The organism is Maribacter sp. UH1 (genome assembly GCF_056839145.1).
The window spans coordinates 1,015,172-1,072,842 of record NZ_CM166387.1 but is presented as its reverse complement, the minus strand read 5'-3'; the positions used below and the strand labels follow the sequence as shown (position 1 = coordinate 1,072,842).

The 57,671-nt window shown below is 36.1% G+C and carries 47 protein-coding genes and 2 riboswitches; of the genes, 35 read left to right on the top strand and 12 right to left on the bottom strand.

The window, feature by feature from the left end:
• Nucleotides 1–7: 7 nt before the first annotated feature.
• From UH1x_RS04690 to UH1x_RS04665, 6 genes are all read right to left on the bottom strand, one after another.
• Complete coding sequence (locus UH1x_RS04690) at nucleotides 8–826, bottom strand: energy transducer TonB (protein ID WP_482625452.1); 819 nt, start codon at nucleotides 824–826, stop codon at nucleotides 8–10.
• A 3-nt stretch (nucleotides 827–829) separates the two neighbouring features.
• Nucleotides 830–1,654, bottom strand: a complete 825-nt coding sequence (locus UH1x_RS04685; protein WP_482625451.1) for a thymidylate synthase — start codon at nucleotides 1,652–1,654, stop codon at nucleotides 830–832.
• Between the two features lie 169 nt (nucleotides 1,655–1,823).
• A complete protein-coding gene (locus UH1x_RS04680; RefSeq protein WP_482625449.1) occupies nucleotides 1,824–3,284 on the bottom strand; it encodes a NupC/NupG family nucleoside CNT transporter in 1,461 nt (486 codons plus the stop codon).
• Between the two features lie 17 nt (nucleotides 3,285–3,301).
• The gene (locus UH1x_RS04675) at nucleotides 3,302–3,931 is read right to left on the bottom strand and encodes a bifunctional nuclease family protein (protein WP_073247103.1); all 630 of its coding nucleotides are present in this window, start codon (nucleotides 3,929–3,931) and stop codon (nucleotides 3,302–3,304) included.
• 85 nt (nucleotides 3,932–4,016) lie between these two features.
• Nucleotides 4,017–4,985 carry an electron transfer flavoprotein subunit alpha/FixB family protein gene (locus UH1x_RS04670; RefSeq protein WP_482625447.1) on the bottom strand — a complete coding sequence of 323 codons (969 nt, stop codon included), beginning with the start codon at nucleotides 4,983–4,985 and terminating at the stop codon, nucleotides 4,017–4,019.
• 37 nt (nucleotides 4,986–5,022) lie between these two features.
• Complete coding sequence (locus tag UH1x_RS04665; RefSeq protein ID WP_482625446.1) at nucleotides 5,023–5,763, bottom strand: electron transfer flavoprotein subunit beta/FixA family protein; 741 nt, start codon at nucleotides 5,761–5,763, stop codon at nucleotides 5,023–5,025.
• 173 nt (nucleotides 5,764–5,936) lie between these two features.
• On the opposite strand from UH1x_RS04665, the gene UH1x_RS04660 reads away from it, so the two are divergent.
• The 4 genes from UH1x_RS04660 (at nucleotide 5,937) to UH1x_RS04645 (ending at nucleotide 12,654) form a co-directional block, all read left to right on the top strand.
• Nucleotides 5,937–6,914, top strand: coding sequence for a pyruvate dehydrogenase complex E1 component subunit beta (locus tag UH1x_RS04660; protein WP_036156332.1), 978 nt, complete (start codon nucleotides 5,937–5,939; stop codon nucleotides 6,912–6,914).
• A 106-nt stretch (nucleotides 6,915–7,020) separates the two neighbouring features.
• Nucleotides 7,021–9,522: a DUF5686 family protein gene (locus tag UH1x_RS04655; RefSeq protein WP_482625444.1), complete on the top strand. Its 2,502-nt coding sequence runs from the start codon at nucleotides 7,021–7,023 to the stop codon at nucleotides 9,520–9,522.
• 72 nt (nucleotides 9,523–9,594) lie between these two features.
• Complete coding sequence (locus tag UH1x_RS04650) at nucleotides 9,595–10,122, top strand: inorganic diphosphatase (protein WP_036156327.1); 528 nt, start codon at nucleotides 9,595–9,597, stop codon at nucleotides 10,120–10,122.
• A gap of 105 nt (nucleotides 10,123–10,227) precedes the next feature.
• On the top strand, nucleotides 10,228–12,654 hold the full coding sequence (locus UH1x_RS04645) for a sodium-translocating pyrophosphatase (RefSeq protein ID WP_482625442.1): 2,427 nt from the start codon (nucleotides 10,228–10,230) through the stop codon (nucleotides 12,652–12,654).
• A 59-nt stretch (nucleotides 12,655–12,713) separates the two neighbouring features.
• Here UH1x_RS04645 and UH1x_RS04640 read toward each other — a convergent pair whose 3' ends face one another.
• Nucleotides 12,714–13,421 (bottom strand): energy transducer TonB, encoded by a 708-nt coding sequence (locus UH1x_RS04640; protein ID WP_482625440.1) that lies wholly within the window; start codon nucleotides 13,419–13,421, stop codon nucleotides 12,714–12,716.
• 235 nt (nucleotides 13,422–13,656) lie between these two features.
• Between UH1x_RS04640 and UH1x_RS04635 the strand changes: the two genes are divergently transcribed.
• Nucleotides 13,657–14,658 (top strand): App1 family protein, encoded by a 1,002-nt coding sequence (locus UH1x_RS04635; protein WP_482625439.1) that lies wholly within the window; start codon nucleotides 13,657–13,659, stop codon nucleotides 14,656–14,658.
• 2 nt (nucleotides 14,659–14,660) lie between these two features.
• Here UH1x_RS04635 and UH1x_RS04630 read toward each other — a convergent pair whose 3' ends face one another.
• The 3 genes from UH1x_RS04630 to UH1x_RS04620 are packed head-to-tail and all read right to left on the bottom strand — an operon-like array spanning nucleotide 14,661 to nucleotide 16,862.
• Entirely contained in the window at nucleotides 14,661–15,263 is a 603-nt protein-coding gene (locus UH1x_RS04630; protein ID WP_482625437.1) for an aminotransferase class IV, read from the bottom strand.
• Nucleotides 15,247–16,221, bottom strand: coding sequence for an aminodeoxychorismate synthase component I (locus tag UH1x_RS04625; RefSeq protein WP_482625435.1), 975 nt, complete (start codon nucleotides 16,219–16,221; stop codon nucleotides 15,247–15,249). The genes UH1x_RS04630 and UH1x_RS04625 overlap by 17 nt, the downstream gene beginning before the upstream one ends.
• Before the next feature lie 26 nt (nucleotides 16,222–16,247).
• Nucleotides 16,248–16,862, bottom strand: coding sequence for a deoxynucleoside kinase (locus UH1x_RS04620; protein WP_036156319.1), 615 nt, complete (start codon nucleotides 16,860–16,862; stop codon nucleotides 16,248–16,250).
• Between the two features lie 194 nt (nucleotides 16,863–17,056).
• Here UH1x_RS04620 and UH1x_RS04615 point away from each other — a divergent pair, with 194 nt between their 5' ends.
• From UH1x_RS04615 to UH1x_RS04575, 9 genes are all read left to right on the top strand, one after another.
• Nucleotides 17,057–17,914, top strand: a complete 858-nt coding sequence (locus UH1x_RS04615; protein WP_482625434.1) for a GLPGLI family protein — start codon at nucleotides 17,057–17,059, stop codon at nucleotides 17,912–17,914.
• Nucleotides 17,915–17,953: 39 nt separating this feature from the next.
• The gene (locus UH1x_RS04610) at nucleotides 17,954–20,632 is read left to right on the top strand and encodes a carboxypeptidase regulatory-like domain-containing protein (protein ID WP_482625433.1); all 2,679 of its coding nucleotides are present in this window, start codon (nucleotides 17,954–17,956) and stop codon (nucleotides 20,630–20,632) included.
• 259 nt (nucleotides 20,633–20,891) lie between these two features.
• Nucleotides 20,892–22,148: a methionine adenosyltransferase gene (metK, locus tag UH1x_RS04605; RefSeq protein ID WP_482625431.1), complete on the top strand. Its 1,257-nt coding sequence runs from the start codon at nucleotides 20,892–20,894 to the stop codon at nucleotides 22,146–22,148.
• 344 nt (nucleotides 22,149–22,492) lie between these two features.
• Nucleotides 22,493–22,690 (top strand): hypothetical protein, encoded by a 198-nt coding sequence (locus tag UH1x_RS04600; protein ID WP_482625427.1) that lies wholly within the window; start codon nucleotides 22,493–22,495, stop codon nucleotides 22,688–22,690.
• A gap of 385 nt (nucleotides 22,691–23,075) precedes the next feature.
• The gene (locus UH1x_RS04595) at nucleotides 23,076–25,019 is read left to right on the top strand and encodes a CocE/NonD family hydrolase (RefSeq protein ID WP_482625408.1); all 1,944 of its coding nucleotides are present in this window, start codon (nucleotides 23,076–23,078) and stop codon (nucleotides 25,017–25,019) included.
• A gap of 32 nt (nucleotides 25,020–25,051) precedes the next feature.
• On the top strand, nucleotides 25,052–25,408 hold the full coding sequence (locus UH1x_RS04590) for a biotin/lipoyl attachment domain-containing protein (protein ID WP_482625406.1): 357 nt from the start codon (nucleotides 25,052–25,054) through the stop codon (nucleotides 25,406–25,408).
• Nucleotides 25,409–25,699: 291 nt separating this feature from the next.
• Nucleotides 25,700–25,803: riboswitch (SAM riboswitch) on the top strand.
• Nucleotides 25,804–25,942: 139 nt separating this feature from the next.
• Nucleotides 25,943–27,217, top strand: coding sequence for an O-acetylhomoserine aminocarboxypropyltransferase/cysteine synthase family protein (locus tag UH1x_RS04585; protein WP_482625404.1), 1,275 nt, complete (start codon nucleotides 25,943–25,945; stop codon nucleotides 27,215–27,217).
• 122 nt (nucleotides 27,218–27,339) lie between these two features.
• Complete coding sequence (gene thrA / locus UH1x_RS04580; RefSeq protein WP_482625402.1) at nucleotides 27,340–30,726, top strand: bifunctional aspartate kinase/homoserine dehydrogenase I; 3,387 nt, start codon at nucleotides 27,340–27,342, stop codon at nucleotides 30,724–30,726.
• Nucleotides 30,727–30,850: 124 nt separating this feature from the next.
• The gene (locus UH1x_RS04575; protein ID WP_036156296.1) at nucleotides 30,851–32,023 is read left to right on the top strand and encodes a trans-sulfuration enzyme family protein; all 1,173 of its coding nucleotides are present in this window, start codon (nucleotides 30,851–30,853) and stop codon (nucleotides 32,021–32,023) included.
• A 58-nt stretch (nucleotides 32,024–32,081) separates the two neighbouring features.
• On the opposite strand, the gene UH1x_RS04570 is transcribed toward UH1x_RS04575, so the two are convergent.
• Nucleotides 32,082–32,612: a hypothetical protein gene (locus UH1x_RS04570; protein WP_482625400.1), complete on the bottom strand. Its 531-nt coding sequence runs from the start codon at nucleotides 32,610–32,612 to the stop codon at nucleotides 32,082–32,084.
• Nucleotides 32,613–32,704: 92 nt separating this feature from the next.
• On the opposite strand from UH1x_RS04570, the gene UH1x_RS04565 reads away from it, so the two are divergent.
• The 21 genes from UH1x_RS04565 to UH1x_RS04465 all read left to right on the top strand — a co-directional run bounded on the left by UH1x_RS04565 (nucleotide 32,705) and on the right by UH1x_RS04465 (nucleotide 57,387).
• Nucleotides 32,705–33,115 (top strand): RrF2 family transcriptional regulator, encoded by a 411-nt coding sequence (locus UH1x_RS04565; protein ID WP_482625399.1) that lies wholly within the window; start codon nucleotides 32,705–32,707, stop codon nucleotides 33,113–33,115.
• A gap of 200 nt (nucleotides 33,116–33,315) precedes the next feature.
• On the top strand, nucleotides 33,316–33,579 hold the full coding sequence (locus tag UH1x_RS04560) for a DUF2061 domain-containing protein (RefSeq protein ID WP_036156290.1): 264 nt from the start codon (nucleotides 33,316–33,318) through the stop codon (nucleotides 33,577–33,579).
• 14 nt (nucleotides 33,580–33,593) lie between these two features.
• Nucleotides 33,594–34,217, top strand: coding sequence for a phosphoadenosine phosphosulfate reductase domain-containing protein (locus UH1x_RS04555; protein WP_482625397.1), 624 nt, complete (start codon nucleotides 33,594–33,596; stop codon nucleotides 34,215–34,217).
• Between the two features lie 48 nt (nucleotides 34,218–34,265).
• Nucleotides 34,266–35,216, top strand: a complete 951-nt coding sequence (gene cysD, locus UH1x_RS04550) for a sulfate adenylyltransferase subunit CysD (RefSeq protein ID WP_051941873.1) — start codon at nucleotides 34,266–34,268, stop codon at nucleotides 35,214–35,216.
• 103 nt (nucleotides 35,217–35,319) lie between these two features.
• Nucleotides 35,320–36,567, top strand: a complete 1,248-nt coding sequence (locus tag UH1x_RS04545; protein ID WP_036156285.1) for a sulfate adenylyltransferase subunit 1 — start codon at nucleotides 35,320–35,322, stop codon at nucleotides 36,565–36,567.
• A gap of 147 nt (nucleotides 36,568–36,714) precedes the next feature.
• A complete protein-coding gene (locus UH1x_RS04540) occupies nucleotides 36,715–38,805 on the top strand; it encodes a nitrite reductase (protein ID WP_482625395.1) in 2,091 nt (696 codons plus the stop codon).
• Between the two features lies 1 nt (nucleotide 38,806).
• Nucleotides 38,807–39,640, top strand: coding sequence for a uroporphyrinogen-III C-methyltransferase (cobA, locus tag UH1x_RS04535; RefSeq protein ID WP_482625393.1), 834 nt, complete (start codon nucleotides 38,807–38,809; stop codon nucleotides 39,638–39,640).
• A gap of 88 nt (nucleotides 39,641–39,728) precedes the next feature.
• Nucleotides 39,729–40,790, top strand: a complete 1,062-nt coding sequence (locus tag UH1x_RS04530; RefSeq protein ID WP_482625391.1) for an NAD(P)/FAD-dependent oxidoreductase — start codon at nucleotides 39,729–39,731, stop codon at nucleotides 40,788–40,790.
• 157 nt (nucleotides 40,791–40,947) lie between these two features.
• Nucleotides 40,948–41,062, top strand: a riboswitch (SAM riboswitch).
• Nucleotides 41,063–41,176: 114 nt separating this feature from the next.
• On the top strand, nucleotides 41,177–42,166 hold the full coding sequence (locus UH1x_RS04525) for a homocysteine S-methyltransferase family protein (protein WP_482625389.1): 990 nt from the start codon (nucleotides 41,177–41,179) through the stop codon (nucleotides 42,164–42,166).
• 43 nt (nucleotides 42,167–42,209) lie between these two features.
• Nucleotides 42,210–42,563, top strand: coding sequence for a four helix bundle protein (locus UH1x_RS04520; RefSeq protein WP_482625387.1), 354 nt, complete (start codon nucleotides 42,210–42,212; stop codon nucleotides 42,561–42,563).
• Nucleotides 42,564–42,573: 10 nt separating this feature from the next.
• Nucleotides 42,574–45,315, top strand: a complete 2,742-nt coding sequence (metH, locus tag UH1x_RS04515) for a methionine synthase (RefSeq protein ID WP_482625385.1) — start codon at nucleotides 42,574–42,576, stop codon at nucleotides 45,313–45,315.
• 175 nt (nucleotides 45,316–45,490) lie between these two features.
• On the top strand, nucleotides 45,491–46,444 hold the full coding sequence (gene metF / locus UH1x_RS04510) for a methylenetetrahydrofolate reductase [NAD(P)H] (protein WP_482625383.1): 954 nt from the start codon (nucleotides 45,491–45,493) through the stop codon (nucleotides 46,442–46,444).
• Between the two features lie 109 nt (nucleotides 46,445–46,553).
• The gene (locus UH1x_RS04505; protein ID WP_482625381.1) at nucleotides 46,554–47,651 is read left to right on the top strand and encodes an acyloxyacyl hydrolase; all 1,098 of its coding nucleotides are present in this window, start codon (nucleotides 46,554–46,556) and stop codon (nucleotides 47,649–47,651) included.
• 10 nt (nucleotides 47,652–47,661) lie between these two features.
• Complete coding sequence (locus UH1x_RS04500) at nucleotides 47,662–48,456, top strand: head GIN domain-containing protein (protein ID WP_482625379.1); 795 nt, start codon at nucleotides 47,662–47,664, stop codon at nucleotides 48,454–48,456.
• Entirely contained in the window at nucleotides 48,453–49,595 is a 1,143-nt protein-coding gene (locus UH1x_RS04495) for a serine hydrolase domain-containing protein (RefSeq protein ID WP_482625378.1), read from the top strand. Before UH1x_RS04500 ends, UH1x_RS04495 begins: the two co-directional genes overlap by 4 nt.
• Before the next feature lie 117 nt (nucleotides 49,596–49,712).
• Nucleotides 49,713–50,822: a hypothetical protein gene (locus tag UH1x_RS04490; RefSeq protein ID WP_482625376.1), complete on the top strand. Its 1,110-nt coding sequence runs from the start codon at nucleotides 49,713–49,715 to the stop codon at nucleotides 50,820–50,822.
• 390 nt (nucleotides 50,823–51,212) lie between these two features.
• Nucleotides 51,213–52,040 (top strand): prephenate dehydratase, encoded by an 828-nt coding sequence (locus UH1x_RS04485; RefSeq protein WP_482625374.1) that lies wholly within the window; start codon nucleotides 51,213–51,215, stop codon nucleotides 52,038–52,040.
• Nucleotides 52,037–53,182 carry a pyridoxal phosphate-dependent aminotransferase gene (locus UH1x_RS04480; RefSeq protein WP_482625373.1) on the top strand — a complete coding sequence of 382 codons (1,146 nt, stop codon included), beginning with the start codon at nucleotides 52,037–52,039 and terminating at the stop codon, nucleotides 53,180–53,182. Before UH1x_RS04485 ends, UH1x_RS04480 begins: the two co-directional genes overlap by 4 nt.
• A 4-nt stretch (nucleotides 53,183–53,186) precedes the next feature.
• Nucleotides 53,187–54,053, top strand: coding sequence for a prephenate dehydrogenase (locus tag UH1x_RS04475; RefSeq protein WP_482625371.1), 867 nt, complete (start codon nucleotides 53,187–53,189; stop codon nucleotides 54,051–54,053).
• A gap of 6 nt (nucleotides 54,054–54,059) precedes the next feature.
• Nucleotides 54,060–55,142 (top strand): bifunctional 3-deoxy-7-phosphoheptulonate synthase/chorismate mutase type II, encoded by a 1,083-nt coding sequence (locus tag UH1x_RS04470; RefSeq protein ID WP_036156262.1) that lies wholly within the window; start codon nucleotides 54,060–54,062, stop codon nucleotides 55,140–55,142.
• 154 nt (nucleotides 55,143–55,296) lie between these two features.
• Nucleotides 55,297–57,387 carry a DUF5723 family protein gene (locus tag UH1x_RS04465; protein ID WP_482625369.1) on the top strand — a complete coding sequence of 697 codons (2,091 nt, stop codon included), beginning with the start codon at nucleotides 55,297–55,299 and terminating at the stop codon, nucleotides 57,385–57,387.
• A gap of 29 nt (nucleotides 57,388–57,416) precedes the next feature.
• On the opposite strand, the gene UH1x_RS04460 is transcribed toward UH1x_RS04465, so the two are convergent.
• Nucleotides 57,417–57,614, bottom strand: coding sequence for a hypothetical protein (locus UH1x_RS04460; RefSeq protein ID WP_482625367.1), 198 nt, complete (start codon nucleotides 57,612–57,614; stop codon nucleotides 57,417–57,419).
• Nucleotides 57,615–57,671: the final 57 nt, after the last annotated feature.

Below are 57,671 nucleotides of genomic sequence, written 5' to 3'. Positions count from 1 at the left end.
ATTAATGCTATTGCAGCTTAAAGGTTATAGGAATTGAATATGGAAACGTTTTAGGAGAACCATTTTGGCTTCCTGGTTGAAGTTTTGGTAGCAAAGAAATAATTCTTATAGCTTCATTTTCTAAAATAGGAGATGGACCTTTTGTCTTAATGTTGCCGATATTGCCTTCTTTGTCAATAGTGAACATGATACTTACTCTGCCGCTTATTCTTTTTGCAATAGCTTCTTTTGGGTAATTAAAGTGAGAGCCAATATGCTGTTGCATAAGTGAATTAAAGGTTCTTCTATCCGTTAAATCATCTACCCTTGCCTGATTTGGAAATAAAGGAACTTCTTCGATAATACCACCTGTGAAAGTAGAACTACTATCTAAAGGAATTTTTTTTAATAGATTATCGTTTGTAAGGTAATCGTAATTCAAGACGTATTTAGGTCTATTCTTTATAGGTTTTTTATTGTCGACTCTTAAAATATTTAAGTTGGCGATTCTTTTATTTAGTTCTTTATAGAATTTTTTATTAAGTTTTTTATCATTTACAGAAGTATAAATTCTTTCCTCATTAATTTGATTCAAGTCATTTAGACTGAAAATGACACAAGTTTTTAAAGTATCTATTTCCTGATTTCTTTTTTTGAATAAATCTTCTATTACATCAAGAACTTCATTTTCAATTTTAAGACTTAAGCAATCATTTTTATCTAAAGCATCAGCACATTCGTCTATTATTATTTCTTCTTGTGGAAAGTAGGTAGAATCGTCTTGAGCAAAACAATTCGTAGAAATGATAGTACAAACGATAAGTAAAATAGATACTTTTATTTTCATGGTTTAAACAGCTACCGCCCCTTTTATATGAGGATGCGGATTATAATCCTCTAATGAAAAGTCTTCGAATTTAAAGTCGAAAATATCTTTCACATCAGGATTTATTTTCATTTTTGGCAATGCTCTAGGCTCTCTGCTTAGTTGCAATTCAACCTGCTCCATATGATTATTGTAAATATGGGCATCACCGAAAGTATGAATAAAATCTCCAGCTTCGTAGCCACAAACTTGCGCCATCATCATGGTAAATAAAGCATAAGATGCAATATTGAAGGGCACTCCTAAAAAGATGTCTGCACTACGTTGGTATAATTGGCAAGATAATTTTCCGTCTGCCACATAAAATTGAAAGAATGCATGGCAGGGTGGTAAAGCAGCTTTGCCGTTAGCTACATTCTCTGAAAAAGACTTGGATGTATCTGGTAAAACACTAGGGTTCCAAGCGGAAACTAACATTCTTCTGCTGTTAGGATTCGTTTTTAAAGATTGAATTACCTCTTTTATTTGATCAATCTCATCATCGTTCCAATTACGCCATTGATGCCCGTAAACCGGACCAAGATCTCCGTTTTCATCTGCCCATTCGTTCCAAATACGAACACCGTTCTCTTGTAAATACTTAATATTGGTATCACCTTTTAAAAACCAAAGTAATTCATACACTATAGATTTTAAATGTAATTTTTTGGTGGTTACCATGGGGAAACCTTCGCTGAGGTTAAAACGCATTTGATACCCAAAAACACTTTTGGTTCCTGTACCTGTACGGTCGCCTTTTTGATTTCCTTCAGCTAATACGTGATTAAGTAAGTCGTGGTATTGTTTCATAAGAATAGAGCTCCTGCTTAGCCCTATACATAGAACTTTTGCGGAGTAATGATTTTTGTTGCTTCAAAAATAAAGAAAGATGATATGTAAAACAGAGGAATAACTTTTCAGTTATTAATAATTATCAACTAAATAATAAGTGTTACCCTTTTGGGGTCTAAGAGGTTTTTTACCCTAAGATCATACCTGCAATAGTTGCAGAAAGTAATGATGCTAGAGAGCCACCAAGAACAGCTTTCATTCCAAATTCGGATAACGTTTTTCTTTGCCCTGGAGCAAGAGATCCAATACCGCCAATTTGAATACCAATAGAAGCGAAATTTGCAAAGCCACATAGCATATAGGTAGCCATAATAACCGACTTATTAAACTTTAGATGTGGTAAGGTGCTAAGGTCTTTAAGTTCTGCCAATTGTATATAGCCTACAAATTCACTTGCTACCAATTTAATACCTAGTAATTGTCCCATGAGCATAATATCTTCGTTGGCAACACCAATTAACCACATTAAGGGAGCAAATACGGTTCCTAAGATTGCTTCAAGGGAAAATTTGGAATAAGAAGTGTTGTCCGCTATCCAGCTGTTCAAGTGAGTTAGGTCTCCCGTCCACTCTAAAATACCATTTACCATTGCTATAATGGCAACGAAAACCAATAACATTGCACCAACGTTTACTGCTAGTTTTAATCCTTCTGTGGTTCCGTTTGCAATAGCGTCCAATACATTAGATCCAATTTTTTCAGAAGAAACGTGTACATCACTATTTACTTCTTCGGTCTGTGGATATAATATTTTAGAAATAACTATTGCTCCTGGGGCAGCCATTACAGATGCTGCTAATAAATGTTTGGCAAAAATGAGTTGTAGCAATTCATCTTCACCACCTAAGAAACCTATATAGGCAGCTAGTACTGCACCGGCAACGGTTGCCATACCACCTATCATAACCAATAGAATTTCTGATTTGGTCATTTTTTCTAAGTATGCTTTTATAAGAAGAGGAGCTTCCGTTTGTCCAAGAAAGATGTTTCCAGCAACGGAAAGGCTTTCCGGTCCTGAAATACCTAATGTTTTAGAAAGTGCCCAAGCAAGCCATTTTACTACTTTCTGTATGAGTCCTAAATAAAATAATAATGAAGTTAGGGCTGAGAAAAATATGATTGTAGGTAATACTTGAAATGCAAAAATATATCCAAAAGTGCCGGTATCGACTACTAAACCTTCAAAAAGGAATTTACTACCTGCACGGGTAAACTCTAAAATACTAACAAAGATTTTTCCTATTTGCTCAAAAACCAATTGTACAAAAGGGATTTTAAGAACACCGATGGCAATTACTAATTGTAAAGCTAGACCTATACCAACTGTTTTCCAATTGATGGCTCTTCTGTTAGAGCTAAATAGAAATGCTAAAAGTAGTAAGACTACCATGCCAAGAATGCCTCTTCCAAGGCTATGAATAGAAAATCCTTCACTGGTTTCCATGCCCATTACACCAGCAGTAGCTACATCTTCAACCAAAGTGGTGTCAGTTGTACTTTCTACAGGAATATTTACGTCTACGTCTTGAGCAAAAGTAATTGAGGTAAGAATTAGTGCAAAAAATAGCAGCCATTTGCCCTTTTTCATAAACAGTAATTTAATATTTAGTTACGTTTAGAGATTTCATCTCTCAGTTTTGCCGCCTTTTCGTAGTCTTCGTTGGTGACTGCCTTTTTTAATTCTGCTTCTAATTCATCTATAGTAAGTTCCGTATACCCGTCTGATGCACCGGATTCTATTTCTATAGTTTCCCCTTCTTGCAAGATTTCATCGACCATAATACTATCGTCGTTATCTTTTTGGTCTTTCTCTTTAGAAGAGAATTTCAAGAAAATACCGGCTTTGTCCAATATCGTTTTATAAGTAAAAATGGGAGCATTGAAACGTAATGCCAAAGCAATGGCATCACTAGTTCTTGCATCTATGATTTCTTCGATTCCATCTCTTTCGCAGATAATACTGGAGTAAAATACACCGTCTACCAATTTATGAATAATCACCTGTTTAATAACGATATCAAACCGGTCAGAGAAGTTTTTAAAAAGGTCATGTGTAAGTGGTCTTGGGGGTTTGATCTCTTTTTCTAAAGCAATTGCAATAGACTGAGCTTCAAAAGCGCCAATGACTATAGGTAATTTTCTGTCGCCTTCAACCTCGTTCAAAATAAGAGCATATGCCCCATTCTGAGTTTGGCTGTAAGAGATACCTTTTATTTTTAATCGTACTAGACTCATAGGATTTTAACTAAAAAAGGCTGTTCGAATACTTGGGGCTCCAACTATCCGAACAGCCCTTTAAGGGGCACAAAATAACAAAAATTTAGCCGTTTTGCGCTTTAAAATCCTTTAATTTTTCAATCAATTGAGGAACAACTTCAAAGGCGTCTCCAACAATACCGTAATCAGCTGCTTTAAAGAAAGGAGCTTCAGGATCATTATTGATCACAACTTTGGTTTTAGAAGCACTTACGCCTGCTAAATGTTGAATTGCTCCAGAAATACCGATAGCGATGTAAAGATTACTTGCTACGGGCTTTCCTGTTTGTCCTACGTGCTCACCGTGCGGTCTCCATCCAAGGTCGGATACAGGTTTGGAACATGCCGTTGCAGCACCTAAAACATCAGCTAGTTCTTCAATCATTCCCCAGTTTTCTGGACCTTTCATTCCTCTACCTGCAGAAACGACTATATCGGCATCGGCAATAGTAGCCTTACCAACAACTTTATCGATTTCAACAGATTTGGTGTCATTTGTAGCTGCATCTGAAGCTGCGCTTATTTCTTCAACAGAAATATCCGTTTTGTTTTCATGAGCACCAAAAGCATTGTTAGATACACCTACTATTTTAATATCGGTATCTATTTGCGTGTGTGCAAAACCTTTGTTACTGAAAGCTGTTCTTTTAACTGTAAATGGCGATATGCTATCTGGAGCTTGAACTACATTAGGTGCGTAACCTGCAGATAATTTTGCCGATAACAATGGTGCTAAATACTTTGTATCTGTGCTAGAGCTTAAAATAACCACTTTGGCATCTGTTCTCTTTACGGCTTCAGCAATAGAAGAGGCATATGATCCAGCATTGAAAGTTGCTAGGGCATCATCCTTTACATTTATTGCTTTTGAAACTCCGTATTCACCCAGAGATTCGTTCTCAGTGCTATTGAAAGCAATAGCTGTAACAGTTGTACCCATCATTTGGGCAACTGCAGAAGCGTAAGAGGCAACCTCGAAAGCATTCTTTTTAAATTTTCCTTGTTCTGATTCTGTATATACTAAAACTGACATCTTTTTTGTTTTTAATTATTACCTATTGTATAGGTTATTAAATGACTTTGGCTTCATTATGTAGAAGATCAACCAATTGATCTACACTGTCGGCAAGTTTAACTTGTCCTTTTGGAGCCGGTTTGTCGAATTTTTTGTCTTCGGTAGCTTTAATAGCATCTACAGGTTCAACAACCGTTAATGCCTTTTTTCTAGCCATCATAATACCACGCATATTAGGAATACGAAGATCGCTTTCTTCAACAAGACCTTTTTGACCACCTACTACTAAAGGTAGAGAGCTGCTCAATTTTTCTTTTCCTCCATCTATTTCTCTAACTGCAGTAACATTATTACCGTCAATTTCAAGACTAATACAAGAATTGATGAAATTCATATTTGTCAAAGAAGCTAAAATTCCAGGTACCATTCCGCCATTGTAATCAATAGATTCTCTACCACCAATAACTAAATCATAACCGCCGTTCTTAACAACTTCTGCAAGTTGTTGGGCAACAGAAAATCCGTCTGTAGGTTCTGTATTTATTCTAAAAGCTTCATCTGCGCCAATAGCAAGTGCCTTACGCATTGTGGGTTCAACAGTTGGTCCGCCAACAGTAGCAATATGCACTGTAGCGCCTTGTTTTTCTTTAAACCACATAGCTCTTGTTAATCCGAATTCATCATTCGGGTTAATTACAAACTGTACACCATTGGTGTCAAATTTTGTATCGCCATCCGTGAAATTTATTTTAGACGTAGTGTCTGGTACATTACTTATGCAAACTAATATCTTCATGTTTAAAAAACTTTATATCAATGGTGACGAAGATAGCTAATAAAATCCGAATTTACTATGCATGCATAGTAAATTTTATAACTTTTTTTAAATAAGTCATTCTATTTTTTGACATTATATTTCCTATTTTTGCTTGCTTTCTAGCATATAACAAAGAATAATATTTACCATACATGAAAACACTACAATTTAGGCAAGCAATAGCCGAGGCCATGTCCGAAGAAATGAGGAAGGATGAATCTATCTATTTAATGGGTGAAGAGGTAGCGGAATACAATGGCGCATATAAGGCTTCCAAAGGGATGTTGGACGAGTTTGGTCCTAAGAGGGTAATCGATACTCCAATATCGGAACTTGGTTTTGCAGGAATAGGTGTTGGTTCTACCATGACGGGGAATAGACCTATTATAGAGTTCATGACTTTCAACTTTGCTTTGGTAGGTATAGATCAAATTATAAATAATGCTGCTAAGATCAGACAAATGTCCGGTGGGCAATTTCCTTGTCCTATCGTATTTAGAGGACCTACGGCATCAGCAGGTCAATTGGCTGCAACGCACTCACAAGCTTTTGAGAGTTGGTACGCTAACTGCCCGGGATTAAAAGTAGTTGTACCTTCTAATCCGGCAGACGCAAAAGGATTATTAAAAGCGGCTATACGTGATAATGATCCAGTAATATTTATGGAGTCTGAGCAAATGTATGGTGATAAAGGTGAAGTGCCAGAGGGTGACTACACTATTCCATTAGGTGTTGCAGACATTCGTAGAGAAGGTAAAGATGTAACTATCGTTTCTTTTGGTAAGATTATCAAGGAAGCGGACAAAGCTGCAGATGAATTAGAGAAAGAAGGAATTAGCTGTGAGATTATTGATTTACGTACGGTAAAGCCATTGGATTACGAAGCTATTTTGAAATCTGTTAAGAAAACGAACCGATTGGTAGTATTAGAGGAAGCTTGGCCATTTGGTAACGTAGCAACTGAAATTACATATCATATACAAGCACATGCATTTGATTATTTAGATGCTCCTGTTGTTAAGATAAACACGGCAGATACGCCAGCACCATATTCTCCTGTATTATTAGAGGAGTGGTTACCAAACCATAAAGATGTGGTAAACGCTGTTAAAAAAGTTTTATACAAATAAAAGTATACTTTTGTAAAGTACCTTAGCTTCTCCGACCAAGTCTGGAGAAGCTTTTTTTATTGGTATGTTATTTGCGACTAGAATTTTTATTGAACGACGTTTTTTAATGAGAGGAATATTTTTCACATTTTTAAGTCTATGTTTCTTCATAGCTCAAGGTCAGACCAAAATTGGGGGTATTGTCATTGACGAGCAAGGCGATCCTGTTTCCTTTGCGAATGTATTCTTTAAAAATTCTACTGAAGGTACCATTACTAATGATGATGGTAGGTTTTATCTAGAGTCTGAAAATGAATATACTACTGTTGTTATATCATTTATTGGCTACACGGATTATGAACTTCAGTTAGATGCTAAGGTTGCCTATGATCTAAAAATAACCATGGTAGAGGCTGCTGAGCAGTTAAATGAGGTGGTTTTAATAGCGGGTAAACAATCTAAAAAGAATAATCCTGCAGTAGATATTCTCCGAAAAATTTGGGAAAAGAAGCGTCAAAACGGGGTTAGGCAGTTTAATCAATATGCTTTTGATAAGTATGAAAAGGTTGAATTCGATTTAAATACTATTGATAGTTCACTTATAAAAAGTAAGATTTTTAAAGGATTGGAATTTGTATTTCAAGACTTGGATACTTCCCGTATAACGGGTAAAACCTATTTGCCGATTTTCTTGAACGAGACTTTTTCAAAAGTATATGGCGATAATAAGCTTAAAGAAGAGAAAGAAGAAGTTTTAGGAAATAAGAATTCCGGATTTGAGAATAACCAAGCTATAATTGCGTTTGTACAAGATTTGTATCAAGAGTATGATGTCTATAATAATTACTTAAAATTCTTCGATAAAAGTTTTACTAGTCCGTTATCAAAAACAGGGGTTGATGTGTATAACTATGCCCTTAGGGATAGTGCATTTGTAGATAATAAGTGGTGTTATAATATTGTCTACTATCCTCGCCGTAAAAATGAACTGACCTTTAAAGGCGATTTTTGGGTGAATGATTCTACTTGGGCGGTAAAAAATATCAATTTACAGGTTACCAAAAGTGCTAATATTAACTGGGTAAAGGAAATCTATATTGAACAAGATTTCGAGGTAATGAACGATTCTGTGTTTCTCCTGAAACGAGATTATATGTTGAGTGATTTCAGTTTCAATAAAAAAGAAGAATCACGCGGGCTCTATGGTAAGCGAACCTCTGTATATGATAACTATGAGTTCGACAAAGTGAAGCCTAAAGAGGTGTATAGAAAAGATCGTAATCCTTTAGATGTAACTCAGATTATAAGAGAAGATTCATTTTGGGAAAAGAATAGGCTAGAGAGTTTAAATAAAGACGAACAGGGTATTTATAAATTGCTAGATACACTTAAAACGGTTCCTAAATTTAAAACATATTACAATTTTGTCAGTATACTTGGTTCAGGTTATGTAGAGGTCGATAAATGGAATTTAGATTTAGGTTCTGTCTATGACTTCTTTGGATATAATACGGCTGAAGGAGCTAGAATACGACTTGGAGCAAGAACTTATTATGGTCAAAATGACCTTTGGCGTGTGGAAGGGTACACGGCATACGGTTTCAAAGATCATAAATTCAAACACGGTTTGGCCGGTAAAATGCTTCTGGATCAGAATAGCAGGTTAATAGTCTCTGGTGGTAATCGTAGAGATATAGAGCAGCTGGGCGTCAGCTTAACAGCAACAAATGATGTTTTGGGTAGAAGTATAGCATCTTCGTCTTTATTGACCGTAGGGGCAAACAATAGACTTACAAATATTAATTTAAGTGCCCTTAATTTTGAAATAGAACCATTGACCAATTTAAAATTATCTGTAGGTGGTACGTTTAGAACTTTGAGTTCTGCGTTGCCTAATGATTTTAGTTTGGATTATGTAAATCCAGAATCTCCAACAGGTGTTTCTTCAGAGATAAGACAATTCGATTTTAATGCCCTGGTGCTCTATACTCCTGGCAAGAAAACAATTGGGTTTGGTGTAGAGCGTAGAGATGTCAATGATACGTATAGTACTATATTGCTAAATTATACCAAAGGGACAAAGGGAGTATTGAATAGTGATTTCGATTACAGTAAACTCCAGTTTTCATATAGCCAACCATGGCAACTAGGTGGTTTTGGTAGATTGTTGAGTACAGTAGAATTAGGTAAAACGTTTGGCGAAGTACCTTTAGGACTTTTAAGTGTAGTGCCGGGTAACCAAACCTTTTTCTCTAACTATGGTACATTTCCAAATTTAGATTTCTATGAATTTGTGACTGATACTTATGCAGCAGTACATTTGCAACATAATTTCAATGGTCGTTTTTTCTCGAGAATTCCTTTTTTAAGAAAATATAACTTAAGGGAAATTGTTGCCTTGCGCGGTGTATGGGGAGATTTGTCTGATGAAAATATAGCTTTGAGCGCACCTGCAACGGTAAATACACCACTACGTGCACCATCGGAAAAAATATACTATGAGTATTCTTTTGGGATAGGAAACATCTTTAAAGTATTCAGATTAGATTTCAATTTTAGAGGAAATTATTTAGAAAATCCCGACGCAAGAAAGTTCGGAGTTACAGGAACTTTTGGATTTGTCTTTTAATTCGATTAATTTTTACAATTATAACTAATAAGTAACGTTTCATAACAAACTAGAATTTAAACAACTTTTAATATGGCAGCAGCAAAAGGATTGACCTTTGATGTTTTAATAGAAATTCCGAAAGGAAGTAGAAACAAATACGAATACGACTTCGATTTACATAAAATTCGTTTTGATCGTATGTTATTTTCTTCAATGATGTATCCAGGTGATTACGGATTCATACCTGAAACTTTAGCATTGGATAAAGATCCATTAGATGTTTTGGTAATGGGAACGGAGCCTACTTACCCAATGACGGTAATGGAGGTAAAACCAATAGGAGTTTTCCACATGACAGATGAAAAAGGACCAGATGAGAAAATTATCTGTGTGCCGGTTTCTGATCCAATTTGGAGTAATAATAATGACATTAGCGATTTAAATCCGCATAGATTAAAGGAAATAGAACATTTCTTTCAAGTATATAAAGATTTAGAAGAGAAAAAAGTAGATACAGGTGGATGGAGCGATGCTGCGAAAGCGGTAGAGATTTACCATGAATGTGTTGAGAGATATGATAATAGTGAGCACAAAGCGAAGCGCACTTTTATGATATAAATAATATTTTACCTTATTTAAGCCACTTTTTCTAAGAAAAAGTGGCTTTTTTTATTCTATTCTAATTTACTACATTAGTTGATCTAACAACTAACAATAGATTAAATGGAGTCAATGATGATTTACATGCCAATTCTTATGGCAGTACTAGGCCTAATTTACATGGGCATTAAAAGATCTTGGGTGATGAAACAACACGCCGGAGATGGAAAAATGAAAGAAATATCGGATTACATTTACGAGGGTGCCTTAGCCTTTTTAAGTGCGGAATATAAGCTTTTGGCTGTATTCGTTGTAATAGTTAGCGTTCTGCTTGCTATCGTTTCTTTTGTAGTGCCCACAACACATATGCTAATTGTGGTCGCATTTATTTTTGGAGCTATATTTTCTGCATATGCGGGTAATATAGGTATGAAAATAGCAACAAAAACGAATGTAAGAACAACACAAGCGGCACGCACAAGTTTGCCAAATGCCTTAAAAATATCATTTGGCGGTGGTACCGTAATGGGACTAGGTGTTGCTGGATTGGCGGTATTGGGGCTGACCGTATTTTTTATCATATTTTTTCAATTTTTCATGGGCGGTGTTTGGACATCGACTATGGATATGACTGTCGTTCTTGAAACACTTGCAGGTTTCTCTTTAGGAGCGGAGTCAATTGCACTTTTTGCACGTGTGGGTGGTGGTATTTATACAAAAGCTGCAGATGTTGGTGCTGATTTAGTAGGTAAGGTAGAAGCGGGAATTCCTGAAGATGATCCTCGTAACCCTGCTACTATTGCGGATAATGTAGGTGATAATGTAGGTGATGTTGCTGGTATGGGTGCAGATTTGTTCGGTTCGTATGTGGCAACTGTTCTAGCGGCTATGGTTCTAGGTAACTATGTCATAAAAGATATGGGCGGTAGTATAACCGATGCCTTTGGTGGTATAGGTCCTATTTTATTACCAATGGCAATTGCTGGGGTAGGTATCATTATATCGATCATTGGTACCATGTTGGTGAAAATCAAAAGTAACGATGCAAAAGAAGCCCAGGTAATGGGAGCTTTGAATATAGGAAACTGGACATCGATTATTTTGGTTGCAGTTTCTTGTTTTGGTTTAGTAACGTGGATGCTACCGGAAACTATGAAAATGGAATTCTTTGGTGAAGGATTAGTGGAGATTTCAGCAATGCGTGTTTTTTATGCCACATTGGTAGGTTTGGTAGTAGGTGCCGTTATTTCTTCGGTAACCGAATATTATACAGGGTTAGGGAAGTCTCCTATCTTAAAAATTGTACAACAATCAAGTACGGGTGCCGGTACTAATATTATTGCAGGTTTGGCAACGGGTATGATTTCTACATTTCCATCGGTTTTGCTATTTGCAGGTGCTATTTGGGCATCTTATGCTTTTGCAGGTTTTTACGGTGTAGCGTTGGCTGCCTCTGCAATGATGGCAACTACGGCTATGCAATTGGCAATTGATGCCTTCGGTCCAATATCCGATAATGCAGGTGGTATTGCTGAAATGAGTGAGCAAGAACCTATTGTAAGAGAAAGAACGGATATTTTAGATTCAGTTGGTAATACCACTGCCGCTACAGGAAAAGGTTTTGCTATTGCTTCTGCGGCATTGACTTCTTTGGCTTTATTTGCTGCGTACGTAACTTTTACAGGAATTGATGGAATAAACATTTTCAAGGCTCCGGTATTGGCAATGTTATTTGTTGGTGGTATGGTGCCAGTAGTATTCTCTGCCTTGGCAATGAATGCGGTTGGTAAAGCAGCTATGGAAATGGTACAGGAGGTTAGGCGTCAGTTTAAGGATATACCCGGTATAATGGAAGGTACGGGTAAACCTGAATATGATAAATGTGTAGCGATATCTACACAAGCTTCATTAAAAGAAATGATGTTGCCAGGATTGTTGACTATTGGTTTTCCTTTGGTCATTGCTTTTGTTCCAATGTTATTTGGAATGAACAAATTGGCCATCGCAGAAATGTTAGGTGGTTATATGGCAGGTGTAACGGTATCTGGTGTATTGTGGGCAATCTTTCAGAACAATGCTGGTGGTGCTTGGGATAATGCCAAAAAATCATTTGAAGCAGGTGTTGAGATTAATGGCGAAATGACCTTTAAAGGCTCAGAGGCTCATAAGGCAGCTGTAACTGGTGATACTGTTGGTGATCCTTTTAAAGATACATCTGGACCTTCAATGAACATCTTAATTAAATTGACTTGTTTAATAGGTTTGGTAATTGCACCAATATTAGGTGGTCATGCAGAAGAAGGTGTTGCGTCGATGAATGATACAAAAGAGGTTACTATAGAAATGAATGTAGAAAGTGCAGATTTGGCGGAAGCTATTGTTACTTATTCTACAACGGTAAATGGTGAATCTATTACTGAAGAAGTAGTTTATAATGGTACCAAAGCAGAGGTAGAGGAACAATTGCAAGCATTTGAAAATGTAACAATTGCCAAGAAAGGAACCGCTACAGAAATTACTATAGAAAAAGTGGAAATCAATAAACAGTAATTTCACATTTAGAATATAAAAAACCATCAGCAAAGCTGATGGTTTTTTTGTTTTCAGAGTTATTGTAATCTGAATGTAATAGGAATTGCGAAGGAAACTTTGACAGCAGAACCTCTTTGTTTACCAGGGGTCATTTTTGGCAGTTTCGATAAGATTCTTACAGCTTCTTTTTCTAGTACATCGTGCGGACCTCTTTTTTGAATAGTGCCAATAGTACCATCATTGTTAATCATAAATGTTGTATTCACTCTACCTTCAATGTTCATTTCTTGTGCTAATTCTGGGTAGCGAAAGTTTTTAATAATATGCTTTTGCATCATGTCATTAAAACAAGCTCTTTTATCTTTTTCATTTTCACACCCTGGGAATACAGGAACTTCTTCAATGGTAATCCAATTTACTTTTACCTCTTCGGGCTCTTCTATGACCTCAAAATCTGTTGGATCTACAACTTCGGTGTCTGGTGTTATTTCAATGGCAATAACTTCAGTTTCGTCAGTTGGATCATCATCAGCGATAATTTCTATCTCAGTTGGTAAAACTGGTGGTTTTGGAGGCGGAGTTACTTCTATTTCGAAAATTGGAACTTCTTCATCGTCAATTGAGTCATCAACATCGTTCAAGGCTACATCAATATCATAGATAGGGTCAAATGATTTCCATTCCAACGCAGTATATACCATAGCTAATACTAATAGTAGTCCAACAACAAAGAACATTCCGCTCTTTTTATTCAGGTCTTTTTGTGGATTCTTTTTTGGTCTCATAATGTTTAAATTTTAGACTTGCGTATACAAGTGGGTTATTATTTGTTTTTGCTTGTCTAAAACTATAGTTATACTATAGGTTTTAAAATGAGTAATGAGTTAACGCTGCTTTTGGATGAGTGAAACCGACTTTCGCTAAAAACGCAGGCGGAGAATGGATGATTGTGAACGTTTAATTCGATAATTTTTGAAATAAAAATTTTAAAGGTTGTTGAAAGACCGTAATTTTAACGTCATGGGTATTTTTAAAAAAGATAAACTTCAAATCATTAATTTTCAGTCCTACGGTAGTGCTAATCGTTTGTATGTAAGGGGTAGGGCAATTGAAGATGAAAATATCGATTTAGATCAAAAAGGTTTTTTCAATTTAATTAAAAATACATGGAAGCGTTTTGAAACCGATGAAATTAAAAATGCTCCCTTAAAAATTACATTTTCTAACGGTGAAACGGTAGAAGGTACTACTGATGGTGATGGTTATTATCTAATTGATGAGAATATAGAGGGGCTTCAAGATTTGGCAAATGATGAGGGATGGGTAAAATTTGAGTTATCATTTGGCAATACAAATTTAAAAAGGGAGATACTTCTGCAAAATCGTTTTCCCGGTGAAATGCTAATACCATGTAAACAAGCCAAATTTGGGGTTATCAGTGATATTGATGATACCATTTTACATACGGGAGTAGTGTCTTCTTTAAAATGGAAGGTTATTATAAACACAATGTTTAAAAGAGCTACTAAGCGGGCTCAATTAGAAGGAGCATCGGATTTTTATACAAAACTACATCAGGGAAAAACAGGAAACGAAGCAAATCCTATTTTTTATGTGAGTCATAGTCCTTGGAATTTGTATAGATATCTTGAACTTTTCTTGAAGACTAATAATTTCCCTAAAGGTCCGGTTTTACTGCGTAGCATGGCTAGTTTTAAAATGAGGAAGAAGAGTGATGAAAAGCCGCAGAAGCAAAAAGAAATCAGTAATTTATTAAAATCCTATCCAGAATTACCTTTTATATTAATTGGTGATAGTGGTGAAAAAGATGGTGATATTTATCAAGAGATATCCATGCTTTTTCCGGGTAGAATAAAAGCTATTTATTTACGTAGTGTCAACCACAGCAAACGAATGGCACGTATTGAAAATCTATTTGCAGACTTTAAAGATATACCTTTTCTAATGGTCAATAAAACAGCTGAAGCTATTGATCACGCAAAGAAAAACGGTTTTATATGATTTTATCCCTTACTAATATTTGTAATAGGTACCCATCTGGTTTCATCAAAATCATTTAGGGCATTGATCAATTGAAAGCTTTTAAAATTTTGTATATCAGCTTCTAGAATCCTTTTTTCCGTAATCTTATTTTCATCCAATAATCTAGCTCTACAGGTGCCTTCAAGTAGTGGAGTTGATGGAGTTACAATTTGTTTACTATCCTTAAGTAGAATGTTGGCATAAGAAGTGTCTGTAACAAGTCCGTTTTTAATAATTAAAACATCATCAAAGTCTCCTTTTTGCTTATAGAGGTTGTTCAGTTTTTTACGGTTGTTCCTTTTTACGTTGTAAGATATGGTGTCATCGCTTACTAGTTTGAGCGAAGAAGGTATACTATTTTCATATTCAGAAAAGGAGAATCGCGTACCATGTTGTTTGTAGCCTATGCGCAATTTGTATTTTAAAATAGGGTCTAAATTGGTCAAATGTATACCATCGAACAAAGAATAGGTAGGGTGGGTTTTATATAATTGCATATAAGACCTTCTAAATCTAGCTTCGTGATAGTCGGCATTTTTAATTTGACTATTTTCAATACAAACAGATTCAAATAATGGGTACATATATTTTTTCTAAAAGTTCTTGATATTCATCTTCCATCTCGCTAAGGTGGGTAATTCCACCACCACTTTTATAAACTAGGTTACCGTCTATTTTTTCAATAAATCTAATGCTAACTGCACTATCTAACTGTTGTCCGTCAAATACGCCAAAGATTCCGGTATAGAATCCCCTTGGTGCAATTTCTGCCTTAGAAATAATCTCCAAGGTTTTCTTTTTAGGTGCTCCGCTTATAGATCCTGCGGGTAATGTTTTTAGTAATAGCGAGGCAAATTCATTTTTCCAGTTGTCAGGTAATTCCCCTTGTATTTCAGTACTGGTTTGCAGTAGTTCTTGATCCCCTTTTTTAATGGTATCTACAAATCTAAATTTCTTGACCCTAACCTTTTTAGCTATCATGGAAAGGTCGTTTCGTATAAGATCTACAATGGTATTATGTTCGTATAATTCCTTTTTATTGGAAAGTAAAAGTTCTGCTGCATTGGGCACGTCACTATTAATAGTGCCTTTCATAGGATAAGAAAAAATGTTTCCATCTTTTACTTTTAGGTAGCATTCCGGAGAAAAAACAACAAATTTATCTTTGTATAAAAGCTTGTACGGAGCATGTGCTTTTTGATAAATATCATTTAAATCTACAGTGGTGTCAAGTGCCGTAGGAAAGGTGAGATTTAGCAAAAAGCTATTGCCAGTATTTAGTTCGTGCTTAACGGTCGTAAATGCCCTCTCATAAATTTCTTTAGAAACCAATGTAGGATTTAAGTCGAAATTGGAGCTTTCAGGTGAGGTTTTGATAAGGTTTTCATCATTACCATGACCTTTGATATTGAAATAGATATTTTCGTTTGCCGCTTCTTCAAAAGTATAAACCTGTTTTACCTCTTTTTCAAAATCTATAATAAAGAAAAACGGAATTTCATCTTGAAGAAAGCTTGTGACTTTTTTTTCAAAATTTTCCAATGGTTTCGGGCTTTGCGAAAGTGAACTTAAAATAGACCGTTAATTTGAGCGTCAATTTTATTAAGTATGCTGCCTAAATCTTCAGGGCTGTCAACAAAATCTAAATCGTCAACATCGATAATCAATAGATTGCCTTTGTTATACCCATGTATCCAAGCTTCGTAGCGCTCGTTCAATCGGCTTAAGTAATCAATTGAAATCGTGTTTTCATATTCTCTTCCTCTCTTATGTATTTGCTTTACCAAGTTAGGTATGGAGCTACGTAAATAGATAAGAAGATCTGGTGGGTCAACCAAGGTCTCCATTAGTTCAAACAAACTAGAGTAGTTTTGAAAATCTCTATTGGTCATAAGACCCATGGCGTGTAAGTTAGGTGCAAAAATATGTGCATCCTCGTAAATAGTTCTATCCTGTATAATTTCCTTACCGCTTTCTTTGATTTGTAGAATTTGTCTATATCTACTATTTAAAAAGTAAATCTGAAGGTTAAAACTCCAGCGTTCCATTTGGTTGTAAAAATCATCTAAATATGGGTTCTCGACTACATCTTCAAAATGAGGTTCCCATTTATAATGTTTTGCAAGTAATCTGGTTAGGGTAGTTTTCCCGGCACCTATATTTCCGGCAACTGCTATGTGCATAGAATTAAATTGATTAATGGTTGTGTTCTTGTTCTATAAGAATATTAGATGGTACAAGATACAAGATAACTACAGGAAGTAAAAACATATTTGATGTATGGTATAAAAATAATTACCTGAATTCATTTATTAACATAAATCGATTAAACCAAAAGCAAAAAATAATGTCATACTTCTATATTTAATTCCAGAACATGATAAGATTCAATTGGTTTATAGCATTTACAATAATTTTTATGGTCACTACCGTGCAAGCACAAGATTTTCAGGGTAAGGCCGTGTACCAGAGTAAAACTCAGGTGAATTTTGATTTTGGTAATAGAAATATACCTGAGGATAGAAAAAAAGCTATGATGGAGCGCATAAAAAAGGCAAATGAAAAAACCTTTGTGCTCAGTTTTGATAAAACAGCATCTATTTATAAGGAGGAAGAAAAATTAGAGCAACCAGGTGAAAGAGGTGGTGGTCGTGGTCCGCGTTTTGGAGCTATGGCCGGTACTGATGGCGATTTGTATAAGGATATTAAAGAGCAACGTTATTTGATAAAAAATGAGCTGCTAGGTAAAATATTCTTGATTGATGATGAGCTGGAAGCCTTAGAGTGGAAAATGGGTAGCGAATCTAAGAAAATTGGAAATTACACTGCCTTTAAGGCAACAGCAACTAAGACCATTAAACGACCAAATATGAGTGCTATTTTCAGAAGACCGGGTAGGGGAGAAGAAAATAAAGATGAAGAGAAGAAAGAGGAGGAATTTACGATTAAGGAAGTAGAAATTGTAGCGTGGTATACACCGGAAATTCCAATAAATCAAGGTCCTGGACTTTATTGGGGTCTGCCGGGTTTAATATTAGCGGTAAACGATGATATTACTACAATTGTATGCTCAGAAATCACAATGAATCCTTCTGAGAAAATGGAAATAAAAGCACCAAGTAAAGGTAAAAAGGTATCACAAGCAGAGTATGATGAAATCTCTCAAGAAAAGATGAAAGAAATGCGAGAGAATTTCAGAAATCGTGGCGGTCGTGGTGGCGGTAGACCAAACTAAATAAGTACTTCATAATTCATTCTTTTTTATAGCTTTTACATGAAAAATAAAGTACTTTTTATACTATTGCTACTAGTGGCAACAATTGGTTCATCTCAAGAAATATCGTTGTCAGGTACCGTAAAAGATAGCTTGGGAGTTGGTGTAGATATGGCAAATGTAATTGCTATAAATACAGCGACACAAGGATTGGAATCTTACGGAATTACCAACCATGCGGGACTCTTTAAATTGAAATTGAAAACGGGAGAACAGTATACGGTAAAAGTGACTTACTTAGGCTTTAAACCAGAATCGTTCACATTTACTGCTGGTGAGCAAGATGCTGTCAAAGATATTATGATGCAAGAGCAGGCGGCACAATTAGATGAGGTAGATGTTACTTATGAGATGCCGGTTTCGGTTAAGGGTGATACCATTGTGTATGATACAGATGCCTTTGTTTCCGGCACTGAAAAGAAGTTGAAAGATGTTTTGGAAAACCTTCCGGGAATTGAAATAAACGATGATGGTCAAATAGAGGTAGAAGGCAAGACCGTGAGCAAGGTAATGGTAGAAGGCAAGGATTTTTTTGATGGCGATACCAAATTGGCGGTAGAGAACATTCCGGCGAATGCCTTAAGTAAGGTTGAGGTATTGCGTAATTTCAATGAGGTTTCTCAAATGAAAGGATTGACCAATGATGACGATAATGTGGCTTTAAATATAAAGTTGAAAGAGGGAAAAAAGAATTTTTGGTTCGGAGAAATAACGGCAGGTTACGGTCCTGATGATAGGTATTTGGCTCATCCGAAGTTATTTTACTACAGTCCTAAATACAGTATTAATATCATTACCGATTTAAACAATATTGGTGAAGTGCCATTTACGCGTAACGATTACAGAAACTTTACAGGCGGATTCAGAAATTTGAATTCAAGAGGAGGAAGCTCCATTTCTACCGGTGCAGATGCTTTAGGACTTTCTTCTGCACAGAACAATAGGGCTAATGATATTGATACCAAATTTGCAGCAGCTAATTTTAGTTATGCGCCAATGGATGGTTTGGATTTAAGCGGATTTGGAATTTATTCTTACACCGGTACGCTCATGAAATCTGAAGGAACTACGTCTTATATTGCTAGTAACGATATTGAAAGTACAACTACGAATACAGACCAGACCATACATTTAGGTTTGGCAAAATTGAGTGCGAAATACAAACCTAATGAAGATTTTCAGTTAGATTATGATGCATTGCTAAAACAGTTAGATGACACAGAGGAAGTTAATGTACTTTCCATTTCCTCTATTACCGATGAAATTGACGAAGTAAAAAAGCAAAAACCCTTATCTGTAAATCAGAATTTAAATATCTACTACACTATAAACGAGAAAAATATATTTGCGGTAGAGGCACAATATTTATATGCCGATGAAGATCCTTTTTATGAAGCAATACGAAACGAATTTGCTTTTGTTGATATTTTCCCGGTTGATGAAGCTCAGGATTTGTATAATATCAATCAGGCTAAATCGGTCGTGACTAATAAGGTCGATGCCAAGGTAGATTATTATAGGGTTTTGGGGACAAAGAGTAACATCAATCTAACATTAGGTACTACCCAAAGTAATCAGAATTTCAATTCTAACATTTTTCAGATATTAGACAATGAAGATGTGTTAAATATGAGCGGAGATGAATTTGGTAATGAAGTAGCCTTTCATGTTTCTGATATTTATGCAGGTCTACATTATAAAGTTATTTCGGGCATATTTACTTTTAATCCTGGTGTAACCTTGCATCAGTTCAATGTAAAGAATGAACAATTAGGTACTATAGTAGAAGATAACTTAACATCTTTACTTCCAGATGTATATATTAATGCACAACTGAAGAAATCTGAAAATCTACGTTTCAATTATCGAGTAACTAGATCATTTACAGATGTCAGTAATTTTGCACAAGGGTATGTGCTAAATAATTATAACTCGCTCTACAGTGGTAATCGAGATTTAGAAAGTGCGTTGAATCATAATGTATCGCTGAATTTTTTCAGCTTTAATATGTTTAATTTCACTAATATTTTTGCTAACGTGGCGTATACTAAAAGAATAGATGCCTTAAAAAGTGGAGTGAATATTATAGGGATTAATAGGGTAAGTAGTACTATCAACTCTAATTTTGATGATGAGTCTTTAATCGCAAGCGGAAAATATGAACGTACCTTTGGTAAAATAAAGGCATCTGTTCAAGGTAATTTGGGTTGGTCTACCACCAATAACTTGGTTGATGATACGCAACGTACCTCAAACTCATTAACGCAGAATTATAATGCAGCACTTTCCACTAATTTCAAAGACGCTCCTAATTTAGAATTAGGCTATAGGTATACTATAAATAATTACGAGAATGGAGATTTAGAAACCACATTTTTTACCAGCAGACCTTATGCTCGTTTTGATGCCAGTTTTTTAAAGAACTTCATATTTACTGTAGATTATGATTATTATAATTATACAGACGATGCCAACACAATCTCTAATACCTACAGTTTTTTAGAATCTGACTTAACATACCAGAAGAAAGATAGTCGATGGGAATACGGTATAAAAGGAACTAATTTATTGAATACGACTACGTTGAATAGAGATAGTACCAACGAATTATATTTTAGTACACAAGCTTATTTTGTACAACCTAGATATGTACTGTTGTCGGTAAAGTATGATCTTTAAAGAAGACACTTAAAGAGTGATATTTATGAATTCTTTTAAATGAGTCAATAAATAACATCATATTAAGAATTGAACAGAACATTTTTTCTATTTTTGCATCTGAATAAAAAAAAGAGGAGGGATTTGACTGATTGCAACCTCTGTTTTAACCTTAGGGTATAAAGCGAAAAAAATGCTAAAGCAGTTGATGTTGATATCGTATCGCATCACACTTCTTTTCGGCATTCATTCAAATCCTTTGTAGAATTAAAAGATTGTTATGCCATATTTATTTACATCAGAATCTGTTAGTGAAGGACATCCGGACAAAGTTGCGGATCAAATCAGTGACGCGTTATTAGATAATTTTCTTGCCTTTGATCCAGAAAGTAAGGTTGCCTGTGAAACTTTGGTAACTACCGGTCAAGTTGTTTTGGCAGGTGAGGTAAAAAGCGGTACCTATTTAGATGTGCAGAACATTGCCCGTGAGGTGATCAATAAAATAGGATATACAAAAGGAGAATATCAATTTAGTGGAGATTCTTGTGGAGTAATATCGTTGATACACGAGCAGTCTCAAGATATTAGCCAAGGTGTAGACCGTGGTTCAAAAGAAGAGCAAGGTGCAGGTGATCAAGGTATGATGTTCGGTTACGCAACTAGTGAGACCGAGAACTACATGCCGTTAGCTTTGGATATATCGCACAAAATTCTGCACACATTAGCAGAATTACGTCGTGAAGGAAAAGAAATTGCATATTTAAGACCAGATGCCAAGGCACAGGTTACTATAGAATATTCAGATGCCAACGAGCCAATTCGTATAGATACAATTGTAGTATCTACACAACACGATGCTTTTGATACGAATGACGAGAAAATGTTAGCGAAAATAAAGTCTGATATTATTTCAATTTTAATCCCAAAAGTAAAAGCACAATTACCGGCAGAAACTCAGAAGTTATTTGATGATCAAATCAAGTATCATATTAATCCAACAGGTAAGTTTGTGATTGGTGGTCCTCATGGCGATACCGGTTTAACAGGTCGTAAGATTATTGTTGATACTTATGGTGGTAAAGGAGCTCACGGTGGTGGTGCTTTCAGTGGTAAGGATCCAAGTAAGGTAGACCGTAGTGCCGCTTATGCAGCGCGTCATGCAGCGAAGAATTTGGTAGCTGCAGGTGTAGCAACAGAAATTCAGGTGCAAGTAAGTTATGCCATTGGTGTAGTAGAACCTACCTCTATTTTTGTCGATACCTATGGTACTTCTAAGTTAGGCTTAAGTGATGGTGATATTGCCAAGAAAGTAGCGGAGTTGTTTGATATGAGACCTTTTGCTATTGAAGATAGATTGAAGCTAAGAAACCCAATTTACTTGGAAACTGCAGCCTATGGTCATATGGGTAAGCAACCAACTATGGTAACTAAGGTTTTTGAATCGCCATATAACGGGCGTATAGAAAAAGAAGTGGAATTGTTCACTTGGGAAAAATTAGATAAAGTAGCAGATATAAAGTCAGCCTTTGGTCTTTAGTTATAGCACTGTTCCATAAATAAATAAGAAGCTCCTTTAAAGGAGCTTTTTTTATGCACTGATTTTACCTCACAAGACAATTAACACCCCTTCACAACAAGTTAAGATGGTTTGACCACAAAATCTATTTTGTAAGAAAAGGATTACATATATTTGAAATGTAATAAATAGAGAATCCCAAATCTCGCCACCTACAAAAGATGAATTATATACTAGTTGTACAAACAAAAAACGGACAGAAACAAGTTCAAGTTGAAGCCCCAAAAGTCAGCTTAATTTTAAATCTGTTTAAGGTATTGAATCTTTGAAAACCTATTAAAGTAATAACTTAACCTACGAATGCCATGTCATTACCCCACAGAATCTCTCTAGCTTTTTTGGCTTGCATAATATTACAATCTTGCTCAAAAGAAACCGACCTAATTTCGGAGTATGTTGTTTTAGATGCTACAAAAACTGAATATCGTTCGGTAAAAATCACCTCGGATTTTGAAAATAAAAAATCTGAAGAAACAGTTGCATTGATTCCTTTTTCTGATTAAATTCCATGCCACTAAACACTAACCAAATGAAAAAACAATTACTCCAAGAAACTACTGTTCAAGAATATAAAGGTGATTTTTTTACTGGCATACTTATGCTTGTAAGAAAGTTGTTCATGATATAATCTTGTTCGCAATTGCTTCATAAATGCTGTTTTTAGATAGCATTTATGAGCAATTTCCCATTATTTATTACAGCGTTTATTTTTAAATTTTATTAAGCTTCCATCTAATTTGGTTTTGCATGGTAACTAGACTATGATGCAATTCGGCTTACTTTTGCTCATGTAATCAAATAACGCAACATTTTCCTGCGTCTACCTATCTATAAATCTTCAAAAATCGAGTAAACTTTCTTAGCTTTAAGACTTCAAATTCTTAAGACATGCCAAAGATTACCATCAAACACCTTTTTGCCTTTATTTTATTGGCTACAGCGATTGTTTCCTGTAGAAAAACAGCTCCTAAAGTAGCAGAAGCTGAGGTTTCTGAAACATATGTGCAAGATAACTACACCAAAAAAGAAGTAGATATTACCATGCGTGACGGTATTAAGCTTCACACTACAATATATTCCCCAAAAGACACCTCAAAAGAATACCCGATTATCATGCAGCGAACTCCATATAGTTCAAAACCCTATGGAGAAGGTAATTTTAAAACCAAAATAGCACCCAACATTCATATGATGCAAGATGGCTACATAGTAGTCTACCAAGATGTACGTGGGCGTTGGTTAAGTGAAGGTCATTATGAAAACATGCGCGCTTTTAATCCAGATAAAAAAACGGAGAAAGATATTGACGAAAGTTCAGATACTTATGATACCATAGACTGGTTGGTAAACAATGTAGAAAATAATAATGGTAATGTGGGTATATGGGGTATTTCCTATCCTGGTTATTATTCCACGTATGCCGTTGTAGATGCACACCCAGCATTAAAAGCAGCATCTCCTCAGGCAAGTATAGCCGATTTCTTTTTTGATGATTTTCATCATAACGGAGCCTATTTGTTGAGCTACTTTAGGGCAACATCATTATTTGGCACTCCAAGACCAGATGGTGATAAACCTATAGATACTGCGTGGTATACACTACCTGATTTACCTACTGAAGATCAGTACCAGTTCTTCTTAGATGAGGGTCCGTTAAAAAACTTAGATCGCTTCTTTGAATACGAAACTGCCGATACGCCACGTATGGCAAAAGAAGGTGTTACAGACGATTATTTCTGGAACGAACTTAAAGAGCACCCTAACTATGATGAAATGTGGCAGAGTAAGGGCTTGATTCAGCATTTAAAAGATGTAAAACCAACAGTAGCGACTATGGTTGTTGCAGGGGAGTTTGATGCTGAAGATTTATACGGACCATTAGAAACCTACAAGAATATTGAAAAATACAATGCCGATAATTACAATACTTTAGTTTTTGGACCATGGGATCACGGCGGATGGGCACGAAGAAAAGGGCAGAATATTGTAGGTAATTATTACTTTGGTGATGGAATTTCAGAGTTTTTTCAAGAGAATATAGAAGCCAAGTTCTTTGACCACTTCTTAAAAGGAGATGGGGATAAAAATAGCGGATTACCCGAAGCCTATGTTTTTGATACTGGTAAAAAAGATTGGAAAACGTATGATACCTGGCCACCAGCAGGAGTTGTTAAAAAAGACATGTATTTATCCGCAGACGAAGAACTGACCTTTGAGCCAAAAGCAGTTGAAGAAGTGAAGTTTATAAGTGATATTAAAAAGCCGGTTCCGTATTCAGAAGATATTAAAACGGTATTTACACCAAGAAAATACATGACGGACGATCAGCGTTTTGCAGCACGCCGTGGCGATGTGTTGGTGTTTGAAACCGAAGTGATGGAAAATGATATGACCTTGGCAGGTGATATTCTAGCGAAGCTAAAAGTAGCCACTACGGGAACTGCTGCAGATTGGATCGTAAAAATCATTGATGTACACCCAGCCGATGAGCCAGCGTATGAAGGAATGCAAGACCACTTAAAAATGAGCAATTATCATTTAATGGTTCGTAGCGAGGTATTGAGGGGGCGATTTAGAAACAGTTTTGCAGAGCCAGAGCCATTTGTGGCCAATGAGAAGACCGATGTCACCATAAAGTTACAAGACGTTTTCCACACCATTAAAAAAGGGCATAAGCTACAAGTTCAAGTACAAAGCACTTGGTTTCCTTTAATAGATTTAAATCCGCAGACCTATGTAGATAATATCTTTAAAGCAGATGAGTCCGATTTTAAAACGCAAACACATACGGTTTTTACAGATTCTAGTATTGAGTTTTCTGTGTTGGAGTAGGAGTACTTTGATATTATTTATAATTGAAAACAATGAAGAAATGGCTAATTAAGCAAATGGGGAAATTTGGACTTGACGTTTCGAATTTAAAAACAGATGTAGAACTTAAAGGTCGTTTTCTTGAAGTTGGGGAATCGGAAAAAATTATATTTCCGAAAGAACTGGACATAAGTAGTGAATGGAGGATTAAAGAATGGTTTTTTGAAAATGGACAATTAGTGAATCCAGGTGATATTGTCGGAGCTGTTGAGAATCAAAAACAAAGGTTCGAGTTTGAATCTTTTGTTGGCGGAAAGTTGAATTATTTTATATTAGTAGGATGCAAAGTTGAGGGCGGCTTAGACTTGGCTGAAATCACTGGAAATTCAAATTTAGACCAAAAGATATGAACTTAAGCTTTGTAGAAGATTTTACAGATTAAGGCAATTGATTTAATGATTCTTTAGAAATAGATCTGATGAAATTTCCCGACTTTTAATACCAATATATCTCACAAAACAACAACTAAAATGAAGAAACTAATCTTAACCATAGCAGGTTTGCTTTTTCTGTTGCCAATAAAAACTTAATCCCTCAGAAAAATAACAACAAGACCTCAAATTATATTTTTTTCTTAAAATCTTAGGTTATTAAAAACTTCTGCCCAATATTTGTAGCTCAAAGTTCAAACACGTATTGAATAGTTATCAAGAAAGGTGGAGGGATTAGACCCTTTGAAACCTTAGCAACCCTTTGTTCCATGCAAAGAAGGTGCTACATTCTACCCTTAGGGGATGGATAACAGTAATCGAATTTTCTTCGATATTACTTTCTTATAACTTTTTGATTTTACCTACCCGCATATAATGCTGGTCAAGGTTTGGCTTTTAATTTTTTGCATCCTGAGCGTAGCCGAAGGATTAATTTTTAAAAACAACAAAATCATGAGTAATCACAAATTAGCAACAAACGCATTACACGCAGGTCACGACACAACTACCAACGGTAGTACAAGAGCAGTGCCTATTTATCAAACATCATCGTATGTCTTTAATGACACGGATCACGCAGCAAACTTATTTTCGTTAGCGGAATTAGGTTTTATTTATACAAGATTAAATAACCCTACCAATCAAATTCTACAAGACAGGTTAGCTGCGGTAGAAGGCGGAATTGGAGCGGTGGTTTTTGCATCGGGTACAGCAGCAATCTCAACAGGGTTGTTGACATTATTAAAAGCTGGTGACCACATTGTGGCATCAAGCAGTTTATATGGTGGTACATTTAATTTATTGAACGTAACCTTACCAAGATTCGGAATTACAACAACCTTCGTAGATGCATCTGATCCTGAGAATTTTGGAAAAGCGGTACAGGAAAACACAAGAGCATTTTTTGTAGAATCTTTAGGGAATCCTAAGTTAGATGTGTTAGACCTGAAAGGGATTTCAAAAGAATCTAAAGCGGCAGGTGTGCCATTTATAGTAGATAATACTGTGGCTACTCCGTCATTATTGAATCCTATTGAACACGGAGCTAACCTAGTAATACATTCATTGACAAAATATATTGGCGGACAAGGAACTTCCTTAGGCGGTGCCATTATTGATGCCGGTACTTTTGATTGGACCAACGGAAAATTCCCAGAGTTTACTGAACCATCTGCTGGGTATCATGGTTTGGTATATAGCGAAGCATTAGGTGCGGCAGCATTTACCTTTAAATTAATATTAGAAGGCTTACGTGATTTCGGTGGAGCATTGAGTCCGTTTAACGCTTTCCAAATCATTCAAGGTTTAGAAACATTACCTGTGCGTATTAAGCAGCATAGTGCAAATGCATTAGAATTGGCTAAATGGTTAGAAGGTAGGTCAGAAGTGGAATGGGTAAATTACCCAGGATTGAAGAGCAATAAGTACAACGAATTGGCAAAAGAATATTTGCCAAAAGGACAAAGCGGATTGGTTACTTTTGGTGTGAAAGGCGGATTTGAAGCTGCTAAGAAATTGACCGATGCGACCAAAATATTCTCATTGTTGGCAAATATTGGTGATACCAAATCATTGATCATTCACCCGGCAAGTACCACACACCAACAATTAACTGCAGAGCAGCAAGAAGGTGCTGGTGTAGGTCAAGATTTAATTCGTTTGTCCGTTGGTTTAGAAGATATTGAAGATTTAAAAGCCGATTTAGAACAGGCATTTGCAAGTCTTTAATTTGGGTGACTGAGCGGAGCCGAAGCAATCATACACTTCGGCTCTGCTCAGTGTCCGATTATTTATAAAATTTATATAAGGTGGCTGAGCGTAGTCGAAGCCAAAAATTGATTTTGAAATAGATGCTACATCAATTACAGATTAAAAAATACAAGACCTTAAGTGGTGCCTCTCAAGATATTCAATTGTCTTATCAGGTATTTGGTAAAGAACTGCACACGGCACCTATTATTTTGGTGAACCACGCTTTGACCGGAAACTCTAATGTTACTGGTGAAGATGGCTGGTGGTCAGCACTTATTGGTGATGAAAAATGTATCGATACCCAAAAGTATACTATTCTGGCATTCAATATTCCGGGAAACGGTCATGATAAGTTCGTGATAGAAAATTATAAGGATTTTGTAGCTGGTGATGTAGCAAGAATGTTTTTATTGGGCTTGCAGCAGTTAAAGGTAGAACGTCTTTTTGCTTTGATCGGTGGTTCTTTAGGTGGTGGTATTGCTTGGGAAATGGCAGCATTACAACCAGATTTAACTGAGCATTTAATTCCTGTGGCATCCGATTGGAAATCGACCGACTGGCTAATTGCCAACTGTCAGATTCAAGAGCAGTTTTTGGTGAATTCTAAGCAACCTGTACATGATGCACGTATGCATGCAATGCTGTGCTATAGAACTCCGGCTTCTTTCAAAGAGCGTTTCAAAAGAAGTACTAACGAAGAGCTGCAGGTCTTTAATGTAGAAAGTTGGTTAATGCATCATGGCGATAAGTTGCAAGAGCGTTTTCAATTATCTGCCTATAAGTTGATGAATCAGTTATTGAAGACTATTGATGTCATAAGAGGTGGAGATGAGAATTTTATCAGACTACAAAATAGCGATACCAATATTCATATTATAGGTGTCGATTCTGATATGTTCTTTACTGCTCAAGAAAATAAAGATACGTTTAAGCAATTGGCGCAAGCGAAGAGTAATGTTACCTATGGCGAAGTACAGTCGTTACATGGGCATGACGCCTTTTTGATCGAGTTTGATCAAATGGAGAAATTGCTTGGTGGTATTTTTAATACCAACGACAACACCAAGAAAATAAAGATTCTGAAGTTTGGTGGTAAGTCCCTGAGCAATGGAGAAGGACTAGAGCGAGTATTGGATATCGTTGCCAATAAGGTTAAGAATGAAGAGAATATAGCTATTGTTTTATCGGCAAGAGAAAAAGCAACGGATCAGTTAGAAGAGATGCTGGAGAAAGCCGCAAAAGGTAAAGACTATAAAACTCAGTTCGAGGCTTTAGAAAAATATCAAAAGCATACGTATAAGAATATCAGTTTGTCGGCAGAGTTTAAAGGCTTGGCGAAATTGTATGAAGGAGTTTCTTTACTTGGAGATTATAGTGCTAAGATTAAAGATGAGGTACTGGCTTATGGGGAATTAATTTCTGCCAAGTTGGTTACCAAATTATTGATAGGTAAAGGCATTAACGCAGAGCTGGTAGATACGCGTAAGGTGATAAAGACCGACAATACATTTGGTGATGCCAAGGTATTGGAGGCAGAGTCTAAAGAGCAGGTGTTATTAAAGTTTGCGGATATTCCTAAAGATACTGTTGCGGTAGTAACCGGTTTTATTTCATCTACTTTAGATGGAGAGACAACAACGTTAGGTAGAAACGGCAGTAACTATTCAGCAGCGCTATTGGCTAATTTTCTAGATGCTGAAGAATTACAGAATTATACACATGTAGACGGAATTTACACGGCAAATCCAGATTATGTGCCCGAAGCTAAAAAGTTGGAAAACTTGTCTTATGAAGAGGCAAATGAGTTAGCTAATTTCGGAGCAACTATTTTACATGCGAAAACTATTATTCCGCTTATTGAAAAGAACATTCCGTTGCGTATTTTAAATACGTACAATGATGATAATGAAGGAACTTTGATCAGTGCAAAATCTAGTAAAGAAGGTATAAAATCACTTTCTGTTATTGAAGATGTTGCAATGATCAATATTGAAGGTCGCGGTTTGTTAGGTAAAGTAGGTGTAGATGCACGAATATTTAAGGCTTTAGAAGCAAGTAATATTAGTGTCAGTATCATATCTCAAGGTTCTTCAGAAAGAGGTATTGGTCTTGTGGTGAAGAAAGACAAGGCGAAACGAGCAAAATTGGCTTTAGAGAATGAATTTAGTAATGATTTTGAATCTAAAGATGTGAATATGATTACGGTGATAGATGATGTTTCGATCATATCTATTGTAGGTCAAGATTTAAGTACGTTCCATAACCCCTTTAACGCGCTGATCAAAAACCAGATTGTACCATTGTTGTTTAACAACACGGTGTCAGGTAATAATGTGAGTCTGGTAGTGAAGAAAGCAGATTTACACAAGGCGGTAAACGTCATGCACGGACAAGTATTTGGTATCAGTAAAAGAATAAATATTCTTGTCTTCGGACACGGGAATGTAGGAGGAACATTAATCGATCAAATTCTAAAATCTGCCAAAACAATTAAAGATCGTAAGAAATTAGATTTGCGGGTGTTTGGTATCGCAAATTCTAAGAAGATTTTGTTGAATGAAAAGGGAATTACCAAAAGCTGGAAAACGAATCTAAAACAAAAAGGCAAGGCGTATAAAGTAGAAGACGTTTTTGATTTTGCAAAACGTCATCATTTAGAGAACCTGATCGTTATTGATAATACGGCAAGTAAAGACTTTGTGGCTAACTATTTTGAATTCGTAGAACATGGTTTTGACATTGTGTCTTCAAATAAAATAGCCAATACATTACGTTACGATTTTTATCAGTTGCTACGAGAAGAGCTACAAAAGAATCAAAAGCAATATTTATATGAAACCAATGTAGGTGCAGGATTACCATTGATAGATACCATTAAGTTATTACATTTATCCGGTGAAAACATAACCAGGATCAAAGGCGTGTTCTCTGGTTCATTAAGTTATATTTTCAATACTTTTTCAGAAAGCGATGTGCCATTTTCATCTATTTTGAAAGATGCAATGCAGCAAGGATTTACAGAACCGGATCCTCGTGAAGATTTATCTGGAAATGATGTTGGTAGAAAACTGTTGATTTTAGCACGTGAACTAGATTTACATAATGAGTTTACGGATATAAATATTGATAACCTTATCCCGAAGAAATTACAAGACGGGGAAGTGGCTTTCTTTTTAGAGAATTTAGATGTGTTAGATGCTAAATTCAGTGAAATTAAAAAGAATCAGAAGCCAAATCATGTATTAAGATATGTTGGTGATTTGCATGGAAACCTTCAAAAGGAAAAAGGAGTATTAGATGTGAAGTTGATATCAGTGCCAAAGGAAAGTGCCTTGGGGCAAGTAAAAGGGTCAGATTCTATCATAGAAATTTATACCGAATCTTACGGAGAAAATCCGTTAGTAATTCAAGGAGCCGGAGCTGGAGCAGCTGTTACCGCAAGAGGAGTATTTGGAGATATATTGAGGATTGCGGAGAAAGGGTAGTAAAGAGAAGTTAGAAAATAGAATAAAGAGATTAGATTGAAGTGTTATTAGAAAACTAGATAAGAATCTATTTTCTGTTCTCTCTTTTCTATATTCTATTTAAAAAAAAGTTTAGAAGAATAAAATGAACAAAAACAATAATAAATTTGAAACGAACGCGATTCGTACCCAACTAAAAAGAAGTGAAAACTTGGAACATTCGGTTCCGTTGTACTTGACTTCGAGTTTTGTATTTGAAGATGCTGAAGATATGCGTGCGTCGTTTGCAGAAGAGAAAGATCGTAATATATATTCAAGATACTCAAACCCGAATTCATCTGAGTTTATAGATAAGGTTTGCCAAATGGAAGGTGCAGAAAGCGGATTCGCATTTGCATCGGGTATGGCGGCAGTGTTTTCAACTTTGGCGGCGTTATTGGATAGTGGTGATCATGTACTTTCGGCAAGAAGCATATTTGGCTCAACGCATTCATTGTTTACGAACTTCTTCCCAAAGTGGAATATTGACCATACCTATTTCAAGATAGATGCATTGGAAGAAATAGAAAGTCTAATCACTCCGAAAACAAAAATCATTTATGCAGAGACTCCTACGAATCCTGGTGTTGATGTATTAGATTTAGAGGAGTTGGGTAAGATTGCGAAAAAGAATAATTTGATACTTGTGATCGATAACTGTTTTGCATCGCCTTATTTACAGCAGCCCATAAAGTTTGGTGCAGATTTGGTCATTCATTCTGGCACAAAACTGATGGATGGTCAAGGTAGAGTATTAGCAGGTATTACAGTGGGTAGTGCAGAGTTGATGGATAAGGTGTATCGTTTTTCAAGAATTACAGGTCCCGCTTTATCACCGTTTAATGCATGGGTGTTGTCTAAAAGTTTAGAGACTTTGGCCATACGAGTAGATAGGCATTGTGAAAACGCATTGAAATTAGCGGAGTATCTAGAGGGGAACGATAAAGTGAATTGGGTGAAATATCCGTTCTTAAAATCGCATCCAAAATATGAGATAGCTAAAAAGCAAATGAAAGCAGGTGGTTGTGTAGTAGCTTTTGAAGTTAAAGGAGGATTAGATGCAGGTAGAGAGTTCTTTGACTCTATTAAACTGTTGTCCCTATCTGCCAATTTAGGAGATTCAAGAACTATAGTTACGCACCCGGCATCTACAACGCATAGTAAGTTGAGTGTAGAAGAACGTGCTGCAGTAGGTATCTCTGATGGCACAGTTCGTATTTCTGTAGGGTTAGAACATATAGATGATATTATCGCAGATATTGCTCAGGCATTAGGATAGTAGAAACAAAAAAAGCCCGGTATGTACCGGGCTTTTTTTATACGATAAATTAAAGTGTTTATTTACTTAAAGTCATATTGTAGGTCGCACTAATACTAGTTTCGAATCCTAAAAAATCTACAGTTTCATCTAACTCATATCGTAATGACATTTGAGAATCTGTTAATTCTGTAATCGTAAAACCAATTTCTTCTTCGCCAGAGCCAAAATAAAGGATGCTTCCGTCCAATCTCCATTCATTACTTTCGAAAAAGTCTTCGCCGGTTTCTTCTTCTGTTGAGGTTTCACCCATAACAGTAGTGGTTGTCACCGTTGTATATGATCCTTCACTCGTTACTGTTTGTGGTTCTTCAGAAAAAATAACAACAGTATCAAAATCTTTACCAACAGCTGTAAACGTAGTGGGTATTGATGTTCCATCAAAATTAGTATCAGACCTGCCATCTCTTGTTTCAAGAGCGGTAAGGTTCCATGTACCGATAATTTGTGATTCACTTGCGTTGGAAACGCCAACGCTGTCGTCATCTGAACAAGATGTAAAAACTAATGCAAATACGCCAATAAGCGATAATAAGAATACTTTTTTCATAAGTAGGTAGAATTGATTTGGAAACTTATAACGTAAAAATGGTGTGCTCAAGTATTTTGCTGATATTTTTATTATTTGGCTATCTTAGCATTATGCTCTCGAAAAAGACAAAATATGGTTTAAAAGCGCTAGCCTACTTAGCGGCACAGCCAGATAAGAAACCAGTTCAAATATCAGAAATAGCCGAAAAGGAGAACATCTCCCAAAAATTCTTGGAGAGTATACTTCTTAGCTTAAGAAAAACAGGATTCTTAGGTTCAAAAAAAGGTAAAGGTGGCGGTTACTATTTGTTAAAAACCCCCGAAGAAATTTCGATGACCGATGTTATGAGAGTTTTAGAAGGTCCAATTGCCATGGTACCTTGTGTAAGCCTAAATTTTTATGAAACCTGTGATGATTGTCCCGACGAAAACACTTGTTCCGTTCATAAACTAATGCTGCAAGTGCGTGATAGTGCCTTAGATGTATACCGTAATAATACACTGAAAGACATCATCTCATAAAATCATTTTTTTATTTCATTCTGCAATTCGCAATGCTTCAGTTTGTTGCGAAATATTAATTTTTCATGCTCTTTTGTTAATAATCTACTAAATCTATAGGGTAAATGAAATTTATCTGAGATTAGGGCGACTACATTGGAAAATAATACTATTTTTGAAAACTCTATTAAATTAGTAGGGTAATAAAAATTGAGTAAAAGATGATTGCAGATCAACTTATATTAAATAAAAAAGAAAACAAAACTACGTATCAAGATGATAAAACATCTGAAAAGCCAATTCGTAGTATAGCCAAGGCTTTTAGTTGGAGAGTAATAGGAACAGTAGATACGCTGATTATATCTTATATACTTACAGGTGAGTTTTCAGTAGCAGCATCAATAGCCTCTATAGATTTCGTAACAAAAATGATATTGTATTTCTTTCACGAGCGTTTTTGGAATTTAGTAAAGTGGGGTAAATAATAAAGAATAGTATTATGGCATTGACAGAAGCACAAGTTCAGAAGTTGAACATTCAATTTAAAGGTATACCGCCAGAAGAAATTATTTCTTGGGCAGTGAAGCATGCAGAAACGCCTGTAGTTACAACAAACTTCAGACCCTATGAAGTTGCTATTTTACATGCGGTATCAGGAGTGAAAAAAGATATTCCTGTAGTTTGGTGCGATACGGGTTATAACACTCCAAAAACATATAAGCATGCAGATGAAATAATCAGCAAATTGAATTTAAACGTAAAATTGTTTGTGCCAAAACAAACCACTGCACATAGAGATGCTGTAATGGGTATTCCACAAATTGATGACCCTAGACATGCCGAGTTTACTGAACAAGTAAAGTTGGAGCCTTTTAAAAGAGCCATGGCAGAATTCAAACCAGATGTGTGGTTTACGAACCTAAGAAAAGGGCAGACCGCACACCGCGACAGTTTAGATATTTTAAGTCTAAGCAAAGACGGAGTGTTGAAGGTGAGTCCGTTTTACCACTGGAACGATACCCAATTAGATGCCTATTTAAGAAAATATAATCTTCCTAACGAGCATAACTATTTTGACCCAACTAAGGTGTTGGAGAACAGAGAATGCGGATTGCATAGTTAATCTAAGGTCGTAGAAAAGAATAAGATAATTTATCTAAGAAAATATAGAATGAGTAATACAAGTACGGAATTGGAAGTAACGCCTTCCCAAGAACTTTTAAAAGATACTGCCCATATAAATGCACTTGAGAATGAGGCAATTTATATCATTAGGGAGGTTGCCGCTCAGTTTGAGAAGCCGGTTCTTTTATTCTCAGGAGGAAAAGATTCTATTACACTGGTTCGTTTGGCGCAAAAAGCATTTTGGCCATCGAAAATTCCTTTCCCATTAATGCATATAGACACGGGTCATAACTTTCCTGAAACTATTGAATTTAGAGATAGATTGGTTAAGGAGTTAGGGTTAGAGTTAATTGTGCGTAATGTTCAGGACTCAATCGATCAAGGTAAGGTAAAAGAAGAGTCAGGTAGATATTCAAGTAGAAATAGCTTGCAGACGACGACATTATTAGATGCAATTGAAGAATTTAAGTTCGATGCTTGTATCGGTGGTGCGCGAAGAGATGAAGAAAAGGCTCGTGCTAAAGAACGTATTTTTTCTGTTCGTGATGATTTCGGACAATGGGATGAGCGTAACCAACGCCCAGAGTTGTTCGATATGTTAAACGGACAAATAGAATTGGGTCAGAATGTAAGAGTTTTTCCTATATCTAACTGGACAGAATTAGATGTGTGGTCTTATATCAAAGAAGAGCAAATTGAAATTCCGTCAATCTATTTCGCACACAAGCGTAAGACTTTTTTAAGAGATGGTATGATATGGTCTGCAGAAGACGGTATTGTATTTAGGGAAGAAGATGAGGTTGTAGAAGAAAGATTGGTTCGTTTCCGTACAGTAGGCGATATGTCTTGTACAGCAGCCGTACTTTCAGATGCGGAATCTATAGATAAGGTAGTAGAGGAAATTAGAGATTCATCTATTTCAGAGCGTGGTGCGCGTATAGACGATAAACGTTCAGAAGCAGCGATGGAGAAAAGAAAACAACAAGGGTACTTCTAGAAAACAGTATTCAGTCGCAGTAGGCAGTTATATGATTAGCTGCTAGCAATAACAATAATATTAAAAAGCCAATAGCGAATAGCGAAGGGCTAATAGCTTTAAAATGGAAGTACTAAAAATAGCAACGGCAGGTAGTGTAGATGATGGTAAAAGTACCTTGATAGGGAGAATGCTTTACGATACAAAATCTTTGACCAGCGATAAGTTAGAAGCAATAGAAAAGACTAGTAAGCAAAAGGGATACGATTATTTAGATTTCTCTTTGGCTACAGATGGTTTGGTAGCAGAACGCGAACAGGGTATTACTATAGATGTTGCCCATATATATTTCTCTACAGCAAAGAAAAGTTACATTATTGCAGATACTCCCGGTCACGTAGAATATACCCGTAATATGGTTACAGGTGCTTCTACCTCACAAGCAGCGATTATATTGATCGATGCACGTAAGGGTGTTATCGAACAAACGAACAGACACTTTTTTATCAATAACTTATTACGTATTAAAGATGTTGTAGTGGCTATTAATAAAATGGATTTGGTAGATTATTCTGAGGAAACTTACAATGCTATCAAAGCTGATTTTGAAGAGTTGATGGCGAAAAGAGATTACCAAGATCAGAAGATAACCTTCATTCCGGTAAGTGCATTGAAAGGTGATAATGTAGTAAATAAAACAGATAAGACACCTTGGTATACTGGTCCTACTTTGTTAGAGCATTTTGAGGCTTTAGATAGAAAAGATATTTTTAATGCAGGTACACCTCGTTTCCCGGTACAATATGTTATTCGTCCGAAGACAGATGAGCATCATGATTTTAGAGGGTTTGCCGGTAAGGTTTATGGAGGAGAGTTGAGTGTAGGTGATGAAGTGGTAGCGCTTCCTTCGCAAACGCGTTCTAAAATAAAAGAAATCTATTTTCATGACAAGAAGTATAACACTGCTTCTAGACGTTCATCGGTAACTATTACTTTAGAAGATGAAATTAACTTGAGTCGTGGAGATATGTTAGTGAAAGCTGGAGATTTGCCAACGGTTGATAAGCAATTTACAGCTACAATCTCTTGGATGGATTCGTTGCCGTTAGCCGCAGGAAACAAATATGTTGTTCAACATGGTGTCAATAAAGTATTGGCGAAAGTGGAACAGGTACATCATAAAATTGCGCCTGATTATTCGGGTATCGATACAGAAACAGATTCATTAGGTATGAATGATATTGCCCAGGTAAGTTTTCGTTTAAATAAGCCAATTTTTTACGATCAATTTAAAGATCATAGAACTAACGGGTCGTTCATCTTAATAGATACAAAATCTAATAGTACCGTAGGGGCTGGTTTTATACAGTAAAAGCCCCTTAGGGGAATTCAAACTAGACATCATATTTTAATTAGTATAGTAAGTCTATAGGAATAGTAAAGTGATAAATTAATAATAACGCTTGTTTAACCCGAGTAAGTGTTCCTCCCTTTTGGGGAGGTTAGGAGGGGCCACAATATGCAGAGTTTTAGAACAGAAATAGAGAATCAAGTAGTTGCGAATGATATTTTAGAATTGGAACGCAAGATTCATGAGTTCCATGGCGGCAAATTAGATGAAGAGAAATTTAGAAGCCTTCGTTTAGCTCGTGGTGTATATGGTCAGCGTCAAGAAGGCGTTCAAATGATCCGTATAAAATTGCCATATGGTAAGGTGACTTCTCAGCAATTGCTACGTATTTGCGATGTGTCCGACGAATATTCTACGGGTAGATTACATATTACAACGCGTCAAGATATTCAGATTCACTATGTAGATTTGAACAGAACTCCAGAGTTATGGTCAGAACTGGAGAAAGACGATATTACGTTGAGAGAAGCTTGTGGTAACACCGTACGGAATGTAACGGCAAGTGAAACGGCTGGTGTTGATGTAGATGAGCCTTTTGATGTTTCGCCATATGCACATGCATTATTTCAGTATTTTCTTAGAAACCCTATAAGTCAAGAAATGGGACGTAAGTTCAAAGTTTCTTTCTCAGCAAGTGATGCTGATACAGGATTATCATACATGCACGATTTAGGTTTTATCGCCAAAATTGAAAATGGAGAAGTCGGTTTTAAAGTGATGTTAGGTGGCGGATTAGGTTCTCAGCCAAGACATGCGGACGAATTATATAGTTTCTTACCTGCAGATCAAATCATTCCGTTAATGGAAACGGTAATACGTGTTTTTGATCGCTACGGTGAGCGTAAGAGTAGAGCAAAGGCAAGAATGAAATTTTTGTTGAAAGATTTAGGCTTGGATGGATTCAAAGAATTGTTGGCTGCAGAAAAAACAGCAGTCCCTTTTGATACTTTTCCTATTGATCCAGAAGACTATCCAAAAACCAAAGTTTCAGATTTAAAAGTCCCTGCAGTTGAAATAGCAGATTCAAAGGAATTTGAAAAGTGGAAAGTAACGAATGTTGTTCCGCAGAAACAACCTGGTTATGTAGCTTTGGGTATCAAAGTTTTGTTAGGTGATTTCTATACCGATAAGGCACGTTTATTAGCCAACTTGGTGCAGAAATATGCAGCAGGTGAGCTTCGTTTATCACTTCGTCAAAACATTTTGATTCCGTTTGTAAAAGAAGAAAACATTGAATTTTTCTATACGGAATTGAAAAAATTAGGATTTGCAGAAGCAGGTTATAACAAAGCATTAGACATAACAGCTTGCCCAGGTACGGATACTTGTAATTTAGGTATTGCAAGTAGTACAGGTATTGCAGAAGAACTAGAAAGAGTTATAAAAACAGAATATCCTGATTATATCAATAACGAAGATGTTGTAATAAAAATCAGTGGTTGTATGAACGCATGTGGACAGCACAATATGGCAAATATTGGTTTTCAGGGAATGTCCGTTCGTACGAAAGATAAATTAGTTGCTCCGGCACTACAAGTATTATTAGGTGGTAGCACAGATGGTAACGGTCAAGGTCGTTTTGCTGATAAAGTGGTTAAAGTGCCTAGTAAAAGAGGTCCTGAAGCATTACGTTTAATCTTGAATGATTACGATGCTAATGGTGGCGATTTATCATTTCCGGATTACTATGCTGGAAAAGGGCAAATGTATTTCTATGATTTTTTAACGCCATTATCATCTGTAGATGATTTAACGCCAGAAGATTTCATTGACTGGGGAAATACAGAACGTTATGAAAAAGCAATTGGTGTAGGTGAGTGTGCAGGTGTGGTTATTGACTTGATTGCTACACTTCTTTTTGAAAGTGAAGAGAAAATACAGAATGCTCAAGCTATGTTCGATGCAGAAAAATGGTCTGCAAGTATCTATCACGCATATTCTTCAATGGTGAATTCAGCGAAAGCGATGTTAACCTCAGAGAATACGAAAGTAAATACACATGTAAGTATCATTAAAGATTTTGATGAGAAGTTTGTAGCCGATGGAAGAATTGCCGTTGCTGGCGGATTTGAGAAATTGGTACTGCAATTGAATCAGAATGAACCAACAAAAGAATTTGCCGAGTCTTATATAAAGGATGCCAAAGTATTCTTAGAGACGGTTGCAAAGTTTAGAGAACAAGAATTAGCAGAAGCATAATATGCATACCAATAATCTATCCAATCAAAAAACAATCAATTCAATAGTTGATACTCCCTCGCAAAGTCAAGGGAGGTTGACTGTTGTAGGCGCGGGACCTGGCGATATAGAGCTTATCACTTTAAAAGCTATAAAAACGCTGGAAAATGCCAATGTGGTTTTGTATGATGCTTTGGTTAACGAAGAGTTGCTGAAGTATGCCAATAATGCAGAATTGATTTTTGTGGGTAAGCGAAGAGGATGCTATGCATATCAGCAAGAACAGATAAACGAGTTGATTGTCAGCCGGGCAAAATCTGCGGGACATGTGGTGCGCTTAAAAGGCGGAGATCCTTTTGTATTTGGTCGTGGTTCAGAAGAGATGGAATATGCAGCTTCACATGGTTTAGAAGTGGCCATGGTACCAGGTATTTCATCGAGTTTAAGTGTACCGGCTTATCAGAATATTCCAGTAACAAAAAGAGGGGCATCAGAAAGTTTTTGGGTAATTACAGGAACAACAAAAGAACATAAGCTATCAACAGATGTTGCTTTAGCTGCAAAAAGTAGTGCAACGGTAGTTATATTAATGGGAATGTCAAAACTTCCACAAATTGTAGAACTGTTCAAAGGTGAGGGAAAATCGGATATGCCAATAGCCATTATTCAAAATGGAACCCGTAAGAATGAAAAACTAGGCATTGCAACTATTGAGACTATAGTTGAGGTTGTGGAAAAAGAAAAATTATCTAACCCTGCAATTATCATCATAGGTGAAGTGGTAAAACATAGAAAGGCATTAATTCAGGCGAAGAATCAGTATTCAAAGGAGAATGCTAAAATGAGCGAAGTATAAAAAGTACAAAGTATAAAGTACATAGTTGAAGTGAAATTAAAAGAAGTTGAAAAGTGATTGTTAATTACTTTTTACTAAACAAAAAATTATGATTAAAACAGATATGCTCATTATAGGAGCGGGACCAACCGGATTATTTACGGTGTTTGAAGCAGGATTGTTAAAATTAAAAACGCATTTAATAGATGCATTGCCGCAGCCAGGCGGACAGTGTTCAGAGATATATCCTAAGAAGCCTATCTACGATATTCCTGCATTTCCAGAAATTTTGGCAGGTACTTTGGTAGATAATTTAATGGAGCAGATCAAACCTTTTGAGCCAGGTTTTACTTTGGGCGAAAGAGCTGAGACTTTAGATAAGTTAAAAGATGGTTCATTCGTAGTAACTACAAATAAAGGAACTCAGCACAATGCGCCAGTTGTAGTTATAGCAGGCGGTTTAGGTTCTTTTGAGCCTAGAAAACCACCTATTTCAAATATTGTGAATTTTGAAGATACCGGTGTTTCTTATATGATTAAGGATCCAGAAGTATATCGAGACAAAAAAGTGGTTATTGCCGGTGGTGGAGATTCAGCGTTAGATTGGGCTATATTTTTAACCGATGTAGCTTCAGAGGTGACCTTGGTACATAGAAGAGATGAATTTAGAGGGGCTTTGGATTCTGTTGAAAAAGCATCTGAATTGGCAAAGCTTGGTAAAATCAAATTGATTACTAAAGCAGAGGTAAAAGAATTGCACGGCAAAGATCATTTGGAAGCTGTTGTGATTAAACATACGGATAAAGAGAAAGAAGACACCTATTTAGAGGTGGATAATTTTATTCCGTTATTCGGTCTTTCACCAAAATTAGGTCCTATAGGTGATTGGGGTCTAGAAATTCAGAAGAATGCCATTAAGGTAAATAACGCAAAAGATTACCAAACAAATATACCGGGAGTATATGCTATTGGCGATGTTAATACCTATGAAGGTAAATTGAAATTGATACTTTCAGGTTTTCATGAAGCAGCGGTAATGTGTCAGTATGCATACCAACAAATCAATCCGGGTAAGCGCTATGTAATGAAATATACTACTGTTGGTGGTGTCGAAGGATTCGATGGATCTAAGAAAGAAGCCAAAAAAGAAGTAGTACAGAGTATAGCATAAAGTTATTATTTGATTAATAAGGCCTCTAGACTCCATATGAATCTAGAGGCTTTTTTTATGACATTTTTTAAAAATTTCGTTGGCTAAAAAACAAGTTTACTCTTGGATAAGAGTATACTGTGCCGTTACTTTGCAAATCGTTCATAAATAGATTGAAACGTTATCAAGAAAGGTGGAGGGACTAGACCCATTGAAACCTTGGCAACCCTTTCCAATATGGAAAAGAAGGTGCTACATTCTATCTTTATTCTGTGTACTTGTGCAGAAGATGTTATTCTATATGGCATTACAAAGACAGATAACTTAAGAAAAGGCATCTAGCCGAACTTTCCTTACTTGATTACGAATTAGATTTTTATTGAACCAATAATATTTTACACCGTAAAATGAAGGATATAAAGGAAATATTAAAAGAGCGAATTCTCATATTAGATGGTGCCATGGGTACTATGCTACAGCGTTATAAATTTACTGAGGAAGATTTTAGGGGAGAACGTTTTAAAGATTGGGAACACCCATTACAGGGCAATAATGATTTGTTGTCACTAACTCAGCCTGATGCAATTGCCGAGGTTCATCGCAAGTATTTCGCTGCGGGTGCCGATATCGTAGAGACCAATACATTCTCTGGAACCACGATAGCGATGGCGGATTATTACATGGAAGACTTGGTGTATGAGTTGAATTATGAATCTGCGCGTATCGCTAAAATGGTAGCAGATGAATTTACAAAGAAGGAACCGAATAAACCAAGATTTGTAGCCGGTAGTATCGGTCCTACCAACAAAACGGCAAGCATGTCTCCTGATGTAAACGATCCGGGATATAGAGCAGTTTCTTTTGATGAGTTACGTGTAGCATATAAACAACAAGTAGAAGCCTTGTTAGATGGTGGATCGGATATTTTATTGGTAGAAACTATCTTTGATACGTTAAATGCAAAAGCAGCATTGTTCGCCATAGAGGAAGTAAAAGAAGATCGAAATATAGATGTGCCAATTATGGTAAGCGGTACCATTACCGATGCGTCAGGTAGAACGTTGTCTGGTCAAACGGCAGAAGCTTTTTTGATATCCATTTCCCATATTCCTATTTTATCGGTCGGTTTCAATTGTGCATTAGGAGCTAATCAATTGGTTCCGCATCTAGAGGTACTGTCAACCAAAAGTGAGCATGCAGTTTCAGCACATCCAAATGCAGGACTACCGAATGCATTCGGAGAGTACGATGAGACTCCTGATCAAATGGCAGAACAAATTAAAGAATACGCAGAAAAAGGGTTGGTCAATATTGTAGGTGGATGCTGCGGTACCACTCCTGAGCATATTACGGCGATAGCAGAGGTAGTGGAAAATTTTGCTCCGCGTCAATTTTAGTTGTTGGTTGTCGGTTGTTAGTTGTTGGATAAAAAGTAATAATATGAAAGTCTATACAGAATTAGATGTTTGGAAGGAGTCAAGAATTCTTGTGAAGGATATTTATACTTTGACCAAGTCGTTTCCAAAAGAAGAGACTTATGGACTTACTAATCAACTTAGACGATGTGCTGTATCTATTCCTTCTAACATAGCAGAAGGATGCGGAAGAAGGACAGCGGCGGACACGATACAGTTTTTACATATTTCTAGAGGTTCTTTGTATGAGTTAGAAACTCAACTTTATATAGCCCTTGATTTAAATTATATTGAGAGTGAGGATTTTGAAGCTATTAATAAGAGAATTATTAGCTGTAAGAAATTGATAAATGGATTTATCAATTATTTTAAAAAGTGATACGGATTAAATGAGCAATAGGTCTAAAATACTAACAACCAACAACCAACAACCAACAACCAGATATTTGCGGTTGAGCGGTTTAGAACCCCTAATAGTCACTCCCGAAACTAACTTTATCAACGTTGGTGAACGGACAAACGTTGCTGGTTCAAAAAAGTTTCTACGTCTTGTAAAAGAAGAGAAGTTTGAAGAGGCATTGGCTGTTGCTAGAGAGCAGGTAGAGAATGGAGCACAGGTTATTGATATTAACATGGATGACGGATTGATCGATGGTAAAGAAGCCATGGTCAAATTTTTGAATCTTGTTATTTCTGAGCCAGATATTTCTCGAGTACCTATAATGATAGATAGCTCTAAGTGGGAAATCATTGAGGCGGGTCTACAAGTAGTTCAGGGTAAATGTGTGGTAAATTCCATTAGTTTAAAAGAGGGTGAAGAACAGTTTATACATCATGCCAAGCTGATAAAAAGATATGGTGCCGCGGTAATCGTTATGGCATTCGATGAGGTAGGTCAAGCAGATAATTATGACCGTAGAATTGAAATAGCAAAACGCTCTTATGATGTTTTGGTGAACAAAGTGAATTTTGCACCAGAAGATATTATTTTCGATTTAAATATATTTCCTGTAGCCACAGGTATGGATGAGCATAAATTGAATGCCATCGATTTTATAGAAGCTACAAGATGGGTGCGTGAAAATTTACCACATGCCAGTGTAAGTGGTGGGGTAAGTAATGTTTCTTTCTCCTTTAGGGGTAACAACCCTGTGCGTGAGGCAATGCACTCGGTTTTCTTATATCATGCAATAAAAGCTGGTATGAACATGGGTATTGTAAACCCAAGTATGTTAGAGGTATACGATGATATACCTAAAGATTTATTGGAGCGTGTTGAAGATGTTATCTTAAATAGAAGAGAGGATGCAACCGAGCGATTGCTTGATTTTGCAGAATCTGTAGTTGGGAAAACTAAGGAAAGTAAGATAGATCTTTCATGGAGAGAAGAGCCATTACAAGATAGAATTACACGTGCCTTGGTAAAAGGTATTGACCAATATATTGTTGAAGACGTAGAAGAAGCTAGAGTTGCTGCAGATAAACCTATTGAAGTTATTGAAGGTAATTTAATGACCGGTATGAATGTAGTGGGTGATTTATTCGGGAGCGGAAAAATGTTCTTGCCACAAGTGGTTAAATCTGCCCGTGTAATGAAAAAAGCGGTAGCTTATTTATTGCCATATATTGAAGAAGAAAAGTTGTTGAATCCGCAGGTAGGTGATTCTGACAATGCAGGTAAAATATTAATGGCAACGGTAAAGGGCGATGTCCATGATATTGGCAAAAATATTGTGGGTGTTGTACTGGCATGTAACAATTATGAGATTGTTGATTTGGGAGTTATGGTACCTCCCGAAAAAATTATTGCCGCAGCCATAGAACACAATGTGGATATTATAGGGCTTAGCGGATTGATTACACCTTCTTTGGATGAAATGGTGCATTTGGCAAAGGAAATGGAACGTAAAGACTTTAAGATTCCATTGCTAATTGGTGGGGCAACAACCAGTAAGGCACATACTGCGGTAAAAATTGATCCACAATACAAAGAAGCTGTAGTTCATGTAAATGATGCCTCTAGAGCGGTTACTGTAGTGGGAGATTTACTGCAGAAAGAAACTTCTAATGGTTATAAGAAAAGCATTAAAGATGATTACGATATATTTCGTGAGAAGTTCTTAAATCGCTCATCAAGTAAAACATATAAATCTATTTCTAAGGCCCGTAGCAATAAGTTTAAAATAGACTGGGAAACTTCGGAAATCGTAAAACCGAATAAGCTTGGGATTCAAGTAATAGAAGATTTAGATTTGAACATTTTGGTGCCGTATATTGATTGGACTCCATTTTTTAGAAGTTGGGAACTGCATGGAAAATACCCGGCAATATTGACAGATGAGGTTGTTGGAGAACAAGCAACAGATTTATTCGCAGACGCCCAAGAGATGCTGAGCAAGATAATTTCTGAGAAGAAATTAAAGGCAAAAGGTATTTTTGGATTATTCCCTGCTAACTCCGTTAACGATGACGATATTGATATCACCCTGAATTCAGTCGAAGGGCGAGATAGCGAGGAGTATACTTTTAGAACCTTACGCCAACAATTAGAGCGTAGAGAAGGTGTAGCAGATTATGCCCTGGCGGATTTTATAGCTCCTAAAGAATCAGGGAAACAAGATTATATGGGTTGCTTCTGTGTGTCTACAGGTTTTGGTACTGCAGAATTAGCGGCGAAATATGAAGCCGATTTAGATGATTATAATTCCATTATGGTTAAAGCTCTTGCAGATAGATTGGCAGAAGCCTTTGCGGAATATTTACATAAGGAAGTCCGGCTAAAACACTGGGGCTATGCTTCAAATGAGGAGTTGAGTAATGAAGATTTAATCAAGGAATCCTACAAGGGAATTCGTCCTGCACCAGGGTACCCTGCTTGTCCTGATCATTTAGAGAAATTGACCATTTGGGATGTTTTAAAAGTGAAAGAGACTATTGGTGTTGAACTGACGGATAGTTTGGCTATGTGGCCGGCAGCATCTGTAAGTGGATATTATTTTGGAAATCCGCAAGCACGTTATTTCGGGTTAGGAAAAATAAAAGCCGATCAGGTAAAAGATTTCGCAGAACGAAAAGGCATACCCTTAGAGGATGCTGAAAGATGGCTAGCGCCGAATATCGTAGAAGTTTAGTGCGTTAGGGATTGAAGCGGCATCTTTTTCTATTTTAGCAGTGAGGATGAAGTTTTGCTAAAGTTTTTAAATAGAAAAAATATAGCTGAAAGCCCACTCGAACGCCCAAAGAATATAATTAAGTATTAATACCTATTTAAGGTTTGCTCTCCAAATAAGAGTGAAAATATAAGAAATGAAAGTAACAGACCATATCAATAATGCTAACGGAAAGACACTTTTTTCATTTGAAATAGTGCCTCCGGTAAAGGGTAAGAATATTCAAGAATTGTACAATAATATTGATCCGTTAATGGAATTTAAACCTCCATTTATTGATGTAACCACATCTCGTGAAGAAACTATCTATATTAAGAAAGAAGGACTTTTAGATAAGAAAACTACACGTATGAGACCAGGTACAGTGGGTATTTGTGCTTCTATACAGCATAAGTATGATGTTGATACGGTACCTCATGTTATTTGTGGAGGTTTTACTAAAGAAGAGACCGAGTACATGTTGGTAGATTGTCATTATTTAGGCATACAGAATGTAATGGCTTTACGTGGTGATGCCCGTAGCGAGCAAAAATATTTTGAGCCTACAGATGGCGGACACCCGTTTGCGATTGACTTGGTAAAACAAATACAAGAGTTGAATTGTGGTAAGTATCTGCATGAAACCATAGAAAGCGAACACTGCAGTGATTTTTGTATAGGTGTGGCGGGTTATCCGGAAAAGCACTTGGAATCACCTTCATTACAATCGGATTTAAAACGATTGAAAGAGAAAGTAGATGCAGGTGCCGATTATGTAGTAACACAAATGTTCTTCGATAATAAAAAGTATTTTGAGTTTGTAGAAGCCGCAAAAAGTATGGGTATTACCGTACCCATTATTCCGGGTATAAAGCCTATTGCAGTTAAAAGACATATGCAATTATTACCACAGGTATTTAGAATTGATATGCCGCAAGATTTAATAGAAGCGGTAGATGGTTGTGTAACAAATAAAGATGTGCGAAAAGTAGGTATTGAATGGGCAATTCAGCAATCTAGAGAGCTGAAAGCTGCTGGTGTACCTGTTTTGCATTACTACTCAATGGGGAAATCTGATAATATTAAGGCAATAGCGGAAGTACTTTTTTAAAGGTTTAAAGAAGTATTAAGTAAAGAGTATTAAGTACAAAGTGTTCGTTAATGATAATACTCGTTACTTAATACTTCGTACTTAAAACTTATAACTATTTTTGCCCCCAATGAATTTTAAGTTTCTATCCATCTTACTGATTTCAGTAAGTTGTTGTTTCGCACAAGAATCTGGTGAGCAAAAAAAGTATACCCTTGATGCTAGTCAGTTTTACGGGTCTATAATTTTACATAATCCAGATATTTCGCATTTAATCACTTCGCACCCTGCGGGTGTAATTTTGAGTTACAATAGAAAAACCTATGGCTTAAATGCATGGGAAGAGTTATATAATTATCCTGATTTTGGATATTCTTTCATTTATCAGAATTCTAATAATAGCACACTAGGTGATAATTACGGACTCTACGCGCATTATAATTTTTATCTTTTTAAGCGTAATGTGCAGCTTCGCGTTGGGCAAGGGATCTCTTATGCTACTAACCCATATGATAAAGTAACAAATTTTAGAAATAACGCATACGGATCAGATGTATTAAGTTCTACGTATTTAATGTTCAATTATCATAAAGAGAATATTATTAAAGGGCTAGGATTCAAAGCCGGTATCTCTTTAATACATTATTCAAATGCTAATTTTAGGGCTCCAAATACCTCTACCAATACCTTGGCTTTCAATGCCGGAGTAGTATACGATTTAGATGGGGGCAAAGAAATAGAATATATACATCGCGAAAAAGAAAAAGTAACAGAGCCTTTACGTTACAATTTTGCTTTAAGAACAGGTGTAAATGAAAGTGATGTTATTGATTCTGGACAGTTTGGTTTTGTTGTACTCTCTGCCTATGCGGATAAAAGAGTGGGAAGAAAAAGTGCGCTACAATTTGGAGTAGATGCCTATTTCTCTAATTTTTTAAAGGAGTTGATTCGCTATCAAAGTATAGCTTTTCCAGAAAATGGTGTTGCTGCAGATGACGATTATAAAAGAGTAGGAATATTTGCAGGACATGAGTTGTTCATTAATAAAGTGTCCATGATTTCTCAATTTGGGTATTATGTGTATTATCCGTTTGATTTTGAAGGGCGTACATATTTACGTGTAGGGCTAAAACGTTATTTTGGAGAAAAGATATTTGGGGCAGTTACCTTAAAATCTCACGGAGCAAAAGCAGAAGCAGTAGAATTCGGGATAGGAATACGATTATAAGATGATAAAAATGATAAATAATTCACTTAGTTGTCTGGTCAAGCGCAGTCGAGACCTTATAGTCTTGATGGTAATTTTGGTTTCCCTATTTGTTTCTTGCGATTCTGAAAATGCTTCGGATTGTTTTCAAAGTACTGGTGAGATTACGAGACAAGAAGTTTCGGTTGCCGAGTTCTCTTCAATAACAGTTTTTGAGAACGTAACTCTAATTATTAAACAAGGAGATACACAAAAAGTAGAAATTGAAACTGGTGAAAATTTACGTAATGAAGTAGCTGCGGTTGTGGAGGATGAACAATTGTTATTGACTGATATTAATGACTGTAATTATGTACGTGATTATGGAACCACGGTAGTTTATGTGACCACTCCCAATTTAACCAGTATCCGTAGCAGTACCGGTTTTCCTATTCAAAGTGACGGAGTTCTGGCTTTTGAAAGTTTAAGCTTGCTATCAGAAAGTTTTACAGATCCAGAAGCAGAAACTACAGATGGGGAATTCAATTTAGATTTAGACGTCACTAGTTTAAGTATGACAAGCAACGGAATATCATATTTCAAGTTAAAGGGCAGCGCAGAAAGCTTTAATATAAGTATTGCAGCAGGCGATTCTAGGGTAGAGGCAGAAGAACTGATAACCCAGCGGGTAAATTTTAACCATAGAGGTTCAAATGATATTTTAGTGAATCCGCAAGAAAGTTTAACCGGAGTTTTAAGAGGTACGGGAGACTTACAGAGTTATAACCGACCGGCAACAGTGGATGTTGAAGAATTGTATAACGGACGCTTGATCTTTGTGGAATGAACCCTATACTCAAATATCTGAAAAACGTGTTTGCTGCTAAACGTATTTTGGCGGATGATACTGAGTTAACAGGATTGGTAAAAGTAGATTATTTACTTCAACAATTAATAATAGAAGATAAAGTACCCGGAATTGCAATTACAGTTTTAAAAGAGGGAAAGTCAGTTTTCCAAAAAGGGTATGGGTATGCCAACATTGGCGAGAAACAGTATATAGACTCTAAAAAATCTATTTTTAGAATTGCTAGTGTCTCAAAGCCTATTGCAGCAACAGCTTTGGCACATATGGTACAAGAAGGATTTATTGATTTAGATGAGTCTTACTATACTTACCTTCCAGATTACCCTAAGAAAGAATGGGATTTTACTATTCGCCAATTAGCTAGTCATACCGCAGGTATACGTTTTTATAAAGGGAAGGAATATGGTTTGAACGAACCATTATCCATCAAGCAGGGTCTTAAGATATTTAAAGATGATCCTTTGGTATACAAACCAGGTACCGAATATTTATATAATAGTTTTGACTGGGCAATGATTTCTGCAGCAATGCAAGAAGCAAGCGGAATTCCGTTTGAGGAATATGTGCAAGAGAAGGTGCTGAATCTGCTAGGGATGAATTCTACTTATTGTCCCCAATGTTATTATGAGTCAGACTCACAGAGCAATAGTAAAAATCTTGATGCTCTTGGGGTAAATGATATTTCCGCATTAAAAGAACAAAGCCGTGTTACTGCATTTTACACAAAGAGCATTTCAGGATTTAGAAAGGCGATACCTGTAGATAATTTTTACAAATTAGCTGGTGGCGGTTATTTGTCTACTTCAGAGGATATCGCAAAATTCGGACAAGCATTTTTAGATAAGAAAGTTAAAGTCAAAGAAACTATTCTGGATCAATTTTTAACAGCTCAGCAAGTTGATGGTAATTCTACGTACTACGGTTTAGGTTGGCAGGTAAGCGAAGATGCAAAAGGGAGAAAGTTTTTTGGGCATGTTGGTAACGGAGTAGGAGGGTATGCTAATTTCTTTGTCTACCCTAAAGAGCAGCTTGTTTTTTCGATTCTCATTAATTGTACCGACCCAAAAATTCAAGAAGAGCTAGATGCTGTTATTGATAGTATTTTAAGTACAAAATAAACTTTAATAAAAAGTTACGATTGCTGCTAAATGCGATACAGCTACAATTTTGACTTCTTTTTTCAGTTAGTATTTAATATTTGTAATGTAAATATTAACAAACAACCAATCGTAATTATGAAAAAACCGAATTTATTTATCCTGTTCTTTTTAAGTCTTATCATTTTTTCTTGTTCAAATGATGATAGTAATGAAAGCCTCTCTGGTGATATTGATCCAGATGGAGTTAATGCAAAAGAAGAAGTTTTATTAGATGTAAATGCAACCTCTTCTGGTATAGCAATAATGGGGGCAACAATGAATGATGGCGGCGTAACGCCAACAGGAGGTGTAGATTTTAGTTTAGATTATACTACCCAAACTGCATTTCAGGATTATGGATTTGAAATAATTTTTGATGCACCAACAGATTTTGCGGGTGCCTATATTCAGTTGTTCGATGAAAACGGAATGGCTGATAGTTATATAGATGTACCTTCAAGCGCCACAGATACTTATTATGGAGGTAAATTTTTATCAAAAGAAAGAAAAGATATTTTCGCTAAAAAGGGAGCATCTACTCAGAAAGATGAAGATACGGTAATTGATGTCAATTTTTCTAATACTGTCCCTGCCGGTACATTCTGTTATGCTATTTGCGTATATGATAACCAAGGTAATATTAGTCAGCCACAAGAAGTTTGTGTAACAGTTGAGTCTTGGGGAGGTAATGTAAATCTTGTAGGTGAATGGGATTTTACAAAAGAAATTGATAATGGAGAGACAATCTTAGCGGGTGAGGAATCATGTGAAAATTACGACTCTACATTATTTTGCGATAATAACACGCAATTAGATGTTGTTATAGATAATTGTTATACGGTTGATGATTTTTCAATAACATTTAACGAAGACGGCACGTACTTTTTTATTCAGGAAACAGATAGTAAAAGTTTAGATTATGACGGATCAAGTGAAGCATGTGAGGTTATATATGGAGATAATGAGAAAGAATCTCATACTTCAACAGGTAAATGGGCCTATAACGAGGAGGAGAATGTTTTGACTTTAGTCGAATTTGAATATACAGAAACCTATGATGGGCAAACGTACTCAGACATAGATCCAGATGGTTATTTAATATTGGATGGTGAGGCAAGTATCTCTGCTAATGAATTAATTATTTCAGTCTCAGACATCTTTAATGGTGAAACAGAATTTTACGAATATTTTTTCAGTAAAAAATAAGGTATTATTCTTTAACTTATTCAAAAGACCTCTTTCTAGAGGTCTTTTTTTATTTCTATTAGTAATTCATATTTCATTCAATTTTTAACACAAAACCTTCGTTTTTTGAGATAGAAATAGAATTTTTTAAAAAAATAAAACGGAAAACGACCATTTTTAAATATAATTACTACATTAGCCAAAGTTTACAAGCACAATGACAAAACAATATTTCTGGAACGGTTTTTATTTTTACTTCTTTTTTAAAAGAGGTACGGGACTGTTGTAGTATATTTTAAAAATAAAATAGAATCTAAGTTCCGATATGTATCGGAACTTTTTTTTTGTTCAAAAAATTGAAATCACCCTGAACGTAGTAGAAGGGTTTTGTGGTAAGTTGAAATGTGAATTATGAGTTTAAAAATAGCCATACAGGGAATTAAAGGAAGCAACCATCACCAGGTAGCAAAAGATTGTTTTGGTGATGATATCGAATTGGTAGAATGCCTTTCTTTCGATGCTTTGGTAGACAAGTTATTGTCTAATGAAGCGGATCAAGGTGTTATGGCTATAGAGAATTCAATAGCAGGATCCATAATTCCTAATTATGCATTGGTCAATCATAATAACCTTCATATTATTGGCGAGTATTATTTGAATATTCATCATAATTTAATGGTGTTACAAGGGCAGAAAATAGAAGATATAACAGAGGTTAGTTCTCACCCTATGGCTTTGTTGCAGTGTAAAGAATATTTTAGGCAATATCCGCATATAAAATTGGTAGAAGATGTAGATACTGCCGAGACTGCACAAAGAATTCAAGAGCAAGAATTAAAGCATGTTGCTGCGATAGCACCAAACGTTGCGGCAGAATTATATGGGTTGGACATCGTAGCGAGCGACATACAGACTATTAAAAATAATGCTACTCGTTTTATCATTGTAAAGACAAAAAACAATGCGTTGCCAGAGGTTGAAATTACCAAGGCTTCAGTAAGGTTTATTACCGACCATAAAAGGGGAAGTTTAGCTGCTGTGCTTAATGTTATGAGCGATTGCCGATTGAATTTGACAAAAATACAGTCGTTGCCAGTGATAGAAACACCATGGAAATATGCATTTTTTGTGGATGTCACTTTTACCGATTATGCAGATTTTACAAAGGCTAAAAGTCTATTGGACATCATGGCAGAAGACTTTAAAGTTTTGGGTGAATATAAAAATGTAAGACAATGATACGTACCGCTGAAAGGTTAAATACCATACAGGAATACTACTTCTCAAAAAAGTTGAGAGAGGTACGCGGTTTAATGGCGCAGGGTAAACCTATAATAAATATGGGTATTGGTAGTCCAGATTTAGCTCCGTCTAAAGAAGTATTGAATGCAATACAGGGTGCGGTATTAGAAAATGGTGCACATCAATATCAAAGTTACCAAGGGTTACCTCAGTTAAGAAGTGCAATTGCTGATTTTTATAAGAAGAGGTTTAATGTTGACGCCAATCCTGAGTCTGAGATTTTACCATTAATGGGGTCAAAAGAGGGTATAATGCATATTAGCCTTTCTTTTTTGAACGAAGGTGATGAGGTTTTAATTCCTAATCCGGGATATCCAACGTACACTTCAGTTACTAATTTGGTAGGCGCGGTACCTAAATATTATGATTTAACTGAAGAAACTGGCTGGTTTCCAGATTTAGATGCATTGTCAAAACAAGATTTGTCTAAGGTAAAGATCATGTGGTTGAGTTACCCGCATATGCCTACAGGTGCTACGGCATCAAAAGAACAGTTTGTGAAAATAGTGGACTTTGCAAAGCAGCATGATATACTGTTAGTAAACGACAATCCGTATAGCTTTATCTTAAATGATGAACCTGCGAGTATTTTGAGTATACCGAATGCTAAAGAGGTATGTTTAGAATTGAATTCATTGAGCAAAACATTTAACATGGCCGGTTGGCGTGTGGGTTTTGTATTGGGTAGCGAAGATCATATCAATGCTATTTTAAAGGTGAAGAGTAATATGGACTCTGGTATGTTCTACGGAATTCAGAAAGGTGCCATAGCGGCATTGGAGAGTAGTGATGATTGGTTTGCTGATTTGAACACGGTATATAATGAAAGAAGAGAATTGATTTATGAACTGGTAGACAAATTAGGCTGTACATATGATAGAAATGCCGTTGGCTTGTTCGTTTGGGCAAAATTACCGGAAGGTAGTACAACGTCAGAAGAATTTATAGATAATGTATTGTATACCAAAGACCTGTTTATTACCCCAGGTACTATATTTGGTAGTAATGGTGAAGGCTATATTCGCTTTTCACTTTGTATTTCAGAAGATAAAATAAAAGAAGCAATCGCAAGATTTTAGTGTGATGAATGTATTTGTAATAGGTATCGGTTTAATAGGTGGTTCTTTAGCGAAAGACATAAAGACGGCAGTCGACAATGTTACCGTTTATGGCATAGAATCTAATGAAGCAAATTTAGCTGAGGCATTGTCTTTGGGAATTATCGATAAGACGGCAACCTATCAAGATTTACAATTAGCGGATATGGTCATTGTAAGTATACCGGTTGATGTTATGGTTACAGAGCTTCCGGTAATATTAGATGCTGTACATGAAGATTGTGTAGTTTTTGATGTGGGATCAACCAAATCTTTAATCTGTAAGGTTTTAGAGAATCATCCTAAGAGAAGAAATTTTTTAGCATGTCACCCTATTGCAGGAACAGAATTTTCTGGTCCATCTGCAGCTATAAACAATTTGTTCAAAGACAAAACCAATATTATTTGCGAGGTAGAACTAACTGCATTTAAACTTCAGGAAAGAGCTTTGAAAGTTTTTCAAGCAGTTGGTATGCGAATAAGGTATATGAATCCTGTTGCTCACGATAAGCACATTGCCTACGTTTCTCATTTATCACACATAAGTTCATTCATGTTAGGTAAAACAGTGATTGAAAAAGAGAAGAACGAGCGTGATATTTTTGATATGGCGGGTAGTGGATTTGAAAGTACGGTACGTTTGGCAAAGAGTTCGCCGGCTATGTGGACACCAATTTTTAAGCAGAACAAAGAGAATGTGGTAGAGACATTGGAAGAGTACATTCAAAATCTTACGGCATTTAAAGAAATGTTGCAGAAAGATGATTACGAGGGCATTTATAATGAAATGAATAATACGAATAAGATTAAAGGAATATTAAAAAGAAATACCGTTAAACAAGAAATAGAATAAGTAAAAATGGAAAATTCAAAACAAATGAGAACATGGTTGGATGATTTAAACCTTGACCATCCACTAGTAATAGCAGGGCCATGTAGTGCGGAAACAGAGGAACAAGTGTTAGGTATAGCACACTCTCTAAAAGATACCGATGTAAATTATTACAGAGCCGGTATTTGGAAACCTCGTACTCGCCCAGGAAATTTTGAAGGTGTTGGTGCATTAGGTCTTAAGTGGCTACAGAAAGTTAAGGAAGAAACAGGTTTAAAGACAGCTACGGAGGTTGCAAACCGTGCACATGTAGAGCTGGCATTAGAACATGATATTGATTTATTATGGATTGGTGCAAGATCAACCGTTAGTCCTTTTATCATGCAAGAATTGGCAGATGCCTTACAGGGTACAGACAAGATTGTATTGGTTAAGAATCCGGTAAATCCAGATTTAGCTTTATGGTTAGGTGGTATCGAAAGATTGCATACTGCAGGTATAAAAAAATTAGGTGCAATACACAGAGGTTTTTCTACATACGAGAAAACAAAGTATAGAAATATACCAGAATGGCAAGTGGCGATTGAATTTCAGAACAAGTTCCCTGATCTTCCATTAATAAACGATCCTTCGCATATTACCGGTAAGCGTGATATGATATTTGATGTATCGCAAACAGCTTTAGATTTGAATTTTGACGGATTGATGATTGAAACACACCATGATCCAGATAACGCATGGAGTGATGCTGCACAACAGGTTACGCCAGAGAAACTTGTTCAAATCATGAGAGATCTTAGAATAAGAAAAGAAAGTGATCCAGAAGCGGAATATAACTCAGAATTAAGTAACCTAAGGGCTCAAATTGATATTATCGATAATCAATTAATAGAGACATTGGGTAAAAGAATGAAAGTATCTGACGGTATTGGAGCACTTAAAAAGCAAAAAAACGTTGCAGTTCTTCAGTCTAATAGATGGAATCAAATTCTAGGGGCTATGATACTAGAAGGGGAAAGTAAAGGATTAAGTGAAGAATTTGTTCTTCGTATGTTCAAAGCTATTCACCAAGAGTCTATCAACCATCAAGAGAAGATAGTAAACGCTTAAAGTTAGCTTAACTTTATAAAAACAAAACATCCGTAATATGCGGATGTTTTTTTATGCTTGAATTTTAATAAGTAAGAAAAATAGTACAATTTAACAATATCCTTAAATATGAACCGTTAGGGGTCTAAAGAACCATTTTAACCAAACCAAAAGTATGAAGAAAGTAGTATTAGTTGCTATCATGTTGATTGCATCATTTGCGGTAAAAGCACAATCTTATGTAGGCTTTTTGACCGATAATTACAGTGGTGTAAACAGTGTAATCTCCAACCCGGCAAATATCGCTGATTCTCGTTTTAAAACCGATATAAATTTAGTTGGTGCAAGTGGTTTCCTTGCCAATGATTATGTAGGTGTAGGATATTCAGATTTGATATCAAGTGATTTTGAGTATGATGATGACGCTATGTTATCGTTATCAGACAACAATAATTTTTCAGGTAATATAGATGTACTAGGTCCGTCATTTATGTTTAATATAGGAAGTAAATCTTCTGTAGCCGTTTTTACTAGAGCAAGAAGTTTTGTTACCGGTAATGAATTTAATGGGGAAAGTATTGACGACTTAGATGACAGTATTGATGAAAGTCAAGACTTTCTTGTAAATGAAGGTGATTTCTTTGCTGCAGGACATGGTTGGGCAGAATTAGGAGTTACTTATGCGCAAGAATTAATGAATAAAGAAGAACACTTTTTAAAAGGTGGTCTTTCATTAAAGTATTTAAAAGGATTTGGTAATGCATATGTAACCGGTAGGAATGTGACTATTGATTATGATGCTGACGGCGCCACGTTACCAGACAGTTCTACAATAGGTACATTACAATCTACAGGTGATTTAATTTATGGTCGTGCAGATGAATACGATGATGATAATTATGATTACGAAGTACCAGATGCAAGCGGATTCGGATTCGATTTAGGTTTCGTTTATGAGTGGAGACCAGACTATGAAGATTACGTAGTAGCAGGGGCAGACGGGGAAAAAACAGTAATGAAAGATAAGAATAAGTACAAGCTTAAATTTGGCTTGTCACTTACAGATGTAGGATCGGTAAATTATAAGGGTAGTTTGGTGGATACATACAATATCAATAACACAATTACTCAAGATGATTATGATAATATTGAAGATTCTGACGATTTGCAAAACCTGTATACATTCAGTCAGGCTACAGAAGATTTAAAAGCAGGGTTGCCAACGGCACTTCATTTTAATGCCGACTGGAATATTAAGAAAAACTTCTATTTAAATTTTAATACAGATTTGTCTATGCGTTCTGCAGGCGAGAATAACCTTAGAACAGCAAATGTATTTTCGTTGACTCCTCGTTTTGAAAGCAAATGGTTTAGTTTCTATTTGCCTGTTAGTAGCTATCAGTATAGTGGTATGCAAATAGGTGCAGGGTTACGTGCTGGACCTTTATATATTGGATCTGGTTCATTGATATCTACATTTACTAAAAATGAAATTCAAGGTGCAGATGTATATGCAGGTTTAAAAGTGCCTGTTTATTATGGTCAGCCTAAAGATTCTGATGGAGACGGTATACCAAATAAAGAAGATGGTTGTCCTAAAAAAGCCGGACCTATAGAAAATAACGGTTGTCCTTGGGGAGATACTGATGGAGATTCTGTTTTAGATAATGAAGATAAATGTCCAGATGAAGCAGGACCAGTTGAAAATAACGGTTGTCCATGGGTTGATAGTGATGGTGATTCCATAATGGATAATGAAGATCAATGTCCAGATGAAGCCGGACCTATAGAAAATAACGGCTGTCCTTGGGCAGATTCTGATGGGGATGCTGTTTTGGACAAAGATGATGAGTGCCCTAATGAAATGGGAACAGTAGCTAATAAGGGTTGTCCAGAACCTGTGGTTACCGCTGAGGTTCAAAAATCATTGAACGAGTATGCAAAAACAATCTTATTTACCACTGGTAAATCTACACTTAAAGATGAATCAACACCTGTTTTAGTAGATATCATTAGTATTTTAAATGAATATCCTAATGCTAATTTCACCATTGAAGGTCATACGGATAGTATAGGTTCAGAAACTACTAATCAGAAGTTATCTGAGAAGAGGGCACAAGCCGTATTGCAATTTTTAATTAATGGCGGTATTTCACCTTCTAGGTTAACAGCAATAGGTTATGGGGAAAGCAAGCCAATTGCCACTAATATGTATAAGGATGGCAGACAGAAGAATAGGCGTGTTGAAATCAACTTAGCGCAGTAAACTCAAGTAGAAAAATTGAAAGCCCGGTTCTACCGGGCTTTTTTATGTTTTTCGGTTTTATCTTTTAAAGATGTAACGGGTAATGAAAATACCTTAAAATCTCTATCGGTATTAGCATCTATAATTCTTGACCTGCCTAATCCGCTAGGTACAATAGATTCAACGCTGGTAATGACCTTATATTCCTGTGCAGTAATGTAGCCATTCCCATAAGGGCAAAAAAGCAAAATAAAACGATTTTTTTCATGATAGGATTTCTTCTAAATAGATTAATTAGTGAGCAT

Bases quoted from the DNA above. Each gene is read 5' to 3' on its own strand.
- UH1x_RS04630 (WP_482625437.1), bottom strand. From the start codon at position 15,263: ATGTACCCATTATTTGAATCTGTTTGTATTGAAAATAGTCAAATTAAA.
- cobA (WP_482625393.1), top strand. From the start codon at position 38,807: ATGCATACCAATAATCTATCCAATCAAAAAACAATCAATTCAATAGTT.
- UH1x_RS04645 (WP_482625442.1), top strand. From the start codon at position 10,228: ATGGAGTCAATGATGATTTACATGCCAATTCTTATGGCAGTACTAGGC.
- UH1x_RS04575 (WP_036156296.1), top strand. From the start codon at position 30,851: ATGAACAAAAACAATAATAAATTTGAAACGAACGCGATTCGTACCCAA.
- UH1x_RS04480 (WP_482625373.1), top strand. From the start codon at position 52,037: ATGATACGTACCGCTGAAAGGTTAAATACCATACAGGAATACTACTTC.
- UH1x_RS04520 (WP_482625387.1), top strand. From the start codon at position 42,210: ATGAAAGTCTATACAGAATTAGATGTTTGGAAGGAGTCAAGAATTCTT.
- UH1x_RS04565 (WP_482625399.1), top strand. From the start codon at position 32,705: ATGCTCTCGAAAAAGACAAAATATGGTTTAAAAGCGCTAGCCTACTTA.
- UH1x_RS04685 (WP_482625451.1), bottom strand. From the start codon at position 1,654: ATGAAACAATACCACGACTTACTTAATCACGTATTAGCTGAAGGAAAT.
- UH1x_RS04545 (WP_036156285.1), top strand. From the start codon at position 35,320: ATGGAAGTACTAAAAATAGCAACGGCAGGTAGTGTAGATGATGGTAAA.
- UH1x_RS04465 (WP_482625369.1), top strand. From the start codon at position 55,297: ATGAAGAAAGTAGTATTAGTTGCTATCATGTTGATTGCATCATTTGCG.
- UH1x_RS04620 (WP_036156319.1), bottom strand. From the start codon at position 16,862: ATGCACATAGCAGTTGCCGGAAATATAGGTGCCGGGAAAACTACCCTA.
- UH1x_RS04490 (WP_482625376.1), top strand. From the start codon at position 49,713: ATGAAAAAACCGAATTTATTTATCCTGTTCTTTTTAAGTCTTATCATT.
- UH1x_RS04610 (WP_482625433.1), top strand. From the start codon at position 17,954: ATGAAAAATAAAGTACTTTTTATACTATTGCTACTAGTGGCAACAATT.
- UH1x_RS04655 (WP_482625444.1), top strand. From the start codon at position 7,021: ATGAGAGGAATATTTTTCACATTTTTAAGTCTATGTTTCTTCATAGCT.
- UH1x_RS04665 (WP_482625446.1), bottom strand. From the start codon at position 5,763: ATGAAGATATTAGTTTGCATAAGTAATGTACCAGACACTACGTCTAAA.
- metH (WP_482625385.1), top strand. From the start codon at position 42,574: ATGAGCAATAGGTCTAAAATACTAACAACCAACAACCAACAACCAACA.
- metF (WP_482625383.1), top strand. From the start codon at position 45,491: ATGAAAGTAACAGACCATATCAATAATGCTAACGGAAAGACACTTTTT.
- UH1x_RS04540 (WP_482625395.1), top strand. From the start codon at position 36,715: ATGCAGAGTTTTAGAACAGAAATAGAGAATCAAGTAGTTGCGAATGAT.
- UH1x_RS04670 (WP_482625447.1), bottom strand. From the start codon at position 4,985: ATGTCAGTTTTAGTATATACAGAATCAGAACAAGGAAAATTTAAAAAG.
- UH1x_RS04500 (WP_482625379.1), top strand. From the start codon at position 47,662: ATGATAAATAATTCACTTAGTTGTCTGGTCAAGCGCAGTCGAGACCTT.
- UH1x_RS04635 (WP_482625439.1), top strand. From the start codon at position 13,657: ATGGGTATTTTTAAAAAAGATAAACTTCAAATCATTAATTTTCAGTCC.
- UH1x_RS04495 (WP_482625378.1), top strand. From the start codon at position 48,453: ATGAACCCTATACTCAAATATCTGAAAAACGTGTTTGCTGCTAAACGT.
- UH1x_RS04690 (WP_482625452.1), bottom strand. From the start codon at position 826: ATGAAAATAAAAGTATCTATTTTACTTATCGTTTGTACTATCATTTCT.
- UH1x_RS04680 (WP_482625449.1), bottom strand. From the start codon at position 3,284: ATGAAAAAGGGCAAATGGCTGCTATTTTTTGCACTAATTCTTACCTCA.
- UH1x_RS04675 (WP_073247103.1), bottom strand. From the start codon at position 3,931: ATGAGTCTAGTACGATTAAAAATAAAAGGTATCTCTTACAGCCAAACT.
- UH1x_RS04530 (WP_482625391.1), top strand. From the start codon at position 39,729: ATGATTAAAACAGATATGCTCATTATAGGAGCGGGACCAACCGGATTA.
- UH1x_RS04475 (WP_482625371.1), top strand. From the start codon at position 53,187: ATGAATGTATTTGTAATAGGTATCGGTTTAATAGGTGGTTCTTTAGCG.
- UH1x_RS04555 (WP_482625397.1), top strand. From the start codon at position 33,594: ATGGCATTGACAGAAGCACAAGTTCAGAAGTTGAACATTCAATTTAAA.
- UH1x_RS04505 (WP_482625381.1), top strand. From the start codon at position 46,554: ATGAATTTTAAGTTTCTATCCATCTTACTGATTTCAGTAAGTTGTTGT.
- UH1x_RS04650 (WP_036156327.1), top strand. From the start codon at position 9,595: ATGGCAGCAGCAAAAGGATTGACCTTTGATGTTTTAATAGAAATTCCG.
- UH1x_RS04600 (WP_482625427.1), top strand. From the start codon at position 22,493: ATGTCATTACCCCACAGAATCTCTCTAGCTTTTTTGGCTTGCATAATA.
- UH1x_RS04560 (WP_036156290.1), top strand. From the start codon at position 33,316: ATGATTGCAGATCAACTTATATTAAATAAAAAAGAAAACAAAACTACG.
- metK (WP_482625431.1), top strand. From the start codon at position 20,892: ATGCCATATTTATTTACATCAGAATCTGTTAGTGAAGGACATCCGGAC.
- UH1x_RS04470 (WP_036156262.1), top strand. From the start codon at position 54,060: ATGGAAAATTCAAAACAAATGAGAACATGGTTGGATGATTTAAACCTT.
- UH1x_RS04660 (WP_036156332.1), top strand. From the start codon at position 5,937: ATGAAAACACTACAATTTAGGCAAGCAATAGCCGAGGCCATGTCCGAA.
- UH1x_RS04585 (WP_482625404.1), top strand. From the start codon at position 25,943: ATGAGTAATCACAAATTAGCAACAAACGCATTACACGCAGGTCACGAC.
- UH1x_RS04615 (WP_482625434.1), top strand. From the start codon at position 17,057: ATGATAAGATTCAATTGGTTTATAGCATTTACAATAATTTTTATGGTC.
- UH1x_RS04485 (WP_482625374.1), top strand. From the start codon at position 51,213: ATGAGTTTAAAAATAGCCATACAGGGAATTAAAGGAAGCAACCATCAC.
- UH1x_RS04570 (WP_482625400.1), bottom strand. From the start codon at position 32,612: ATGAAAAAAGTATTCTTATTATCGCTTATTGGCGTATTTGCATTAGTT.
- UH1x_RS04640 (WP_482625440.1), bottom strand. From the start codon at position 13,421: ATGAGACCAAAAAAGAATCCACAAAAAGACCTGAATAAAAAGAGCGGA.
- cysD (WP_051941873.1), top strand. From the start codon at position 34,266: ATGAGTAATACAAGTACGGAATTGGAAGTAACGCCTTCCCAAGAACTT.
- UH1x_RS04525 (WP_482625389.1), top strand. From the start codon at position 41,177: ATGAAGGATATAAAGGAAATATTAAAAGAGCGAATTCTCATATTAGAT.
- thrA (WP_482625402.1), top strand. From the start codon at position 27,340: ATGCTACATCAATTACAGATTAAAAAATACAAGACCTTAAGTGGTGCC.
- UH1x_RS04595 (WP_482625408.1), top strand. From the start codon at position 23,076: ATGCCAAAGATTACCATCAAACACCTTTTTGCCTTTATTTTATTGGCT.
- UH1x_RS04590 (WP_482625406.1), top strand. From the start codon at position 25,052: ATGAAGAAATGGCTAATTAAGCAAATGGGGAAATTTGGACTTGACGTT.